This window comes from Arthrobacter sp. NtRootA1, from assembly GCF_019976975.1.
GTDB lineage: Bacteria > Actinomycetota > Actinomycetes > Actinomycetales > Micrococcaceae > Arthrobacter > Arthrobacter aromaticivorans.
In genome coordinates this window covers 2,641,093-2,698,160 of the sequence record NZ_AP024630.1, presented here as the reverse complement: position 1 = coordinate 2,698,160, position 57,068 = coordinate 2,641,093, and the positions used below count along the sequence as shown (strand labels likewise).

Sequence of the window (57,068 nt, the reverse complement as noted above, 5' to 3'; positions counted from 1 at the left end):
GCCGTCGCTGTGGGCGTCGTGGCAGGCCATCATGAGCCATTGGCCGGATCGGTCTTGGATGAGTCGCCCGCTATAGAGCGGCTCGGTGGTCACCACAGTGGCAGTCGCGACGTCGAAGGGACCAGTGATCTGGTTGGTTGGCAGGCTCCAGATTCCGCCGCCGTCGAACCCTTCAGCCTTTCTCGCTGAAAGCGTGTCCACCCCGCAGGAGAACAGGAGCCCGGTTTGGCCGTTTATGGTGATGGCCTGCGGAACTTCCAGATGCCCGAACCCGGCGCCGGGCTGACTCAGCGGCGGCTGGACCTCCCACGTCTCGAGATCGGATGAAACAGCGTGGCCGATCACGCCCCGGTTGTCCACCTCGCCCTGATTTGCGCGGGCGGTGATCAGCATGTGCCAACCATCGCCTTCGGGATCCGCGAAGACCCACGGGTCCCGCCATGCCTCCTCCGGCCACGTGGAATCACCGTACCGTTCGTACCAGCGACGATCAGGTTCAAGCACGACGGCGGGCTGCGTGGTCCAGCTGTAAAGGTCACGTGACGTCGCCACGCCAATGGCCTCGATATTGTGTGCCTCGTAAAAACGGGCGCCAGTGTAGAACATCCGCCACAGTCCGTCCGGGCCTTGCAAGACACTGCCCGTCCAGGTGGACGTTGCGTCGAACCCTTCGGGATCGTCCGGCTGGAGAACCACACCGTGAGATTCCCACGTGGTCAGGTCATGTGAGGTGGCGTGGCCGATACGGGCATTGCGGTGCCGGAGTGCCGGGTCACCCAGCCTCTTAGGGGCGTGCAGGTAGTACATGTGGAATGAGTCGCCGTCGTCGGTGAGCCAGAAGTCCCACACCCAAGAGTCTTTGAGACTGAAAGCCAATTTTTTTGCCTATCTGGGTTTGCCCTGAGCGGGCATCTGGTGGAGGTGTGTTAGCCCTTGATCGCGGAGCTGCTGATGCTGGCAACGAACCAGCGTTGGAAGATCAGGAAGACCGCCAGGACCGGGACGATGAACATGGTTCCAAATGCCAGCACCTGGCCCCATTCGGGTGGCTGCTGGTTCTGGAAGATGCTGATAGCCAGCGGCAGCGGCCGGACTGTGGCGTCCGAGACCATCAGGACGGGCCACAGGTAAGAGCCCCATTGAGCCAGGAACGTCAGGATGGCTACAGTGGCAAAGGCAGGTTTGGTGATGGGAATGATGACTTGGAAGAACGTCCTGAACGGGCCCGCGCCATCAAGCCGTGCGGCCTCTTCGATCTCCCCGGGCACATCGAGGAAGAACGTGTAGAACAAGAAGATCGAGAAGGCGTTGGCAATGAACGGGATGGCCTGGATGACGATGGTATCCCGCTGCCCGGAAAACATGTAGTAGAGCGGCAGGGCCACGGCCTCAAACGGGATGATGGTCAGGATGATCACCAGCAGGAACAGGACCTTCTTTCCCCGCCACTTCATCCGTGCGAAGGAATACGCTGCCATGGAGTTCACGATCAGGCTGCCGGCCACCACTACGGTGGTGACAACAATCGAGACAACTGCGAACTGCGAAAAGTAGCCGGTGGCATCGGAATTCAGGTGCTCGAAAACGCCAACGTAATTGTCCAGGGACAGGTTGGTGGGCACGAAGCCACTCAGGCCGCTCAGCACCTGCCGCGAGGGCCGGAAGCTCCCAACAATCAAGTAATAGACGGGCAGGAAGAAGAACAGTGCCACCACTGTGAGGATCAGGTAGTGAAGCGCAGTTTGCCAACGCCGGGTACGTTTCATGCTTCCCCCGCCCGTTGTGGGCGTCGTGGTCCTTGAAATAGTCATTAGACTCCTCCCCGCTGGCGCACGGCAGCCCGCTGAATGATTGCGATCACGGTGATGATCACCATGAAGATGACCGTCATGGCGGCCGCTTGGCCAACATTGTTGTTGTCGAAGCCGGTATTGATGATCTGGGTCATGACCGTCTCGGTCGATCCGCGGTCAACACTGCCGGAACGGCTTAGGAGATACACCTGGTCGAACAGTCTGAACGAGAAGATCGTGGTTATCAGGGCGACGAAGATCAGGGTGTTCCGGATGCCGGGAACCGTAACATTCATGAACTGCTGCCACTTGTTGGCCCGGTCCAGGGAGGCAGCTTCGTAAAGCTCCGTGGGGACACTCTGCAAAGCGGCGAGCACGATGATCATCTGGAAGCTCACGCTCTGCCAGATGGACATGACAATGATCGATCCCAGTGCAGTTGACGGGCTGCCGAGCCAGTCCTGGCTTGAGAGCGCGCCTCCACTGAAGAACCCAAGGATGGCATTCAGTAATCCCTCGTCTCCGCGGGAGTAAATGAGCCGCCAGATCACGGCCGTCAATGCCAGGGGAAAAACCAGCGGCATGAAGATGAACGTCCGGAAGATCACCATGCCGCGAAGCTTGCGATTGACGAGCACCGCCAAGCCCAGGGCCAGTACCGTCTGCACCGGAACAACGATCACCGCGAAGGTGAAGTTATTCAGCAGCGCATGGCCGAAAGCGGCGGATAGGTCTGGATCAGTGAACAGGCGTGTGTACTGCTCGAATCCGATGAACCGGGCAGGGCGGGGACTATTGAGCTGCACACGATAAAAGGACAGGACAACCGCCAGCACGAACGGTGCCACGAGAAAGATGGCAAGGCCGATGAGGGCGGGGCTGGCAAAAAGCGGGCCAGCGTACTTGTGTCCTGAAAGCCCTGCTTTTGACCGGGGCCTTGGCCGCGGCGCGATGGGCGCCCGTTGGATGGGCTGGATTTGGGTGGTCATGGTGGAACAGCTCTACTTCTTGTATCCGTCGTTGTCGGCGAAGTTCTGGTCAATAGCGCGTGCCGCGGCGCTCAGAGCTTCCTTGGCGTCTTTGCCTGCGTAGATGGCGGCCTCGGCCTTCCCTACCTGGTCAGTGACCACAGGGTAGCCTGCCGTGACCGGGCGGGTGACGCTGACGCAGGACTCAGTAATCCGGTCCTCGGTCCCGCATGCTTTGCTGAGCTGGTCACCCAAAAACTGCAGCTGCTTGCCTGGGCCATAGAGCGCGGAAGCGGCCAAGGCAGTCTTGGTTGCGGGAGGGGCGCCGTTGGCGTCGGTGTAGGTGCGCACGCTCTCATCAGACATCAGGTGGTCCAGGAACTTCCCCGCTGCGGTGCCGTTCTTGGATTTTGCGCCCATTCCCCACGCGAAGGTTCCAGAGGCGGTCTTGGTGCCCTTGCCAAAGTTAGGCAGCGGGATGGAAACGAGATCGGATCCCAAGGCCTTGTACGTTGGGTAGGTCCAGTGTCCCACCCAGCTCAGGGCAACGCGTCCGCTGGTGAAGGCCAGTCCGTCCGCGTTCGGATCGGTGTACTTTTTCCAGCTGGCGAACTGGGTCAGGGACTTCACATTGGCATCTGAATCCAGGGCGCCGGCTGCCTTGTTGTCCTTGAGCATGGTGCCGCCACCGGACCAGATGACCGGGCCCGCTGAACAGCAGGTCCCCCACTCGCCGGCGAATCCGTATTGCTCGGAAAGGTCCAAGGGCTTGCCTCCCGGGACCACAGTGGCGAGCTTATCCAGGACACCAGTAAATTCCTCGGCCGTCCACGCCTCCTCCGGTGTGGTGGGATAGTGAACGCCGGCGCCGTCCAGCAGCTTCTTATTGCCCCAGAGTGCAAGGCCTGCGTTCATCATGCCCACACCGTAGACAGCGTCATCCACGGTGTTCTGCGACTTGATGGAGTCAGTCTGATTGGCCAACGTTTCCCCGGAGACCGAGTCTTTCAGTGGGGCCATCTTGCCGTTGTAGACGAAGCTGGCCAAGGTGGGACCGTCAAAATCCAGCACATCAGGAAGGTCCTCGGGAGCGGCAGAGTTCACAGCCTTGGTGTACTGGTCTGACGGAAAAAGCTTAAGGTCAACCTTGATCTTGCTCTGGGAGCTCTCGAAGTTCGCGATGATCTTCTTCAGGGCATCATTCTCGGCTGCTTGACCGTCGACTGCCCAAACTTTAATGGTGCCCTCGCCCGAGCCTGCCTCGACGGCCGAACCAGCTGTATCGGTGGACGGACCCCCGCAGGCGGTGAGGGCAAGGGTTGCGATGGAAACGGCGGCAGCAACACCGAGGATCCCTGACCTGCGGCGGGACTTTGGAATGGTCATCATCATTGATTCCTTAGGAAATGTGGAATTTATGGAAGCGATTTAGAGCCTGGATATCGGCAGGCAGGGGACGTGAGGAGGGTCACTTCTCAGCGGTTCTGGAATGAGTCTACGCGGGTAGAATCGATCTTGCAAGAAGTCCCAGCTTCGCCTTCGTTCGGGCATTTCGTTCCACTGATTCGCACTCCACCCGGGTAGACTAAAGCCGGGAGAGATGAAGGGGTCACCATGGCGGGTATTGAAACGAAGGCCGGAACAGGGAAAGTAACGCGAACCGACGTTGCGCGCTACGCGGGCGTCAGCACCGCCGTCGTCAGCTATGTCATCAACGGCGGGCCCAAACCGGTGGCTGCCTCCACCGCCAAGCGGGTACGGGAGGCCATCAAGGTACTTCAATATCAGCCGAATGCCACCGCGCGGGCGCTTACTATGGGTTCTGCCCGGCTGCTGGGGATGATCGTTCCGGACAGCACCAATCCATACTTCGCCGAACTGACGGACGCCATTGCCCAAGCAGCCGCAGCCCGCGGCTATGCGGTCCTCGCCGCCAACTCGCGCACCGATCCTGAAACTGAACGGCAGAACACCCTCAATCTTGTGTCGCGACAGGTCGATGCCATCATCATGGCAACGGTCCTTAGCCCCAGCGAAGTAGCAGCCATGCCTGTCCATGGCATCCCGCGGGTCCTCATTGACCAGTCAAGTTCAGTACACGGCATCCCCACCATCAGCACGGACTTTGAGCAGGGTGCGGTCCTGGGAGTGCAGCACCTCATTGGCCACGACCACCGGGACATCGCCATCCTCGTAGGCAAGGACATCGACCCTGCTCGCACAGACCCGCGTCACAACGGCTGGAGGAAAGCCCTCCGGGAAGCCGGGCTGCGTGAGGGTCCCGCGGAATTCACGGACTTCACGCGGCAGGGCGGCTACGAAGCAACGCTGCGCCTGCTGGAACTCCAGCAAAGGCCCACCGCCATCTTTGCCAGCTCCGACCTCCTTGCCGTGGGTGCGTTGCGGGCTATCCACGAAGCGGGTCTGTCCATACCGGATGACATCGCGGTGGTGTCGTTCGATGGAACCTCCGAATCGGAATTCAGCTGGCCGCAACTCACCACCGTCAGGCAGCCCATCAATCAAATAGCAGAGCGGGTCATCGCCGCAGCCCTCTCCCCTGCCAGCTTGGGCGATCACGCTCTGCTCCTCGCCACGGAACTCGTAGTGCGGAAGTCATGCGGCTGCTGATCCCTTCAGACCAGGGCGACGCCCGTCCAGGCCAAAGCTTGGGCGCGGCGCCGTTCTTGGAGGTGTCAGGCGCTCACTGACTTCAGTTGCGGGTAGACGGCGTCCAAGGGTGCACTGAAGCCGGCCTTGAGCTGCACGGACGTTTCATCTGCGAGGACTTCCTCCGCGCCCGTCTCAACGGCGTCGAATGCTGTTCCCACCAAGTCAGCAGGCGCCGTTTTAGGTTCGACGACGACATGCCTCCTTGCACGAGGAGACCGATGAGGTCTGGAACCGGGTGTTCACGGTCTACGTCGACGGAATGTTCCGCCTGACCCGTGCCATACTTCCGATCACCCCATCTGTAGCTTTGGCCTCACGGTTGGCTGCCTCCATGATCTTCCTCATCGAGGACCGAACAAACATCTCCGGCGCCGTCCTGCCATCGGACGGCGCGTGGTCAGTGCAGTAAGAACAGCCCGAGCAGTCCTCACTGCAACCGTGCAGTGAGGACCTCAACTTTTCAGCCCAGCGAATCCGCGGCATCGGTCAAGAGCAGCAGGCGTCTCAACCTTGGCATCGTGTGGCCCGGCCGAGGAGCAATGACCAGGCGGGCCTCTGAGCTGCCGTTGCTGTTGAACTCAATCTCACTGACACCGTCCGGCCCTTGCGTGACTGTTACTGCCGTCCCGTTGTCTGCCCTCGAGAGAAGGAACGATTCCTGCTCGTTACCCTGCACGCTTTCAATGCGAAGGCTCCTGCCGATCATCGTCCAGTCGCGCATCACGAGTGTGAGCGGCTCTTTGGGGCGCAGCCAGTGTGCCCCGTCCGGTGTCATTCCACGCTCGGCATGCTGAGCGTTAACTTCGTGATCGAGTTCAGGCTGCTGCTCCCCGAAGGTGACCCCGTCCACCACCCGTGCTTCCAAGGCGGTAGATGCCCGGTCTTGCTCCGCTAACTTCTCCTGGATTTCTCTGACCTGCATTTCGTCCTGAGCCATGGGCCAAGAGAGCCTGTACCGGGCGTCGTGGATCCTGTGTAGAGGCTTTAGCCTCAGCCTCTGCCCATCAGAGGCGCGAACCGAGAGCTCGTCGCTCCCTTCGTAGTTGGTTTCCAGCCCACTGGCAAGCAGGACAGGCGTCTCCGCCAGCGGCCTGAGCGGCCCTGAAGCGATGTGGCCCGTCCTGGCCCCCGTTGCCCGGTAGCGCAGTCCATGGTCGGGAATCTCTTCGGCCAGGACCGTTGGTCCGTACCTGATCCAGGCCCACGGGGAGTTATCCGCCGCCCGGACCACCTGCAGTTCACGGTCCAGATTTAGCAAGATTTCCTCCGACCCCTCCCACACGCGGCGCAACCGCCACCAACCACCGTCCTCGTCGATCCTCCGGCCGTCGGGGAGCGTGCCCTTGGCACCTAGCGACCATTGCGGTATTCGGATTGCGAGGGTGAATTCCTTCGGTTCCTCCACGCTCACCCGGACGGTGGCGGTGTTCCCGGAGGGTAAGGCAGAGTCAATGGTGACCCGGACGCCCTGCTCGCTCCAGTGGAGTTCCGTGGCCAAAAGCCAGGTAATACGGAGTTCGTCGCCATCGGTGACGTACACATGGGATCCATGCTTTGCGTGAGCTTCGTATCCAGACCCCATGCAGCACCAAAAGCCGTCCTGTTCCGGCGAGTACACCCGGTAGTGGCCGGGACGGTGGGAAGTGAAGTAGACCAGTCCGCCGTGCCAAGGGTGCTGCGTGGATAGCACATGGCTGCATTGAGTGACCTCGATGTAGTCCAGATACCGGTCCTCCCCATCCAGGAGGTAGAGCTCCGCTGCCAGCTTGACCATGTTGTAGCTGTTGCAGCTCTCGGGGCCCTCCCGTCCGAGGAACATTGGGGAGAAGTCATCCCTACGGTGGAAATGCTCCCGAACACTGTTGCCGCCAATGGCGCTGCTGCGCCGGCCAACGACGTCGTCGAAGAAGTTTCGGGCGGCTTGCCCTATGCGCGCCGTCGCTGCATCGTCCAACCCGAGTTCGCGTGCAGCCCTGGCAATTGCGGCGTAGCCCACTACGACGGGAATCTGAGTGTTGGCATGAAGACCCGCAAGTGAGTCCTGCGCTCTTTCACCCGGTAGAGAAAGCACCCGGGTTATCAGCTCTTCCCGGATGAACCTCATGGACAGCTTAAGGTAGCGCCCGTCCTGCCGGAGAAGTGCAAGGCGGGCGAACGCTTCAGTAAGACCGCCGAACTCGGTCTGGATTATGAGCTCGAGTGCTTCCTGGTCCAGTCGGTCCATGGTTTCCAGCCACCAATTGGCGAGCTCATCCAGGACCTGGTCCGCCTCTGCGGAGGTAACATTCCATGCGACATCCACCAGGCCCGCCAGCGTCTTGTGCAGGTTATACAAGGGAACCCAGCGCCCATTGAGCTCAAAAGGGGAAGCGCTAATGTCTCCCTGAACGAGTTCGTCCCAAAGCTGCCGCCCTTGAGGTACGCCGCCCAAGTATCCTGTCCCGGAGGCCTGCTGCACTTCCCGGAGTCCGGACAGCAGGCTTCCAAGCATCTTCTCCAGGCGTGGGTCACCGTCCCGGGCTACAGCGTGGGCCAGCGCTGACAGGACGTGCCCTGCCGTATGGCCGTTGAGTCCCGTCGATTCCCATCCGCCGTAGACCTCAGCCGTAGCGGGAAGGCCCGCTTCTTGCCGGAAGGGCGCCAGAAGACGATCAGGATCCAGCCGTAGTAGTGCTTCACGGTTCACACGCTGGGCTTCAGCGAAGCGGCCCTCACGGAGCCGAATCTGTCTGAGAGGCCGGTAATTAAGAGCCATCGTCATAACCTTCCGTGGAAATGCAGTTGAATGGCAGCAGCCCAATCGAACTATGGCAGCGAAGCCGTTTTTCCTGTCCATAAACTTCGCCGAAGCTGCGCAAAACCCGGGGAACTCTTGATCCAACTGCAGCATGGTTGAACCAGCAGGATGCAGGAGGAGCCATGAAGCGCATTACAGCCACCCCAACCTTTGGCGGAGCACCCAAGGGAAACTCCCCGGTCAAAGTGCCGAGCGGAGTAACTCATCCGACGACGGGGTGCAGGACTCCCTGCCCGCCGGACCTGCGAGCCAAATCGTGTGGCTTTGGCATTCAGGAGACAAGCGCCCAGCTCTGGCCCGATTGTCGGGACTGAAGGATTTCCGGAGGCGTACCCCCGCCTCGAGCTCGAGCTCGACCCCGAGGCGTGGAGAATGTCTCGGCGGCGATCGACCATGGTGTGCGCAGGACGCGCGAGGTCTGGGGTAATCCATTTGCGCTCGAGGTGTGTTGCAGCATCAGCCCTTGAACGCCCCATCCATGATCCCGGACACCATTCGCCGGCCGACAAAAAAGAACACGATCAACAGGGGCAGCGTAGCCAGGAACGAGCCGCCCATGGCCAAGGCAACATCAATCGTCCGGTTGGCCTGGAGCTGCTTCAGTGCGATCTGCACTGTGAACAGCTCCGGGGATTTCAGGACAATGAACGGCCACATGAAGTCGTTCCACACGCTGGTGAACGTGATTAGTCCAAGCACAAACGCGGCCGGACGCACCACCGGGAATGCGATGCCCCAGAACATCTGCCACGAATTGGCACCGTCAATGCGGGCAGACTGGATAAGCTCGTCGCTCACAGTGGTCGCCATGTGTTGACGCATCCAGAAGATACCGAACGCGCTGGCCAGCCCAGGAACGATGATTGCTTGGAGCGTGTCCACCCAGTCAAGTCCGGAAATGATCAGATACTGCGGAATCACACTGAGCTGGGCAGGAACGGTCATTGTCAGCAGGACGATGAGGAACAACAAATTCCGGCCGGGGAACTGAAGCTTGGCAAACGCGAACCCCGCCATCGCGCACATGATCGCGGAAACCACCGCGATCGTGAGCGAGACAAATACGCTGTTGATCAGCGATGCGAAGAACGGAACGGTATCAAACACCTTCGCGGCGACGTCGAAGAATTGCGTGCCCGGATACATTCGGGGCGGGATTGAGGTCACAGCCGTGGCTCCCGCAGATGCGATCACCAACATGTAGTACAGCGGGAATACCGACACGGCGACGGCGAGGGCGAGGAACACGTACACGCGACGGCTGACTCCGCGCTTGCCGCGTCGCGTGGGGTGAGGTCCTGGCTTCACCGCGGGTGCGAGGAGCTGCTGCGGGATAGCCTCATCGATTACATCGGACATCAGCGGGCCTTTCTCGTACGTGTGGACAGGAAAAAGTTAAGGAGCGATACGAGGACGACGATCACAAACAGCACGACGCCGATTGCGGAACCATAACCAAACTTGAACAGGCCAAAGCCCTGCTCATAGAGAAAGAGGGACAGCGTCTGGCACTGTCGGCCCGCCCCGCAGGTGAGGCCGGATTCGGGCGATACGAGAAGCGGTTCTGTGAAGATTTGCAGCCCGCCAATGGTTGACATGATGACACTGAACACGATGATGGGGCGCAGCGACGGGATCGTCAGATGCCGGAACTGCTGCCAGCTCGAAGCGCCGTCCACGGAGGCCGCCTCGAACATCTCCCGGGGCATCGACTGCAGTCCAGCGAGGTAAAGCAGTGTGTTATATCCGAACCAACGCCACATGACCATCGCCGAGATCAGTATCCAGGAGCCGTAGTTGGTCGCAAGGAAGTTCACGGACGGGAGCCCGAACAGCCCCAGGACCCAGTTGATGAGGCCAAAGTTCTTGTCGAAGATCTGAGCGAATACGATCGCTGTCGCTGCGACGGAGGTGATGTAAGGAACAAGGAGTGCCATGCGAAAGAAGTTCGCCCAGCGCAGACGCGCATGGTTGAGCAGGTGCGCGAGAAAAAGTGCCAGAAGTAGCTGCGGGATTGTCGAGATCAGGAATATCCCGAAGGTGTTCAGGAGTGCATTCCAGAACCTGCCGTCCGCAAAGAGCAGCTCAAAGTTCCTCAGGCCAACGAAGGTCTGCTTCCCGATGGGATTCCAGTCAAAGAGCGAGACGTAGAAGGTGAAGACGAGGGGAAAAAGTCCGAAGACTATGAAGATCAGGAAGAAGGGCGAAACGTACGCGTAGGGAGCAATCCGCTCCGAGAGCGGGTTACGGATCCGCGTGGCCTTCTGAATCGGGCCTTTGCGCTGTTTGCGGGAAAGAGTGGCTGTCGCCGATGACATAGGTGTACCTCCGTCAAGGAGTGGCCCGGCCCTGTTTACGCAGGGCCACTCGGGTGGGTGGGACGATCAGCCGCCGATAGCCTGCTTGGCCGTCTGCAGGGCGGTCGTCCAGGCTTTATCGGAGGTGACACCGCCGGCTTCCAACTGGACAAGGGTGTTCAGGAGCGCACCGTTGATGGGGGTCGTGTCGGGGCCGTTGTAGAACGACGGGAATTGCTGAACGGAGGTGGCCATAACCTTGCCGATCTTCGAGTCTCCGAAGAACGGGTCGGTGTAGTCAAGGACTGACTGGCTTGTAACCGCGGAGGTCGCCGCCGGGAAGGTGCCTGACTGCACGAAGTGGTCCGTTTGACCCTCAGCCGACATCATCGTCTTGATGTACTGCCAGGCCGCCTCAGGGTGCTCCGCCCGGGCCGGGATGGCAATAACGCTGCCTCCCCAGTTACCCCCGACGCCGGGGACGCTGGCGATGCGCCACTTGCCTGCGGTGTCCGGGGCGTCGGTCTTGATGCCTTTGAGGATCCAAGAGGGAGCGATGGTGACGGCAAAGGCACCGTTCGCGCGGCCTGGAGCCCAGCCTGAGGACCACGCCGCAATACCGGCGCTGATGCCGGCGTCATGGGTTTTAACGGCGACGTCGAATGCTTCTTTCACCTGGGGGTTCGTGTCGTAGACGAGCTTGCCCTCGTCCGAATAGTACTTCTCGCTGACCTGGTTAACGGTCGAGAAGAAGACGCTGGTCTCAATGTTGTCAACGAAGGGCTTGCCGGTGGCGGCCGTGTACTTCCGCCCCATTTCGATGAACGAGGGCCAGTCCTTCCACATGGCAGCGACTTCTTCGGGCTTCGTCGGCAGGCCGGCCTGCTCGAAGAGATCCGCACGGTAGGCGAAGCCCAGTCCTCCGACATCCGTCGGAATGCCTATCACTGAGCCGTCCGGCGCGGTCGCAGCACCTGCAGCCCAGCCTAGGTAGTCGTGGGCGATGTTGTCGCCGCCCAGGCTGCGCAGGTCCACGAAGTTGGAGCTGTTCTCTACGAACTTGGGCAAGTCGTCATTCTGGATCATAACGAGATCGGGAACCTTGCCCCCCGCCAATGCGGCTATGAGAGCAGTTGCGGTCTCGGTGGTGCTTCCGACCTCAGTCAGCTTGACCTTCGCGTCGGGCACCTTCTTGGCGTACTCATTGACGCTGTCCTTCGCATTGATCCCGGTGAAGGACCAGAAGGAGACCTCCGCATTCGGGTCGGCTGGTTTTCCGCCGCCACCGGAGGAGCATCCGGTGAGAGCGAGGGCAAGTACTGCTGCAGTGGCGGCTATCGCCGTCAAGCTTCTTTTCACGACAATTCCTCTTCGTTGGGGCCTTGGAAGTGATCTCAGAGCGTTCGATCTGGGCTGAGAGAACGATCTCTGGCTAAACCGTAGCCTTCGAGTCAGGACCACGCAATAGCAATCTGCGAGAACAGATAAATATCGAGGTATCGATCTCTATACTGTTCGATAATCAAGTTTCGCCAACGGGGCGCGTTCAGCTGACGGGTTTCTGGATTCCATGGGAGCCTTGAGATCGAAGTCTGGAGCCTGGCCTGCAGCCACGAACCAAGGCCCATCGTCGACAACCTTAAAAAGGATGCACAATGCCAAGACCCACGCTGGTAGACGTTGCCAAAATCGCAGGCGTGTCCCGAGCCACGGCTGCGCGGGTACTTGCCGGCGAGACGAACGTCGACGTCACGATGGCTGCGGCTGTTGAGCAGGCCGCCAAGGAGCTGGGCTATGAGGCCAACAGCGCAGCTCGCATGCTGCGCGGAGGACGCGCGGGAGCGATCGCACTCATCATCGCCTTCAACGAGCTGGACAGCCTGACGGGCACGTTCTTTACCTCAGTGCTCAAGGGCGCTGCGAAGGGACTTTACGCTGGCGAGGTTCAACCAATTCTGGTCCCGGCCGACCACGACGATGGCGACCGTATCCCACGGTTTCTGCGCTCGGGGGCAATAGACGGTGCCATCGTCATCCTTCAGCACGAGATCACGCATCTGGCGCAGGCGCTCATCGACTCCCCCGTTCCGATCGCGTGGGTTGGGCAACCCCGCATCGCGCTTGCTCCCGACGCGATCGTCATCGACTCCGACAACTACGGGGGCGGAAGGCTGGCCGCCCGGGCGCTCGCGGACGCCGGACGACGACGGCTGGGCATCATTGCGGGCCCCAACGATATGGAGCCAGCCCGCGAGCGTATCAGGGGCTGGCGCGACGAGCTGGCGCGGCTCGGCATCGACGACAGTCCGATCGTGCACGGCGAGTTCACACTTGTGAGCGGTTCAGCCGCTATGGCACGGCTCCTCAAGCGATACCCAGACCTCGACGGCGTCTTCGCGTCCTCCGACCTGATGGCGAGCGGGGCGATCCGGGTACTCCAGGCAGCAGGTCGACAAGTCCCGTCCGACGTCGCCGTGATCGGTTTCGACGACGTCTCCATCGCGACCACCATGGATCCAACACTCACGACAGTTAGACAGCCGTTGGAGGATATGGGCCGCGTCGCCGCAGAGACCCTACTCGCGGTCCTGCGTGGGCGCGACGTCGAACGGAGGCCGATTCTGAGCACTTCCCTCGTCCAGCGAGAGTCAGCATGATGAACGGCCTTCCACCCGCCGCCCCCGGACGGCAAGGGCCGGTCTTTGTGACGGCAACGAACGCCGGCACTTGGGAGGAGGGGCTTATTGTCGGGAGTGGCCGGGTCGGCGCGGTCGCGTACGGTCCGGCCGACGCCATCACCATTTCCTTCGCGCACGAGAACTACTTCCTCCCCGTGAATCCGCGGCCTGACGCACCCGACCTCGCTCCTGTGCGGAGGCGGCTACGGGACGCCCTGCTCTCGGGTGATGCGGACACCGCAAGCGCCGCGCTCAGCCATGGCGTCCGCGCCAGCGCCTATGGGGACGACCTGATCTGGACCGACCCACTCGGGCTTTGCGCGACACTGACCATCCGTACCCCCGGCGGCGTATCTGAGTCGCAGCGGACCATCGATCCGCTTCTTGGCGAGGTTGCGATCGAGTGGACCGATCTCGATCTTGGACGGCACGCGCTCCGGCTCATCGCCCCGTACGGTAGCGAGTCTGTCCTGCTTGCGCTCGAGGCTGACTGTGAAAGCACCAGCATTCTCGAGCTAGGTCTGGGTGCCGGCGCACCAACGTCCTTTGACACCGGTGTGCCCGACGCTTCCGCCGTGGTCAACGCGAGTTTCGAAGGTGGGGCCCGAGGCTTGCTCTTTGCTGATGCAGGCGACGGACCCACCGCCATTCGTGCTGCCGTTACTGCCGTGACGGAGACGACGTGGCGGGTCGATGGAGGTCTTGCACACTCAGGCGTACCGACAGGGCCCGAGGTCCCGCGGGTGATCCGCGTCGACATCACGCTGGCGTCCGACGACCTAAGCGCTGAAGCGGCCGGTGACATGCCGACGTCGTGGGACGACGTCCGCAACGAGCAGCGGGAAGCGCTTTACCCCCTTACCGGCGCGTCAATGCTCGATCTGCAAAGCGGCTCGTCCGAGACACGAACCGAGGAACTTTGGGCAACGGCCCGGGCCGGTGACGAAAGTGCGCGACGCCGGGTGGTCGAGGCCGCGTATTTGAGCGGACGGGCGAACATCATCGCCTCCACAGGCGAACTGCCACCAACCCTCCAGGGCGTCTGGCAGGGAACCTGGCGCCCTGCCTGGTCAGCCGACTACACACTGAACGGCAACGTACAGAACGGCGCCATGGCCGGTATGACTACAACTGGCACCCCGGAGCTTGCCCTGTCGCTCCTCAACCTCGTACTCCCCCACCTGGACGATTACCGCGATAACGCACGATTGGTCTTCGGTGCCGAGGGAATGTTGTTACCCTCGCGGATGTCGACACACGGCCGCGCGGACCATTTCGCCGAGCAATACCCCCACCTGTTCTGGACCGGGTGTGGCGGCTGGGTTCTGCGAATCGTGGCCGACGCCCTCGCCACTACCGGCGATCGATCCATCGTGGACGACAGAGTGTGGGAACTGGCCGAAGGGGTTCTCCGTTTCGCCGAAACCGCATTTCCTGAAGTCGACGGCGTGCGCAGGATTGTCCCTTCTTATTCACCCGAGAACACGCCCGGAAAAGCGCGAGTCCCCCTCGCGACGGACGCGACGATCGACGTCGCCATTCTGCGCGATGCTGCCCGGGCGACCAAGCTGCTTGGCCGAGCCCGCGACGACGACTCGCTGGATGCACGATGGTCTCGTGTCCTGCGCCAACTGCCGGCCTATCGCGTGGCAGGTGACGGCACACTCGCCGAATGGCTCTACCCACAGTGGAACGAGAACATCGCGCACCGTCACGCCTCCCAGCTCTACCCGCTGTGGTACGAGATCGATCCGGCCTTCGACGGCGACGGTGAGGAGGCGGCACGATTGCGTGCAGCCGCCTCTGAAACCGTGAGGAACAAGATAGCGTGGCGTGCTGAGGCGCCCACCGCGCCCCCTGGACGCATGGAGATGGCGTTCGGCTTGGTCCAGGTCGGGCTGGCTGCTGCAGCGCTCGGGGATGCGGCGGCGGCAGAGACCTGCGTCAACTGGCTTGCGATTGACCACTGGAGCCCGACGCTGACAACGACGCACGATGCGGGCAGGATCTTCAACTTGGACGCAAGCGGAGGTCTTCCCGCACTCGTTGCTGCGATGTTGCTTGGGTCCACCACCGAGTCGCTGTCAGTGCTGCCCGCGGTACCCACCGCATGGCCGCGCGGGTCCGTGACGGGACTTCGCGCACGCGGAGGGCTCGCCGTCGATCATCTTAGTTGGGACACACAAGGTGCCTCCTTCACGGTGCATCGACTTCCTGGAGCCGAATGGCTGGCACCATCGGCGGGGACGCTGGTGCGGCTCCCCCGTCCGGCGTCGATCCGTATTGACGGCAAGCCAGTGACGGGAGTACGACTCGAGATCGGCGAGTGCCCGGTTCACGTCGAGCTGGAATGGCTGAGCGTCCAGGACGCCGGGCTTTAAAGCCGCATGCCGCCCTACGGATCAGGAAAGCCGAGTACCGAGAAGCCAGGCCATGGCCTCGTCGCGGGAAGTGAAGTACCGAGTGGGACACGGGAGTGTGCGCCGTGCCATAGCAAAGTTGGCAATGACACGATCGAGTGGACTTGAACCAAGCAGCGCAATCCGCGAAGCGGCACATTTCACGCTGAAAACGGACCTGGCTTGGCGGGTCACCGCTTGGGTGTTCGCTATGTCGATCAACATCGGGTATTCCACACCGCCTGCAAGCTCATTTACCTTCGCCATCGCCCCTTGTACATCGGGAGCCTCCAGAACAGTCCCTGACTTCCACACAATCCGGAGAACTCCTTCGGCAGCCAATTCCACGGTGCTTTTGCCGCCGTCAACCATGATTGGTTTCATCATTTGCTCCCCCAGCATCTTGTTGAAGCCAAGACTAACTGCCTGCTTGAAGATGCGTACAGAAGTTATGCAGAAAGTTGGCAGGGTGCCATTACCTTGGAATCGAGACGCTTCTGGTGGGACACCACTCTCGGCTCGGGCGTCAGTTTCCGATGTCATCTGCGTCGGCAATGCTTCTCGATAAGGACTTGGTTGTTGGCGTGGCTCTTTGAGGCCACGTTGAGGCCGTGACTACTTGATCACCTCCACAGAAGGAGCGCCTCGCCCTGGCCTCCGCCGCCGCACAGCGCCACTGCCGCTTTGCCGGTGCCGCGACGTTGCAGCTCGTACGCTGCGGAGACCACCACCCGCGCGCCGGAGGCACCAATGGGATGGCCCAAGGCGATCGCTCCCCCGTTGATGTTGACCCTGTCCATGCCGATCCTCAGCTCCGCCGCCGCATGCAGGGCTACCGAGGCAAACGCCTCGTTGATCTCCACGAAGTCCAGCTCGTCCGTACTCCACCCTTGCCTCTCAAGCGCTGTTGCGATGGCACGGGCGGGCTTGTCAGGCAGCGAGGTATCGGGGCCAGCTGTCTGTCCCGGGGCGCCCAGCACTGCCATGATTTTGAGACGGTGGGCTTCTGCATAGCTGCGCGTTGTGAGGACGACGGCGGCAGCGCCGTCATTGAGCGGGGAGGCATTGCCGGCGGTAATGGTGCCCTTCGGGGAGAACGCAGGCCTCAGCTTGCCCAGCGACTCTGTGTTGCTGCCCGGACGCACACCTTCGTCTGTGTCTACCAGCTCGGACTCTCCGCGCCGCCGGGGCACTTTGACCGGAGAGATTTCCTGGTCGAATACCCCCGCCGTCTGGGCGGCCGCTGCCCGTCGGTGAGAGTCAGCTGCCACCCTGTCCTGATCGGCGCGGGGAATCCCAAGGGCGTCATTGGCGCTATCCGTGGCCAGGCCCATGGCCTCGTGGTCGAAGGCATCGGTGAGTCCGTCGTGGGCAGCTGAGTCGATCAACGTGGTGTTTCCGTAGAGATGCCCGGCGCGGGACCCTGGCAGCAGATGCGGGGCATTACTCATGGATTCCTGTCCGCCGGCAACCACGACCGCGGCTTCACCGAGACGTAACAGCCGGCTCGCCTCAATGATTGCGCTCAGCCCGGAGAGGCACACTTTGTTGACGGTGACGGCGTGCGCGCTCAGCGGAATACCGCCGGCGACGGCTGCCTGGCGGGCAGGATTCTGTCCTGCTCCGGCCTGGAGCACGTGTCCCATGATGACGGCGTCGACATCCTTAGGGTGCACGTTGGCCCTTTCGACGGAAGCACCGACTGCGGCACCACCGAGTTCGGTTGCGGACAGCGGGGCAAGCTGACCCATCAGCCGCCCTTGCGGCGTACGGGCGGCCCCGACGATGACGACATCTAGTTGGGGGTTCATTTTCTTCTCCTCGGACGGGGACGGCAGGACGGAAGGACCGGGACGCACGTATGGCGGCCCGGATGTTGATCAGGACGGCCTAGCTAAGGGCGGAAACGGGGACGCGCATCCCGGGATGGAAGGTACTGCCAGCCTCCCGATCCAGAAGGGGTGTCAGGCCGCCGGTGTGAAAGGGATAGTTGGCGCCGAGGACCATGCAAAGATCGATCTGTTCGGCTCCGGCAACGATTGACTCTTCGAGCATCGCCGTCACTTCCTGGGCCAGCGCCGCCAGCACGGTCGTGCGGACCACCCCGGAATCCGTCGGGTGGGCCGGCGGCAGGAGGGCGGCGGCGGCAGGCGAGAGTCCGCCGTCGTTGTCAAGGTAGCCCGGGAGCCCCGCCGCCACCACAGCGGTCAGGCTGCGGCTCACGCCAAAGCGTTCCGGATACGCCCGGTTCAGGGTCTCGCAAATGTGGAGCTGCACGCCCGGGCCGATGTACTGGAGAAGTTGCAGCGGAGTCATGGGCAGTCCAAGTGGTTCCAAGGCGCGGTCCACAATACCGGGGTCGCCACCGTCGTCAATCAGTGACAGCACTTGGTCAATGAGCCGCGTCAGCAAGCGGTTCACCACGAATCCGGGAGTGTCCTTGACGAGCACGGCTGTTTTCTGAAGTCGTCCCGCCAGGTCAAATGCCGTGGCCAGCGACTCGTCGTCTGTGTGTTGTGTCGCGACGATTTCCACGAGCGGCAGCACGGCCACTGGATTGAAGAAATGGAAGCCAATGAGTCGCTCGGGGTGGTTCAGAGTGGCGCCCATGGCCTCGACCGACAGGGAGGACGTGTTGGTCAACAGCAGCGCGTCTGGCCGGATGAGCGGTTCGACTTCTGCAAACACAGCGCGCTTGAGATCAAGTTCTTCGAAGACTGCCTCAATGACCACATCGCAGTCCGCCAATACCGCCTTGTCCGTCCCGCCGGTGATTAGGGCGAGAATGTCGTCGGAGTCTTCAACCGCGAGGCGGCTGGCGGAAACCTGTTTGTCCAACTGGACACCGATCCGGCCCAACGCGGAATCGACGCGTTCCTGGGACAGATCCGTGATTCGCACCGGGACGCGCAACTTTTGCGCGAAGATCAGCGCGAGCTGGCTGGCCATCAGCCCAGCTCCGATAACGCCCACGGATCGAACCGGGAGGGGCTCAACAGCTGGCCTGCCCGTGGGCTTCTTCACCATGGACTGTGTGACATGGAATGCATAAATGCTCGCTCGGGCCTCATCGGAGAGCAGCAGTTCGCCGAACGCACGAATCTCTGCCGCTGATCCCGTGGTGCCGCGCGGCGTTCGGGCTGCCGCGGAGATCAGCTCCAAGGCACGATAGGGTGCGGGGGCAGCGCCATGGAGACGCGCGTCCAGCTTCTTGCGCATCGCGTCCAGGGCCGTGAAAGGGGCGACGGCGCCAAAAGGCTTCCGTTCCTTGTCTGGGCCCATGTGCGCTGTGGCTGAGTCCTTTCCGGAGAGGATGCCGACCGCGAAGTCCAGCGAGGCTTGCAGGAACCCGTCCCCCGGGAGCATGCGATCGACCAAGCCAATGTTGGCCGCCGCCTGCGAAGAGAGCGTCCTGCCCGCGAGCGAGTCTGTGACCACCAGACGTGCCGTGAGGTCCGGGCCAAGGAGTTCCACTGTGCGCCGAATACCGCCCCAGCCCGGAATCAGGCCGAGCCGGACTTCCGGAAAACCCAGTGCCCGTGCAGAGTGGGCGACAGTGCGGTAGTCGGCGTGCAGGGCCAGTTCCAGCCCGCCGCCCAACGCGACGCCATTGATGAAGGCGAACGTTGGAACAGATAGCGCGGCCAGGCGGCCCAACGCTGTTAGGCCTTGGCGCGCCACATCCTCGGCCTGTTCCAGGGTGGTGAGTGCTGTCATCACTTTCAGGTCTGCTCCGGCACAAAACACCGGGCCTTGACCGGTGACAGCAACTGCGTCAACCCTGGAGAGGTCCAAGGAGTTCAACGCGGCCTCGAACCCGGCCAACGATGTCGGCCCCATGGTCACAGGGCGATGCCCGGAGTTCGTCAAAGTCAGAAGTGCAAAGCGGAATCCAGCATGGTCAATGTAGGTGGTGGAAGTCGTAGTGACTGACTTCCCGGACTCTTGAGGTACCTCGATGCGGGTAGCTGTTTCCATGGCTACGAAAAGCTCGGGATGCCAGTGATCGCACGGCCCATGATCAGCGTGTGAACCTCGTCTGTGCCCTCATAGGTGCGCACGCTCTCCAGATTGTTGGCATGGCGCAGCGGTGAATGCTCAAGCGTGATCCCGTTTCCGCCAAGGATGGTGCGGGCAGAACGGCAGATCTCGATCGCTTGGCGGACGTTGTTGAGTTTGCCGAAGGAAATCTGCTCGGGGCGCAAGCGTCCAGCGTCCTTGAGCCGCCCTGTCTGAAGGGCAACGAGCGTTCCCTTCTGGATTTCCAGGACCATGTCAACGAGCTTTTGCTGGGTGAGTTGAAACGAGGCGATCGGTTTGCCGAATTGTGTGCGCTCCTGCGCGTATGCCAGAACACTCTGGTAGGCGTCCCGGGCCGCACCCATCGCGCCCCACATGATGCCGTACCTCGCCTCGTTGAGGCAGGAGAACGGACCACGGAGGCCGACCACGCCCGGTAGTACGGCACTTTCTGGCAGTTGAACGTTCTCAAGGGTGATGTCGCACTGGATCGACGCCCGCATGGACATCTTCTGGGATATCGGAACGGCGGAGAAGCCCGGCGTGTCGGTGGGGACGACGAAGCCGCGGATGCCGTCGTCGGTCTTCGCCCAAATGATCGCGACGTCGGCGATGGATGCGAGGCCTATCCAGCGTTTCGCTCCGTTGAGGACCCAGCCCAATTTTCCTCGAACGGCCCGGGTGACCATCCCCGCGGGGTCACTGCCGGCAGTGGGCTCGGTGAGGCCAAAACAACCGATTAGTTCCCCGGCCGCCATGCCCGGCAGCCATTGTTGCTTGTGCTGCTCCGAGCCGAACTTGGAGATCGCGCTCATGGCGAGAGAGCCTTGCACTGACACAAAAGTCCGGATGCCGGAGTCACCGGCTTCAAGTTCCATTGCGGCGATCCCATATTCGACCGCGCTGCGGCCGCCACAGTCGTAGCCGCTCAGGTGCATTCCCAGGAGGCCCAGGCTCCCCATTTCCTTGACAAGGTCCTGTGGGAATACAGCGTCCTCGTACCAGGAATTGATGTTGGGACGGATCCGGTCATCGACGAACCGGCGGACCTGGGTGCGCAGGTCAAGCTCCTGCTCCGTAAGCAGGGAGTCGATGTCGAGGTAGTCGGTGGCAAGGTCGGTCACGTGTGTGCTCCCATTGGTTGATGCTGGCTTTTGCTCTGTTGGTCCAGATGTTGCGGTAGCTTCGTTGTTGTGGGTCCGTGAAGCCAGGCGGACACTTCCTCAGCGTCCTGGCCGAGCCGTGGCGGCCGGCGGTGGTAAGAGACGGGCGTCTCTGACAGGCTGATCGGATTGGCCGGCAGGCTGACGGTGTCGGTCCCTTCCCCGACGTCGACGCGGGCGTTCAGTCCGAGTCGGCCTGCCATCGCGAAGGCGCCAGCAATGTCATTGACGGGACCGCAGGGGACCCCGCAAGCCGACAGCTCGCGGTACCAGTGCTCTGCGCTTTGACCCAGGGTTTGCGCACTTATCGCCCGATCGAGTTCTTCGATGTGGGCCACGCGCGACGGATTGGTAGCGAAACGGGGTTCTTCGGCGATATCAGGGATTCCAAGTGCAGAACATAATTGGGCGAACTGCCGGTCGTTGCCTACGGCGATGACGATTTGCCTGTCTGACGCCGGGAACAGCTGGTAGGGCGCGATCGAAGGGTGCCGGTTACCAATGATGCCCGGAACGAAGCCGCCGGCGGTATAGCCAACGCTCTGGTTGACCATACTGGACAGCAATGTACTCAGTAGGTTCACTTCGACGAGTTGGCCCCGGCCTGTGGACTCTCGAGCCCTGAGGGCGGCCAGCACGCCAATCGCCGCATGCAGCCCGGTCAGCACATCTACCAAGGCGACCCCTGCTTTTACAGGTTCGCCCGGCCCAGGACCGGTCACGCTCATTAGTCCTCCAACGGCCTGCACCAGGAGGTCGTAGCCTGGCAGGGCTGCTGCGTCATCACTCGAACCAAACCCCGTGATGGAGCAATACACCAGCTGTGGGTTAATCTCTGCGACCTGGTCATAGGACAAGCCGTGCCGGGCCATGGTGCCTGGACGGAAGTTTTCGATCAGCACGTCCGCGCGCCGGATAAGCTCCACCAGGTCTCGATGGTCGGCAGGGTTGGCCATGTCAGCGGTGAATGATCGCTTGTTGCGGTTCACTGATAAGAAGTATGTAGCTTCATGATCGTCGGTAAACGGCGGGCCCCATTGCCGGGTGTCATCACCTAGGCCGGGCCTTTCAATTTTGATGACATCGGCGCCAAGGTCACCGAACAACATTGTTGCGTAGGGTGCTGCCAGCACCCGGCTGAAATCGGCAACGAGTATCCCGGTCAGTGCGCCAATTGGCTGCTCCTTGAAATCGGCGTCAGTCATGTGGTTCTCCTTTCGGTCGAATCACAGGGATCAATGGGCGGCCGCGCGCGGCGTTATTGAACAGCGATGTCTGAACGATCAGCATGATGGCGGCCGCAGCCAGCGGTAGTACGGTGACTTGCAGCAGCCCTGCTCCCTGCCAACCGAATTGAGGCACCAGCGCTGCGAACAGCAGGCCGGAAAAAGCTGCGGAGCCGTAGTAGCAGGTGACGAACAGCCCGGCGGCTCGCCCCACTTGGTGGGGACGGACTGCCCTTTGGATCACGCTGTTGGTGTTGGGGAAGAAGACTCCGGTCCCGAACACGCCCATGAGGCAAGCGAAGACGCACTGCCACGCGAAGGTTGCCTGCACTACGTAGATGAGCACGCCGAGAACAGCCATCACGGCCAGGGATACGATCAACAGGATTCTCTGGTTGATCCGGTCACCGATCCAACCACCGAGCAGGCCCGCCAGACCACCCACACCGACAAAGCTCAGCGCCAGCGCTGATTCCCCGGTGGATACGCCCAACTGGGTGGTCAGGAACGTGGGGTACAGACCCAGGAATCCATATAAGGCGAGGGCCCCGCATCCGGAAGCTGCAGCGATAGCGAGTGAGTTACGGTTGTAGGCCTTGGCCGGCATGTAATCGTAGGAACCCTCCACGCCGGTGGTGCTGATAGCTTGCTCAGTGAATTTGCGGCTGACGGTGAACATCGCTGTCACTGCCAGAACCAGGCCAAGAAGTCCGAAGATGGTGAACGGGGCCCGCCACGTTCCAAATTGGCCAGCGAACATAATGCCGAGTCCGGGCCCGAAGGTTGCGCCCAAGCCAAATGCGAAGCCCAGAATCCCGAGGGCAAGGCCACGACGGTGGTGGAAGAACGCGCCAACAGCTGCGAACAGGGCTGCGGCTTGCATCCCCTCGCCGAGCCCGGAGATGATCCGGTACACGGCCATGTCTCCCCACGATGTTGCGAGCGGGGTAGCCAAGGTACCTAGTGAGTAAATCGCGATGCTGACCAGCAGGACGGCTTTACGCGAGAACCGCTCCACGAGGAAACCTGCGGGAATTCCGGCGACAGCCATACCCAGGGTAAATACCGTGGCCAGAAGTCCACCTGTCTGGAGGTTGAAGCCGTACTCTTTTGCGATCGTGGTCATGAGGGGCGCGAAGACCTGCCGGTCCATGGCGTTGAGCATGAAAGTGATGGCCAAGACCCCCAGCGACACGGCAGCAATGAGGTTCGTTGCCATGCCCTCGGGGTTGTTCTTGACCCTGGATGGGGCCGGACTGGCCGGGATGGCATCCATGGAGATAGCGTCCATCGGCTCAGGGTAGGTGGGGACTGCGTGCTTAACGCTGGAAGCCGCCGTGCCAGGGGCGCTCCCGGAACTGGAAGTATTTGGATGGGACATCATTGTCTCCTTGTAGAGGGCTGGCGTTGTATGTGGCTTGCGTTGTAGGTGGCTTGCATCAGCGGAGTGCCTGGCTGCAAGGGCCAGTTCGGAATGCTTGAAGAGGGCCAACCTGTAACGCAGGAAGGGGCTGGCTGCGCAGAAAGACGGTGGGAACATTCTGCGATTCGATGTAGTGCTAACGATAGCACCGAGCGGCATCGAGTCAAGAGCGGCTACGAAAATCACCATCAAGAAGTTTTGAAACCAGCAAGAATCCAATGATTACACTCGCATTGGGAGCCAACGACAAGGGGCTAACATTTCTTCGATCCAATGGATTCCCCTTGACGTCGCAGTCAGCCGTGCTATCGTTAGCATCAAGCCAGGGGGTTTGGGCTACAAGTCAAACCACCGAAAGCAATGACCCACGAAGAGATTTGCCCAGGAGGAACGATGGTTACGACCAAGGATATCGCTGCGCATTTGCAACTATCCGTCTCTACGGTCGGCCGCGCACTGGCCGACGACGCCCGCATCAGCGAGCAGACCAAGGTGCGTGTCCGCCAGGCCGCTTCGGAGCTTGGCTACGTCGGTAACCGGGCGGCCAGGATGATGCGTGGCGCCTCAAGCAACGTCGTCGGGCTTGTCATCCCGGATGTCCGCAACAGCTTCTACTCGACCATCGCCCACGAATTGTCCGCGATCATGGCCGGGGAGGAGTATCAGCTGATGCTCGCGGAGACGTTCGATGATCGCCTGATCGAGCGGCGGCACCTCCGTGAGTTGTCCGCCAGTCACGCAGCAGGAGTGGTGATTGCACCGACACCCAACCCCCACGGGGACTCGGTCAACCTGCTACGGGGCATGCCGCACGTCCAGTTGCTGCGCCGGCATGCATCCCTGGGCGGTCAATGGTTCGGCCTCGACGACCAGCGGGCGTTACAGGATGCCACGGCGCACTTACTGGAACTCGGGCACACGCGGATTGCATATATCGGCGCATCCGAGGACCTGCCCACGGGCCGGGAACGGCTGGAGGGCTATACCCAGGCACTACTCGCCGATGGCATCCCGCCAGCCTCTGATCTGATCGAACTCGGGCCGCCTGCCTCACCGGAGCATGCCAAGGAAGCGATCCGCCGGCTGCTGAACCAGCCGACCCCGCCAACCGCCGTCGTACTGGGCTCCGTGCAACACACCGTTGGGCTGCTGGACGCGGCCCTGGAGATAGGAATCGAGGTGCCCAGCGAGCTTTCGGTCGTCGGGTTCGGCGATCAAAGTGGCTTCTCCTGGTGGGGGCCTGGCCTCACCACCATCAGTCTCCCTATCGGAGACGTGGCTACCTCCTGCGGACTTTGGTTCATCCGCAGGCTCAACAACCCGCCAGCCGGCAACGATCCCTATGAGTCCGTCTCGGCGGGCTGGCTCGTACCCCGCGGAAGCACCGCCGCGCCGCGGGCGGAATCGCGCAAGCGCTCCGCCTGACATCGTGACCACTACAAGAGATGCGCACCTTCTGCGCACGAAGATTAAAGGGTGCTGCCCCTAGCACCAATTGGAGAAAACATCATGCTGCCACCGGTCGACTTGCGCCCGCCGTTCAACATCAGCCGAACCAGCCATCTACGACTTAATGTCGCCGACCTGGCCGAGAGCCGTAAGTTCTACACCACGGTCCTGGGCTTGGTGGTAAGTGACGAGGACGAATCGACAGTTTACCTCCGCGGCCTGGCGGAGGCTTGTCACCACAGCCTCGTATTGGAGAAAAGCTCCGACGGCGGCACCGCCCGCAGGATTGGATTCCGAGTCTTTTTCGACGAGGACCTTGACGAGGCCTACCGCTATTTTCGTGACCGCGGCCTCCCCGCCGAGTGGGTGGAGATGCCGCACCAAGGCCGCACACTCCACGTTTCGGACCCTATTGGCACGCCATTGGAGTTGTGCGCAACAATGTCCACCCGGCCGCGCCTGCACATCAATTTCGAGCAATACCAGGGTGCCCACGCCCAGCGGCTGGACCACTTTCAATTGCTCGTCCCGGACGTCTATGAACTATGCGCTTTCTACAGCGGACTGGGGTTCCGCAACTCGGAGTACTTGGAGCATGGCGACGAGCTGATCGGTGCCTTCATGTACCGAAAGGGCACCTGCCTGGATCTGGCCATGGTGCCCGGCGACGGTCCCAGCCTTCACCATTTCGCTTACACCGTTTCCGAAAGCCACGATATCTTCACGGCCTGCGACTTCGCTGGAATCCTGGGTTACGGCGACGGGGTGGAACGCGGCCCGGGACGACATGGACCCGGCGGCATGCTGTTTAGCTACCTTCGCGACCCGGACGGCCACCGCGTCGAAGTCTTCAACAGCCACTACCAGACTATCGACATCGAGACTGAACCTGTGCGGTGGGATGCCACGTCGGTCAGCACGAACGCCCGATGGGGACTACCGGCCTTGGAAAAGTGGTACTTCGAGGCCTCTGCTTTCGTTGACGTCCCCTTGATGTCTCCTGCCACTCCCCCATCCCCCATGACGCTGGAGAAGTTCCTGTCCAGCCCACAGCCTCGCTGATCCCAACCCGAACTGGAGTCCAATACATCATGTCCCGAGTTCCTTCCCTCTCCCGTGACCATGCCGCGTCGGCTGATCATCAGTCACTATGGGACCGCCTCGAAGCCGAGCGCAAAGTACCTACGGCCAACATTTTCCGCACGCTGGCGAATGCGCCTGTCCTTCTAGATGCCTTCCTTTCCTACGCCAACGCCTTGCGTGACGGTTCCAAGCTAAGTCCGAAACTGCGTGAGCTGGCGATACTGTCCGTCGGCCACGCCACCGGTTCCGAGTATGAAATCGCCCACCACCAGTCGCACGGGCGCAAAGCCGGGATCACAGAAGAACAACTGGGGGCCGTTGCCTCCGCGGAGGATTCCGGGCTCTTCAACGAGGCAGAGCTTGCCGTCATCGCCCTTGCAAGGGAGTCCACGACGCATGTGCACGTATCGAGCGCTACGTGGGATGCTGCCGCTGCGCATCTGGACGACCAGCAGATGGTGGAGCTAACACTGACCATTGCCTGGTACAACTCCGGAGTTCGCATCATGGGACTGCTCCACATTGACCTGGAAGACAGCTACCGCAAGTAGCGTCCGGCCCCACCCCAACCAACCCCTCTATTCAAGGAGCCCCGTCAATGACGATGATGCGCGCCGCACGACTGCACAAGATCGGCGAACCCATGTCGATCGACACCATAGAAGTACCAAAACCCCGGCCCACAGACGTTCTTGTCCGTGTCAAAGCTGTCGGCATCGTCCCGAACATGGCGAACGTCATTAACAGCTGGCCAACGTGGTTCCCACATCAACCCATCCCGGCCTTCCCCGCGATATTCGGGCTCGACCCCACTGGCGTAGTGGAGGAGGTCGGAGAATCGGTCATCAACGTCAAGCCTGGTGATCGGGTCTATGTGAGCCCTTTGCGCTCATGCGGCAGCTGTTATGCCTGTTCAGCGGGCACCCCCAGCCGCTGCCGCTACTACACACTCAACGGCTACTTCAGCACTTCCCGCGACGGCCAGCGGATTTTCGACCAGTATCCGTATGGCGGCTTCAGTGAATTCATGACTGCACCCCAACAGGCCCTGGTCAGGATCCCGGACAATCTACCCTTCGAATTGGCAGCCCGCTTTGGCTATATCGGCACAGCATACGGAGCGCTACGTCTGGCTGACGCGGGGCCAGGAACCGTTGCCTTGATCGACGGTATAACCGGGACACTGGGTGTAGCTGCCACTGTGCTCTGCCTCAGCATGGGCGTGGCCAAGATTCTGGGCACCGGACGAAATCAACAGTTGCTCGAGAGGGTGAAGGCACTCGCACCGCGCAGAATCGAAGTGCTGACGCTTGGCGAGAAGTCGAGTGGAGAATGGGCCAAGGAACGTACCCGCGGGGACGGCGCACACTTCGTCATCAGCGCACTCGGTGCCCGGGCCGATGCTGCGGCCATGGTCGACTCCATGAAGGGAGTCAGGCGGGGCGGTCGCGTCGTGAACGTCGGCGGGGTCTCCGAAGAGGTTCCTGTGGACATGAAATGGCTCATGGACGAGCAGGTTCAAATCATCGGCTCCAATTGGTTTACCGCAGCGCAGGGCCAAGAAATGGCGGACATGATCGAAACGGGAACGTTGGATCTGTCCTATCTGGAGACTGAGGCGTTTCCGTTGTCGGAAGTCAACACCGCAATCTCCGGTCGGCTGAAAGACCCTCGTGGCGGCTTCAGCAACTACATCGTTCTCCCCTAGCACGTAAGCGGTGCCGGTCATTCCCAGGAGCGACCGGCACCGCTTACGGATTAACCCAACAGCACTCAAGCGTCGACGCCGGTGAGCACGAAAGCCACCGTCGCCGGCGCTTTCGTCTTGTTACGCCACGCATGCCGCGCCGCAACCTGGACGATGGTGTCGCCCGGCGTGAGCTGAACCTGGACTCCGTCGTCCAGTTCGAGCCACACCTCTCCCTCCAACACAACTCCATAGTCGATGCTGGGCGTTTTGTGCATGCCGTTGGGCTCGAATAGTTCAGCAAGATCCGGAGCGTAGGCCTCCAGTTCCTGCCCTGCTGCCAGCGGGTCAAAGTCCGGACTCATCACCACGGAATCGGGCGCGTAACGCACGATCAGGAAGCTTGCACCGCCCGGGCCGGGGACCACAGGACCATGGTTGTTGGTCGGCTCGGCTTCAGGAGTCTGGCTTGTAGGCGTTCCAGCGGTGAACCAGACCCTGATCTGCGATTGCCCCGGCATGCTCTCGAAGTCGTGGCTGTGGGGCACCACTCCGTCCGAGACCAACACCGACTTTCCTGCGGAGTCGGTACCCGTTACTACCCTGCGAACGCTCATTGTGGATCCTCTCGTCAGATTATGCCATCGTTAGCACTATCGCCCACGGCTGTTTTCCTGTCAATGCTGCCGCGTTGTACTGCTCCATCAGGCGGTAGTCATAAAAATAGGTAGTGACCCGCCGCAATCGCTGTGCTATCGTTAGCATTATGTTCGACGAAGATCATCAAGAACCTGAATTTGCCCCCGCAGGAATCGTGCTCGCCCAAGCGGGACGGATGGAAGGGGCGGCTGAGGTTTGGCTCGTATACCAAGGCCGAGCCCTCCCCCTGCGGGACTGGGCGCCGCAGTGGGACTGTGCGAGGTTCGCCTCAATCACTGAACTGATTGGGCAATGGAGCGATCATCACACCGAACTTCGACGACTTACCGAGCTGCCGCAGACCGCACAAACCATCGCCGAAGCCGGTCTCTCCGTAGCCTCGCTCCGTTTCGAGGCCCCCCTCCGCCCCGCTCAACTCTTCTGCACTATCGGCAACTACAGGCGCCAGGTGGTGGAGGCCGCCGTCGACGCCGGTCTTCCGACCGAAGCCGAGCGAGTGCGTGCCGCGACGCTGCAGGCGCTCGACCAGCGCCAGCTACACGGCGCGCCCTATATCTGCCTGACCAGCGTGGACCGCGTTGGAGCCCCGGTCGGAGAGCTGGGTCTGGCTCCGGAAGTGGACACCTTGGACTGGGAAGTTGAGATCGGCGCCGTCATCGGCTCGCCCCTCTCGCGACTCACACTCCCCGAAGCGTCGGCAGCTATTGCCGGCTATTGTGTGGTCAATGACCTGACAATCCGATCACGCGTTGTCCGGCCTGACCTTCCAGCTCTGGGCAGCGACTGGGTGCAAAGCAAAGGCATGCAGGGATCGCTGCCCCTTGGACCTTGGTTCGTACCTTCATGGCAGGTTCCGGACCCTTCCGGCCTCCGGCTGCAGCTCTGGCTCAACGACACGCTGATGCAAGACGACACAGCAGCGGACATGGTCTTCACCATTCCCGAACAATTGCAGTATCTGTCCCAGCACACCAGGCTTCGCCCCGGTGACGTGCTGTGTACTGGCTCACCCGCCGGGTTCGGACTCCACCACGGCCGCTTCCTGCGGCCGGGCGACGTCGTCAAGGCTTCGGTAACCGGCCTGGGCGAGCAGATCATACGGTGTGCGGAGGTAGCTCCCGCCCGGAACACATTCAATCCAACTCCGGCCGCACCGGCCGGACACTGACATAGGAGCACGCATGACACAGCAGCAAACCGTCCTGCTGACCGACCGGGCCTGGCCCGACGACAGCATTGAACGGGACATACTTGAAGAGGCTGGATTCCGCGTGGTTGCCGGCCCCGCCGACCCCGCGCCGGTGGAAGCCATCGACGCCTTGGTCGCTGAGCACCAACCCGCCGCAATCCTCACCTGCTGGGCGACCGTGTCTTCGGAAGCGGTCTTGTCCTCTGCCCCCCTGCAGGTCGTCGCCCGTATGGGAGTGGGCCTGGACAACATCGCAGTACCTGCAGCTACGAATCGCGGTGTGCTGGTTACCAATGTCCCGGACTACTGCGTTGCGGAGGTCTCTGACCACGCCGTCGGACTGGCCCTCGCGTGGACCCGCGGCCTGGTTGCAGCCGACCGCGAGGTTCGCGCTGGCAAATGGAACCCGGCAGGGGCCCGGCTTCGCCGACTATCCACCCTGACCTGTGGCGTCATCGGTTACGGCCGGATTGGCAGGGCAACCGCTGCTAAACTCCGCGCACTTGGCGCCCGCGTGGTGATCAGCGACCCTCATGCCCCTGCAGATACCGACGGCATGGAGGCCATGCCCCTTGACGACCTTCTCGCGGCCAGTGATGTTGTTGTCCTGCACGCGCCTTTGGTCCCGCAGACCCATCACCTCATCGGCGAGAGGGAGCTGTCACTGCTTCCGCAAGACGCATTCGTGATCAACGTCAGCCGCGGCGGTCTGATCGACACCGCAGCGCTGGTGGCGTCATTGGAAAGTGGGCACATCATTGGAGCGGGCCTCGACGTCCTGGAGGAAGAGCCGATGGTTCCCCAGGAACTACTGGCGCATCCCGGAGTCATCGTTACCCCCCACATCGCCTTCGCCTCCGACGCATCGGTTATTGACCTGCGTCGCAGTGCTGCTGAGGAAGTCGTACGCGTCCTGCGCGGCGAACCGGCACACTACCCGTGCAACACGCCCTCCCCTCTCACAACTGGAGTGTCATCTTGAGCGCAATCCAACTCGTCCACGGCCGCCAGATTTTCGACTCCCGTGGTCGCCCCACTGTCGAGGTCGAAATTGTCCTGGACAACGGCGCCTTGGCGCGTGCTTCCGTTCCCTCCGGCGCCTCCACCGGCACCCATGAGGCCCACGAGTTGCGCGACGGGGATGACTCGGTGTTCGACGGACTCGGTGTTACCGCCGCAGTCGAGCATGTGAACGGCGAGATTGCTGCAGCGTTGCATGGTCTCGCCATCAACAACCAGCGTGCAATCGACGAGCGGCTGCGGGAACTGGATGGGACCCCGTCCCTGTCGCGCCTCGGGGCCAACGCCGTTCTCGGCGCATCACTGGCAGTCTGCCGAGCCTCCGCTGTGGCCAGCGGCTTACCGCTGTATCGACGGATCGCCCAGCTCGCCGGCACTGAGGAACCGGTTCTGCCGATGCCAATGGTCAACATTCTCTCCGGCGGTCTCCACGCCGGCCGTGGCATGGACGTCCAGGATTTCCTGGCCGTCCCGGTAGCAGCAACCTCAGCCCTCGAAGCGATCCACCTCACCTCCCGCGTCAGAACCGCCGCGGCCAGGCTTTGCGCAGACCGGGGGCTTCCAACCCTGCTGGCAGACGAGGGCGGTCTCAGCCCTGCCTGCCGCACTGCCGAGGAGGCCCTCGAGCTGATCACACTCTCGATTGAGGCGGCGGGCCTGCGGCCCGGCACTGACATCGCGATCGCCATCGATGTGGCTGCCTCCTCCCTCTTCGACAGGGACACAGGTGATTACCACCTGCGGCGACAGGAACGGCACGTCAGTACCGCGGAAATGATAGACATGGTTTCCGCATGGGTGGATAACTATGCAATTGTGTCGATCGAGGACCCCCTCGACGAGGACGACTGGGCCGGTTGGGAGACAATAACCACGCGTCTGGGACACCGGATCAGGCTGATCGGGGATGACTTGTTCACTACCAACAGTTCACGGCTTGCCCAAGGAATAGCCCGCGGCGTTGCCAATGGCGTCCTGGTCAAGGTCAATCAGAACGGCACACTGACCGGCACATTGGACGTGGTCGCAGAGGCCCGCGCAGCAGGGTACGCCCCTGTTGTCTCGGCGCGATCCGGGGAGACCGAGGATGACTTCCTCGCGGACCTGGCCGTAGGAACCGCAGCGGGTCAGATCAAGATAGGGTCTGTCCGGAACTCGGAACGACTGGCCAAGTACAACCAGTTGGTCCGAATCGCCGAAGACGCCACCCTTGGGTTCAGTCAACTGCCTGCCTTGGGCTCCACCCCCGTGGCTGTCCGGTGAGCGCGTACGAGCCTGAGTCCCGTGTCAGGGAGTTCCTGCTCCACCACGGGCTCATGCAGCCTGCCGAAGCCGCTGTGCTCACGCCCCTTGCCGGTGGCGTGAGTTCGGACCTCTGGCGGGTAGACCTGCCCGGCCGTAGCCTCTGCGTTAAGGGCGCGCTGGCCAGGCTGAAGGTGGCCCAAGAGTGGCTCGCACCCACCTCGCGCAACCGCGTGGAATACGACTGGCTGCACTTGGCCGGCACGATCACTCCAGGGCAGGTTCCGCAGGTACTCGCCTATGACGAGCAGGCCGGTCTCTTCGCCATGCAGTTTCTTCCTCCCGAGGACTATCCGGTGTGGAAGACGGAACTCCTCGCCGGGCACATTGAACCCACAGCCGCGTATGCAGTAGGAGACCTCGTTGGCCGGCTGCATGCAGCAAGCGCCAAAGACCCCTCCGCTGCGGCCAAGTTTGCCACAGACGATAATTTTGACGCTTTACGCATCGAGCCATACTTCCAGGTCACAGCCCGCGCAAACCCTGATGTTGATGATCGAATCGATTGGTTGGCTGCAGTGACCACCGGTACACACCTGGTGGTGGTCCACGGTGACGTCAGCCCCAAGAATATCCTTCTGGGACCGCACGGGCCTGTGCTGCTCGACGCCGAGTGCGCATGGTTCGGGGACCCGGCGTTTGACGTGGCGTTCTGCTTGAACCATCTCCTGCTCAAAGCGATGGTCCTCCCCGACCACATCGAGCAATTGCACCGGTCCGCCCAACTGCTGCTGGAGGGCTACATGCAGCACATCAATTGGGAACCGGCGGCTCACCTCATGGGACGCGTCGCGGCGCTCCTGCCGCTGCTCGCCCTTGCCCGGGTGGACGGCGCGTCCCCCCTGGAATACCTGTCGCCAGACCAACGGCATCACGTGCGGGACCTCGCGCGATCACGGATGGCACGTCCGATTCCCGCCATCGACGTCGTTATCGACGACTGGATGGTGGCAGCCCGAGCCACCACGGCAGGAGCGCCGCCGATCAAGGAGCCGGCACCGTGACGTTCTCGCTTGCGACCGCCCGGATTGACGGAACGCCGACACCAGTCCTTAGTCTTCCTGATGGGCGCCTTTACAGGATCGCCGACCTCTCCCCCGGCTTACTCTCCGATAAATCCCCAGCCGGGCTGATGGCTGTCTTCGAGAACTGGGAGACGGCCGAGCCGTTGCTGCTCGAGGCTGTTGACACCCTCCAAGAACGTGCTGTCCAGTCAGTCGACCCACCAGTGGACCTCGGAGACTGGCTTACGCCGTTGCAGTACCCGAGAAAGGTCATCTGCACTGGGGCGAACTACTACGACCATGTCATCAACGACGGCGGCCACGCGGGATTTTCGAAAGAGGACAACGTTCCTGTCTTCTTCCTCAAGCCACCCACCACGACGCTGGTGGGTCAGGGCCGGTCCGTCCGCTACCCGAACCAGACCGAAAAGTTCGATTACGAGCTTGAGTTGGCATTCGTCATCGGCAGGGCCGGCAAGAATATCCCCGTAGGCCGTGCTCGTGAACACATCGCCGGCTACACGATTGCGTTGGACTTATCCGCCCGCGACTGGCAGCGCCATCCCAAGCACCTGGTCAAATTCGACCTGTTTGGAGGCAAGGTGTTTGACGACAGCTGCCCGCTGGGTCCGGGGATCGTGCCGGCACGCTTCATCGACGACACCAACCTGCAGTTGCAGTTCCGGCTCAACGGCGAACTCCGACAAAACGCCAATACTTCTGACCTCATCTGGTCGGTGCCAGAGCTAATATCCCTGATCAGCGAACACATGACCCTTGAACCCGGTGATGTCATACTCACCGGAACCCCGGCCGGTGTAGGGCTCGCCACGGGTACGTGGATGAACGTCGGGGACCAGCTGAAGGGCGAGATCAGCGGCCTGGGGGCCATCAGCGTGGAGATCATCGACGGCGCCAATACCCAACCTCCGTCATCAAAGGAAAGACCATGAAAGCAGCAGTCCTCACACAGGCTGGAACCATGCCGGAGTACGCGGACTTTCCCGAGCCCCAAGCTGTCAGCGGCCATGTGGTCGTCGACATCGCTGCGGCCGGGGTCCACCACCTCGATCTCGCGAAGGCATCCGGTGCCTTCGGCAATCCGGGCACCCTGCCCTACGTCATCGGGGCAGACGGCGTGGGCCGGACCTCCACCGGGCGCCGCGTCTTCTTCACGGCACCGATTTCACCCTACGGCTCCTGGGCAGAGCGCACTTTGGTGCCCGAACAGGATTTGCTGGACCTCTCGGACGACATAGACGATGTCACCGCCGCCGCGCTCGGTAACACCGGGCTCGCCGCCTGGCTGGCACTCACTTGGCGGGCGAACCTTCAACCCGGCCAGAACGTATTGGTCCTTGGCGCGACCGGCGCACTGGGGTCGGTCGCTGTCCAGCTCGCCAAAGCCCTCGGCGCAGCCACGGTGCTTGCTGTCGACCGGGATTCCGACCGGCTGGCCCTTTCCCGCCAAAGAGGAGCCACGGACACCGTCACCATCACACCGGACACCGACTTGGTGGAGGCCTTCCGAAACACCGTTGATGGGCGGGGCTTCGACGTCATCATCGATCCCGTCTGGGGCGAACCGGCACTTGCCGCCATGCGCGTGGCCGCACGGGGCGCCCGTCACATTCAGATCGGCCAGTCCGCGGCCCCAACCATCGAACTCCCTGCCGACATCATCCGCGCAGCACGCCTGGAACTGCTCGGCTTCGCCCACGTCGACCCACCGGCAGAAATTCGCCGAAACGCCTATCTGAAGCTCACCGGGCTTGCGGCCACGGGTGCCTTGAACGTTGATACGACTGTCCTGCCACTCGCCGATTGCCAGGAGGCATGGGAGATCCAGCAACAGGGCTCCCCGCGCAAACTCGTCCTTACCCCCTAGTCCCGGCGATTTAGTCCGGGCGATCAGGAGGAATCCAATGATTGGCCAGCCTACTCATTACTACGTTGAGGTCAGGATTACCGATGGTAATCAGCTACAAAACCAACTCAACGAAGCCATCGGGAACGCGATCCGGGAAGGCCTCATGAACCCTGGCCGCGGAGTGATGGTTACCCGTCATGACCTGCAGACGTTCTCGGTGGAACTTACCCACGACGTTCCCTACGGAACGATCTCCGAGCGCGAAACGTCAGACCTCCACCCCGCGCCGCAAGCAGTCTACGAAAGCAGCCGACCCGTCTCCAGGAGTTTTTATGTACAGCGAACTCAACACACCATCTCCGAACCGGCGGATCGAGTCGGATCAGGAGGCCCACGAAGAAACCAACCGGATAATTGACCAGACGCCGGACGGTGAGGCCCTGATCGCGCTGCCATGGATCGGCTGGCACTATGTCAACGAAGTTCACCGTGGAAAATGATAAGCGACCCTCGGTCCGCGCCCCAGAGCGCAGCCGGGTTATTGCGAAGCCCCCTTCGGACTGGAGGCTTGTCTCAGGGACAGCCTTTCGTGAACACGAGCGACGACGTGAACCCCTGCTTATGAAGCACTGGAAATACTTGTGGCCACATGAATTCATTGAACTCCGCCGTGGAAACACCGTGTTGGGCACGGGATACGTGGACGAAACGACCGACGACGCAAGCGTCATATGGATTCACCTCGCCAACGGTCGGGGCCGGATCCTGATCCATCACCACGACGGAATCGATATATGGCGCCTGGACGCCCGCATCAGTGGTCACCGAGGCCACTCGTAGATTCGGATGAGATATTCAGAATTACACCATCAAAGAGCGTTCCGAGTGCCAGTCTTTTGCTGGGGATTCAGCGCGATAGCAGCTCCTCCAAGGCATCCACCCCTGCCACAGCGCCTCCAGCGGCCGCATAACCGGCCGCGACACGACGCGCTCCCTCCGCCTTATCACGGGCCTTTTCGACCGCTTCCCTCAGCGCGTCCGGGGTGAGCTTCCTGGGGCTTAGCCGCACACCGGCGTCGGCCGCCAAAACCCTGGCCGCAACCTCATGCTGGTCCCTCCCAAATGGAACCACCACCACGGGCACCCCCTTGGCCAGCGCCTTCTGGGTGGATCCCATGCCGCCATGGGTGATGGCGACAGCGGCCCTATCGAGCACCAGCGAGTGGGGCACGAAGTGCTCAACCCGGGCGTTGTCCGGAATGGCATGGATAGCGTTGGTGCCGGATGCCCGTGTGGCGCCTGCCGATCCGGCGTTGGCGGCCGGCAGCGTGGCTACGACAGTGTAAGGCTCCTTGGCGAGGGCCTCCAGGGTGGTGCGCACCAGGGTTTCGTCTGCCTGATACTCCGAGGACGTCGTCACAAGGACTGCAGGGTCCTGCATCCTATCGAGCCATGGCGGTGTACTGACAGGCGGTTCCCATGTTAGGGAGCCGATCATTCGGATCCCCGGGGCCCAGTCGGGGTGCGCATACTCGAAGGGTTCGGCGGTGGTTACAAGCATCAGTGGGGCTGTCCGGAAGAAGGCATCTGCACTGTGCACCGGCGGTAGATGCCCGCCCGAGACATCTGCACGCAGGCGGTTCATCCCCGGCATCATCAACTTCTCGACGGCGCCAATCACCATGCGTCGGACGACGGCGTCACGCGCACTTCCCAAAAGTCCTGGCATGGGAAGGAGCCCCGGACCGAAAGGCGGTGTCCCCTTGGACTGGAGAGGCGGGGTATAAGGGCTGAATGTCGCCCACGGAAGTCCGGAGTGTTCGGCAACAATGCGTGCACCCCAGGAATTGATATCGACGAGCGCAAGATCAGGGCCGACGTCGTCCATGGCTGCACGGAAGTCCGGCGCATCGAAGCGGGCGCGCGAGGTGAAGGTGTCAACGCTGGAGGCGAGGGCGTCTTTGGTCGACTTCGTGAGATAGTCCCGCGCTTCGATTTCGAGCAGCCGCTCGTCGACCGCTTCTGCGTGGAAGCCAAGATCCCGCATGGTTTGGACTTGTTTGGGGAGCGTTCGCAAGTGCACCTCGTGGCCCCGGGATTTCAGCTCCAACAGCAATGGAACCATGGGGAAAAGGTGGCCGATGGCGGGCGAAGAGTAGGCGAGGACGATGGACATCATGGTCTCCGGGTAAACGGCTCAAGCATCTCGAGCAGCGAAAGAGTGACCTGGTCGCGGCCCAGCCCTGCATCGTGGCGGAGGAGCTTCCAGGTGTAGACGTCGCACAGGGCGACGAACTGGGCAAGGCGGCGATCGCGATCCGGCTCATTCCTGAGAAAGGGGTCAAAGACCCGTTCGCACCATTGCCGGTGCAGTTGCCGGCCCCCCTTCACGATTTCAGCCAGGACCGGTGACGAGCTTTCCTCGGCGAGCAACTTCAGCGCCAGTGCCCCCGTGGTTTCGTAATGTTCAATCAGATTCTCGACGGCGGCCCTCACGTCGCCCGCCGGAGCGGCGTCCCGCTGGGCCATCACCCGAGCGGATGCGAACTCTGCGGTGGCGTTGATCAGGCCCAGACGGTCCCGGAAACGGCGTATCACTGTTTGCACGGTGACCCCAGCCCGTTCCGCGACAGCATTGAGGGTGAGGTCGGAGAGCGGACCCTCCATGAAGAGGTCTTCGGTTGCCTGCAAGATGCGACGTCCGGTTTCCGCCGCAGAGGAGGCTCGTTTACTCATGTTGTAGGTGCGGCTCTCCGTCCCACTGAATTTCATGTTAATCAGACTAACTTGAAATCCGCTGGAGGTCCAGAGTGTTTGCAGCGTATGGGTGCCGCGATGATGTCGCCCCACCCTTGACGCTGCCCGCCCTTACGTGAGATCGTCATCACATCAAACTGGATCCAATCACTAACAAATAAGATCCAATCCATATTAACCCGAGCCAGTTTGCAGCCTTTGGGCCTTGCGGCATGCCAGATGTTCCTCCGTTTGCCGCGGCCTCCCCAACCAATGGCCTAGTAGGAGTCCCATGCCATCCCCAGACCTCACCAAGCTCTCCAGGAATGACTCGACAATCCAGCAAAACAGCGGCGGCCCGAAGCTGTCCGAGCTAAGCGGGCGCGTGCTCTTCTTTCTGCTGGTCCTGGATCTCTCGTATTTCATCAATGCCATGGACAGACAGGTCTTCGCCGTCCTTCTGCCGGATATCAAGGCGGCTTATGGGCTCACCGGTGGCGAGGCGGGCATCATCGCGACCATTTTCACACTTGGCATGGGGCTAGCTGGGGTTCCCGCTGGTTACCTGGCCGATCGATTCGGCCGTAAAAAGGTGGTTCTCATTAGCCTCCTGATCTTTTCGGTCAGTTGTGCCCTCCAGTCAGTGGCCGCAGGAACACTGGACATGGCACTATGGCGAATCCTTTCTGGCGTAGGCGAAGGAATGCAGGTCGCTGCACTCTTTGCGGCAGTAGGGGCATACTTCACTCGTCACCGCGGATTCGCGCTTGGCTCTATCAGTGCAGCTTTTGGCTTGGGTGGTTTTACCGGCCCGTTGCTTGGCGGTGCCATCGTTTCGGCAACGGGCGACTGGCGCATTCCACTCATCCTGTTCGGTGCAATTGGCATCCTTATCCTTTTCCTGGTTTTGGCACTTGTGCCCAAATCCTTTACAGAGGTTGGTCGTGGGGATTCATCATCGAGCTCGTCGTCGGAGATGACCACTTGCCTGCGGTTCTTCAACCGGCGAGTCCTGTGCTGTGTCGTCGTTGCCATTGCGGGAGGTTTTGCAATCTATGGGTACTTGGGGCTGTACCCGACCTATCTACGGGAGACACTGGGATTCACGCCTGCAGAAGCTGGCTGGGCAGCGAGCATGTTTGGAATCGGCGCCCTCGGAGCCCTCGTTGGAGGCGCGATCGCAGACCGTGTTGACCAGCGATTGCTTAACGTCGTGGGTTTGCTTTCCATAATGGTCCTGGGAGTAGCCATATTTGGCTTCGCTGCCTCGCTGGCAGTTCACATGATCTTCTCGGCACTGCTTGGCGTTGCCTTCAGCGGAGTTCTCATCACGAATACAAGCGCCCTAATGCAGCGATCTGTGGACCCAAAGTACCTCGGCCGAGTCAGCGGCCTAATGATCGCAGCAATGTATATACCCGCCAGCGCTTCCGGCTACTTCGTCACCTTCATGCAAAGCAGCGTGGGGTGGCAGACTGCCGGAATCATCCAATTGACGCTTATTCCAGCCATCGGCTTGATTGCCATGGCTGCCATGGGCAAGCTGCCTGCAGGCAGCAAGTCCTAGTACTCCCCTAAACGGCGTCTGCCTTCCTTGCGAAGGCAGACGCCATTTAGCGTTTCGCTCTGGCGACGGCCAGGACACTGTCGTACTTCGGACGAGCCTGGCCCTGACCTCCTCAACTTTTCGGAGCTATGGCCAATGGTGTCGAAACCATCCTCGTTTGAGGGGCATTCCTGCAATTGGGCTGTTGGATCTTCTGCTGCAGGGTCCACCATATCGTCGGCCCCCATGGCAAGGACGACGGGGGTCGAGGAGAGGTCTTCGTTGATCTCGTCCATCTCAATGTCTATGTATACGGGACTTTCGCTTCCGCCAGTACCACGTTCATGTGCCCCAGCAAACGTCCAGCAACCGGGTGGATGCGGAACTTCCATCCACGCACCTTTCGCCGAGTTGTTTGGCGAGTTCTGCAATCGGGTATTGAGCCGGGGTTACGGCCATGCCATAGAGAGCTCCGAGGTCGAGGACGTTCCTGCCAGGCAGCATAAGCGGACATTGTTGAAATTGCGGCTGCGGTTTCCATTGCCTCGTCGAGGAGACATTCCTATGGGGCGACTCTGGCGACCAGTCTGATCCGTTCAGCCTCATCTGCATCGATCACGCGGGCCGTGAGGATCATTTCCATCGCCTTCGCCTTGCCTACGGCGCGGGTTAGCCTCAGGAGCAGGCTGAAATGTCGGCGAGAGTTGGCGATCAGGCATAGGCCACGCACTTTTTCGGTAGAGGCCGTTCTTCGGGTCCGTTGTATTCGCTGAGGGGGCGGATGAGGGAGTTCGAGGCGAACTGTTCCATGATGTGGGCGGTCCAGCCGGTGATCCGGCTGGCGACGAACAACTGGGTGAACGTCTGGGTGGTTCAAGCGCTCGGCATTGGCTCGGGTGGTCAGAATGAGTGCGGCTGCGCCGTCCGACAACGGTGATGCGTTGCCTGCGGTGATGCTGCCGCCGTCAGTAAACGCCGGGCGCAACTGTGATAGTGCCTCAATGCTGGCGTCGGGTCGGACTTGTTCATCGTTTACGATGAGTCTGCTCAGTCCCTTCCGCACAGGGATGGGGACGATCTCATCCTTGAATAGCCCATTGGAGGAGGCCTCAGCGGCTCGGTGATGAGAAGCAACTGCGTCGTCGTCCTGTGCGCTGCGTTCTACTGACAGACTTTGTTGATTGTTACTGCCGCCACTTCGGGTTCGACAGCTGTCAGGTGGGCCAGCTGGCCGTTCAGTTTGCCTTGCGGGGTGCGGGCCCCGCCAACTATCACGACGTCGTCGGGACGTGCTGGAGGGCAGGGTGGCCGTGATTTCTGGGACATGCTTGGGTTCCTTTGTATATGGGGGTGATCCGGCCCGGCTATCGAGGCGCCATCCGGAGGGCACCGTCCATTCGGATTGTTTCCCCGTTGATGTAGTCGTTTTCGATGATCGAGATGGCCAGTTGGGCGAACTCATTGGGTGATGCCAATCGCTTAGGGAATGTGACGCTGGCTGCCAGGGCTTGACGTATTTCGTTCGTGACGCTGGCCATCATGGGTGTTTCCACAACACCTGGTGCGATTGCATTGACGCGGATTCCGTATTGCGCGAGGTCCCGTGCGGCTGGAAGGGTGAGGCCGACGATGCCGGCTTTGGAGGCAGCATAGGCAACCTGGCCGATCTGTCCTTCGAAGGCCGCTATGGAGGCAGTGTTGATGATCACTCCGCGCTGACCGTGTTCATCGGCCTGCGTGAGTGAAATGGCCTCTGCAGCCTTGGCCAGGATGTTGAAGGATCCGATCAGGTTGACTTGGATAACTTTGGCGAAAACAACCGGATCGTGCACTCCCCCGCGGCCTAGAATGCGCATGGTGGGAAGGATCCCGGCGCAGTTGATAACGGTCCGGAGCGGTGCCCCGGCTGCGGCTCTGGCCACGGCCTGGCGGACATCGTCGACGTCGGTTACGTCCGCCGGGACGTATTGAACGCCACGTGCGGGGATACTTTCCTGAATGGCACCGGGTAGATCAAGGGCGAATACTTCTGCGCCATGACCTGCCAATGCACGGACTGCGGCCGCGCCCAGCCCTGAGGCGCCGCCTGTGACGATGGCTGATGTGTTGTTGAGATCCATATCCGGGTCCTCTTATGTGATGTGTGGTGGGGTGGAGACAGGAGGGCAGTTTTAGGCGAAAGCGGAGATTCCTGTAACTGCGCGGCCTACGAGTAGGGAATTGATCTCGTAGCTGCCTTCGTATGAATAGATCGCCTCAGCGTCGGCAAAGATTTTTGCCATCTCGAAGTCGGTGCTTATGCCGTTGCCGCCAACGATCGAGCGCCCAAGCGCGACGGTCTTGCGCATGTTGGCGGTGCAGCTGGACTTGGCCAAGGCTGCATGGTCCATGGTCAGGCGGCCGGTTCCACGGAGGCGGGCGAGCTGAATCATCAACGACAAGGACATGGTGGCATTGCCGACCATTCTGGCGAGTTGTTCTTGGATTAGTTGGAAAGAAGCGATTGGTTTGCCGAACTGCTTCCGTTGCATGGCGTATGCCCTTGCCACATCAAAAGCCGCGAACTGTTGTCCCACTGCCTGCCAGCTCACCCAAACCCTGGAATGAAGCAGTAAGGAGTTGGCATCCTGAAACGTTGAAGTGCCGGGCAGCCAATTGCTGAACGGGATCCGTACGTTATCCAGCGTGATGTTGGCGTTTTGAATGATTCGGACAGAGATCTTGTTGTTGATGGCCTCGGCGCGGAAGCCGGGCGTTCCTTTTTCGACGATGAAACCCTTGATTTGTCCGTCCGCGGTGTCCCGGGCCCAAACCAAGACGAAGTCGGCAAAAGTTGCGTTTCCGATCCACCTCTTGTGCCCGTTGAGGATCCACGCGTCGCCCGAGCGTGTAGCTGAGGTTTCCATTTCACGGGAGATGTCGGACCCATGGAGGGGTTCAGTCAGGGCGAAGGCACCGATCTTACGGAGCGCAAGGAGATCCGGCAGGATGGTGCGGCGCTGCTCCTCTGACCCGAGTTCCTGGATGGCGGTGGTGAAGAGTTCGTCATGAACGCCGAAGAAGGTGGATAAGGAGGTGTCCGCGCGGGCGAACTCCATCTGGATCAGTCCAGCGAGGAGAGGGCCACGACGGTTCATGCCTGTCAGTTGTTGCCTGGCCAGGCTTGGAATGAGCTCGAATGGAAATTCAGCACGATTCCAAAAGTCGACGGCGACCGGCCGCACCTGCCGTTGAAGGAAGTCCCGTGCCTTCAAATACAGCCCATGTTCCTCGTCAGTCAAGAGGTCCGAAAGGAACAGCAAGTCCGCTTCTGCGTACGGGGGCGTCACAGCGGGATCGTCGCATGCTGCGAATACAGACGGTTCCGTCTCCTTGAGTACGGTCATGGTTTCTCTTTCTGAGGAGTCGTTAAGTGGTGCTGTGACCCATGGGGTCATCGGACCCGGCCTATGGCACGGAGCCGGTCTTCGGAAATGTAAATCTTGAAGCCGGAGCTTTTGTCCACAAGCTGCCGGCCGAATCCCTGGCCCTGTTCGAGCCAGACGATGGAGCCGTCGGGTGTGTAGGACTCAACGACTCCTTCTCGAAGGAAATCCCGGCCAATTCGGATTTCCACCATGGCCCCAGCGAGGATGGTCCAGTCATTGACGATGTAGTACTGCATTTGGCCCATGTTTTTGGTGGGTCCCGTACAGACTTAGATCAGTGCCAGGCCAGGTTCACGGAGCAGGGCCGCCGTGTCGGCCAAGAGCTGCGACCCTTGCTGGCCGTCCATGATCCTGTGGTCAAAGGAGAGCGCCAGCTGCAGGACCGTACGGGGCTCGATTCGTTCACCCTGTTCATCGTGAACGACCCACGGGGTACGCCGGGCAGTTCCGACAGCGAGAATTGCTGCCTCTCCAGGATTGAGAATCGGGGTTCCCGCGTCGATCCCGAAAACACCGATGTTCGTGATGGTAATTGTTCCGTTGGCCATCGCTTGGGGCTCGGTTTTCCCAAGCCTGGCAGTTGAAGCCAGATCCGAAATTGCTGCTGCCAGCCCGGCAAGCGGCAAGGGCTGTGCGTCCTTGATATTGGGCACGATCAAGCCGCGCGGCGTTGCTGCGGCAATGCCTAGATTCACCTTCTCAAACTGCACGATTTCCTGCGCGGACTCATCCCACGTAGCGTTTGCTTCCGGCGTGCTCTTCAGGGCATGGAGGAAGGCCTTGGCGACAAACGTGAGCGGGGTCAGCTTCACGTCCGCAAATTCGCGGCGACGAGCTATCTGCTCCTTCAGCTCTAGGGTGCGGGTGATGTCGACTGCCACGAATTCGGTGACGTGGGGAGCTGTGAAGGCTGACTGCACCATAGCTGCCGCGGTGTGCTTTCGGACTCCCCGGACAGGTATCCGGAGATCGCCAGTGCCGCTTCGGGGAGTTTCGCCTGTCGTCGCCGGAAGGTTTTCTCTGTATGAATGGGCCTTCAGCACGTCTGCGCGGGTACAGATTCCATCATTTCCGGTTGCCCTAACCATCCCGAGGTCGACGCCAAGGTCCTTAGCCAGCTTCCGAACCGGAGGGGTTGCCTTGGGGCGACCAGCTACGCGCTCAGAGTTGCCGGAGGGGCTGCCGACGGCGGGTGCCGGCATGGGTGCGGTCGGTCTAATGCCTGGACCCCGTCGTCGACGACTTGCCACTTCCCGTGCCCCGTAGCCGACCAAGAGTTTGGGGTCATCGTCGATGGCTGCTTCGGAGGGTTCTGTCGCCTTGATGTTCTTTGCTGCGGTGGCGATGCTGATGATTGCGCGGCCTACATCGACGGTCTCGCCTTGCTGAACCAAGAGTTCGCTGACTTCCCCTTCAAAGGGGCAAGGGAGTTCCACAAGCGATTTGGCGGTTTCGATTTCCACGATTGCCTGATTGACGGCTACTTTATCGCCGCGCTTTACCAGCCAATTGACGATCTCGGCCTCCGTAAGCCCTTCGCCTACGTCCGGGAGGGCGAATTCCTTGATTGTCATTTTTACCTTCCGTTAGTAGCTGAAGCTGCGGTCAATGGCGTCGAGGATCCGGTCAAGCCCTGGCAGCCATTCCTCTTCCAAGCGGCTTGCCGGGTAAGGGGTGTCATAGCCGGTCACCCTGATGACTGGAGCTTCGAGGGAATGGAAAATGGCGTCCTGGACACGTGAGGCGATCTCGCTGCCTAGGCCAACACTGCGTGAGGCTTCATGGGCCACCACCAACCTTCCAGTGCGTTCCACCGATCGGAGAATGGTTTCGTCGTCAATGGGAGACAGCGACCTCAAGTCGATGACTTCAACGTTCCGGCCTTCCTCGGCGCAAACGTCGGCCACTTTCCGGGCAACGGGCAAAAGGGCGCCGTATGCAACGAGCGTCAGGTCCTCGCCAGGGCGAACGATGCTGGCCTTCTCGAGTGGACCTGGTATTCGGCTCAGGTCCACTTCTCCTTTGAGCCAGTAATTGCGTTTGGGTTCCAGGAAGATCACGGGATCGTCGCATCGGACTGCCGCGCGGATCATGTCGTAGGCTTCCTGAGGCGATGAGGGTGTCACGACCTTCAGTCCAGCGGTATGCGCAAAGTAGGCTTCGGGAGACTCGGAGTGGTGCTCAATGGCACCGATGCCGCCGCCGACAGGAATCCTGATTACTACGGGCAAGGAGATCTTGCCGTCCGAGCGGTGCCTGTACTTGGCGAGCTGGGTGGTGATCTGGTTCATGGCCGGGAAAACAAAGCCGTCGAACTGTATTTCGCAAACGGGCCGATACCCGGCCATGGCTAGTCCTATGGCGCTTCCGACAATTCCGGCCTCGCCAAGGGGAGCGTCCACCACCCGGAGGTCGCCGAAGCCCTTCTGGAGTCCATCGGTAACCCTGAATACTCCGCCCAACTGGCCGATATCTTCACCAAGGAGCATGACCTTATCGTCGGATTCCATCGCGTCACGGAGGCCTGCATTCAGTGCGTGGGCGATGGGCATGGTGCTTGGCTGGGCGGTCATGCCCCGGTCTCCACAAAACTCAGGTGTTCGATCATTTGATCCTCAAGTTCTTTCGGCATCTCGGCGTAGGTATTCCGGAAAGGATGATCTGGCGCCGGGTTGGGCAGGGCGCGGCACCCTGCCCGGAGCTTCTCAGCGAGTTCCTGTTCCTCCGCCCCGACTTTGCTCAGGAAGTCCTGGTCGATCTTGTTTGAGCCCACCAAGTAGTTCTTAAGTCGCTCGATGGGGTCCAACGATTCCCAGACATCGTTTTCTGCACCGGAGCGGTACCGTCCGTCGTCGTCGGATGTTGTGTGGGGGTTGCGGCGATATGTAAAGGCTTCGATGAGTGTAGGTCCGTTGCCTGACCTGGCGGCGGCCATGGCCTCACGTGTAGCAGAAAGGCAAGCAAGCACATCGTTTCCGTCTACCCTGATGCCTTTGAAACCAAATCCTTGGGCGCGCTGAGCCACGGCCACGCGACTTTGGACCGAATAGGGCGCCGAGATGGCCCATTGATTGTTTTGGCAGAAAAATACAACCGGCAAGTTTTGGGCCGCCGCCCAGACAAAGGCTTCGTTGGTTTCTCCCTCGCTCAGTGCGCCATCACCGAGGAAGACGAGGACAGCCCTGTCCCGTTCCGGATCCCCGGTGCCGACATCACCGTCCCGGACGATGCCCATGGCGTATCCCACGGCGTGCAGCGTTTGGGCCCCGATCACCAGGGTGTAGAGGTTGAAATTGTTTTCGGTAGGATCCCAGCCGCCCATTGTCGTCCCTCGGAACAAACCCAGTAAGTTCACGGGGTCCACTCCCCTGCACCACGCGACTCCATGTTCGCGATAGGTGGGGAAGACAACGTCCCGCGGAAAAAGCGAGGCGGCAGCGCCTACCTGGGCAGCTTCCTGGCCTAGGAGAGACGGCCACAAACCGAGCTCGCCTTGTCGTTGAAGCGCGATTGCTTCAGAGTCGACCCTGCGGGTCATGATCATGTCGCGCAGAAGCTGGGCGCAGTCAATCGACCCCGGGTCCAGCGGGAGGGCCATTTGCGATTGGTAGGTCCCGTCTTGAGTGAGAAGAGACAGCGGTTGGCTGGTCATGAATTGTGTCCTTTGGCTTCGGAAAGTCGGCGCAGGACGAGTTCCCGGGCTGCCTGGGCCGGAGTTTGTGATCCGTCGCCGGCTGCTTCGAGCATTCCGGTAACAGCTGGCCCGATCTTTGCTATTCGGTCGGTTACTTCTTCGGTTCCAAGGTCGGTGACCTCGGAGGAAACCTGGATCAGCCCTCCGGCATTTGCGACGTAGTCCGGGACCCACAGAATGCCAGCGGATTGCAGCTGTTCTTCGCAGTCTGTGTCGAGTAGCTGATTGTTTGCGGCGCCGCAGACAATGCGGGCACGGACGGCGGGAATGGTCTTGGGGTTCAGCGTCCCACCCATGGCGCACGGAGCGTAGACGTCGATGTCCCGGTCCAGGACCCGGTCAGTAACGTCGGTCCCGGGGTGTGTCCCTGAGACGCGTTGCAGGGCCATGGGGTCTCTGTCAGCCAAGACGACGTCCGCTCCGGCGTCGACAAGCAACCGGACAAGTTGGCTTCCAACCTTCCCGGCACCTTCAACACCGACGCGGCGCCCAGCCAGTGCTTGGCTTCCCCAGACGTAGACTGCAGCTGCCTGCATTGCCACGAAGACACCGAACGCTGTGGAGTATCCACTGTCACCCGAGCCCCCTGTGTTGCGGCCAACGACCCACGGCGTCTGCGAACCGATGACGTCCATGTCGGCAGCCGTCGTCCCCACGTCACCAGCCGTGATGTAGTCGCCGCCAAATGCGTGGACAAACTGCCCGTATGCGCGCAGGAGCTCGGGGGACTTGTCTGTGTGCGGGTCGCCAATGATGACGGCTTTGCCGCCACCCAGCGGCAATCCGGCGGCGGCAGCCTTAAGGGTCATGCCCTCTGACAGCCGAAGGACATCTGTGAGCGCTTCAGCTTCTCTTTGGTAGGGAAAGAAACGTGTTCCTCCCAGGGCCGGCCCCAAGGACGAATTGTGGATCGCAACAATGGCCTTGAGCCCGGTTTCCTTGTCACGGACCATTCGTACGCGCTCGTGACCGCTGGCGTGCTCGTCAATAATCTCGAAGGGACTGCCTTCAACAACCCTCGGACCGTCCAACAATGCCGCACACATCTGGTGCCTCCTGCTTTGTTCAGACATTGGATCCAATACCAATGTGTCCTTCAACTCTGAATTAAGCGGGGTGATATGGTCAATTCATTTCCCTTGAACTAATCGAAACGTTCAGCTATGCAATATGAGGACGGAGTCATCTAGACAAAATGATCAGCATTGACAAGCTCGACGCCGAACTACTCAAACGCCTTCATGGAAACGCCCGGGCGGGGGTGGCTGAACTCGCCGCCCAATTGGGCATCTCTCGAAATACCGTCCTGGGAAGGCTCCAGCGGCTGGAGACTGCCGGCATTCTGAAGGGGTTCAGTCCCGTTATGAACCTTGAGGCCGCTGGCATTCCGGTCCAGGCGTTCATCGGCTTGGAGTTGGACCAGCGCCAACTCACCAGCGTCGTGGACGCCCTCAGCAAAATCCCTGAGGTCTTAGAGGTCACCACGCAAGCCGGGCGGGAAGACCTGATGGTCAGGGTGGCCTCCACCACCCTGCAGGGAGTGCAGTCCGCCGCCGCCAGGATGGTGGATATTCCCGGCGTGCGACACACGAATACGACACTGACCGTTTCCACGCCACTCCCCTACCGCGTGCAGCCACTCTTGGACCATCTGACGAGGAACTCGGGCTGGGGCAGGTCGACACCCTTGCCGGAAACCTAACCATCAAATTGGATCCAAAAATAGAAAAATTGAATACACTGGTGATATGACTCAAACAGCTACAGCCACGACGTTCACCCCTCCGTCGACTTCTCCCACGCGGCCCACGCTCAAGGGATCCTTTGGCATGAGCGCCTCAACCCACTGGCTTGCGACGGCTACTGCGCAATCCGTGCTTGAGCGAGGGGGCAATGCCTTTGATGCTGCGGTCGCGGCAGGCTTTGTGTTGCACGTCGTGGAACCCCACTTGAACGGGCCTGCTGGCGACATGGTTGCCCTTTATGCCCCAAAGGGCCGCAACCCCCGGGTTCTCATGGGCCAGGGCCCTGCTCCAGCCAGGGCGACCATTTCCCACTTTGCCAACGAAGGTCTGGAGTCTGTGCCCGGCGCCGGTGCGCTGGCTGCAGCCGTGCCAGCCGCCGTCGAGGCTTGGTTAACCCTGTTGGCCGATCAGGGCACTTGGGAACTTTCGGATGTGCTCGAGTATGCAATCCATTACGCCGGGCTCGGACATCCGATTGGGCGCCAAGCTGCCGCTGTCATCGAAACAATGGCTGACCACTTCGAACAGCACTGGCCGACTTCCGCCGCGCAATGGATCCCGCTAGGTAGAGTTCCCGAGGCAGGTGAGCTAATCAAAAACGGCGCTTACGCGAATGTTCTTCGAAAGCTCGTTGAAGCGGGTCATGCGGCAGGAACCCGGGAAGCGCGGATCCATGCCGCGCGGGAGGAATGGAAGGAAGGATTCGTTGCCAAGGCCATTGTGGAGTTTGCGCGAAAGCCCCACCGTCACTCTTCCGGTTCAGACCACAGCGGTGTCATAGAGCTCGAGGACTTTTCCCGTTTCACGGTCTCGGACGAGTCCCCGATCTCCTTGGAGTTTCGAGGCGTCACCGTCGTCAAAGCCGGTTTCTGGTCCCAGGGCCCTGTGCTGCTCCAGGCGTTGGCTATTCTGAAGCATTTCGACGACGATCACCTGGACCCTTCAACAGCACTAGGCGCCCACACAATCATCGAAACCCTGAAACTTGCCATGGCTGACCGGGATTCATACTACGGTGATGCCCGCAAAGTAAAAGTTGACCTCAACGTGCTGTTCTCTGATGAGTATGGCAGGCAAAGGGCAGCACAGATTGCAGCGTCCGCATCCACACAGTTCCGGCCCGGAACACTTCCTGGTACGAGCCCCTACCCGCCGGCCCTTGTCAGCGCGGCCGACCACCCCTCTGTCTTGGGTGCCGGGGAACCAACGGTCCGGATCTCGGGCGAAACCCGCGGAGACACCTGTCATCTGGACGTTGTAGACCGGTTCGGGAACATGATAAGCGCTACCCCTTCAGGGGGCTGGCTACAGTCATCGCCGGTTATACCAGAGCTGGGTTTCCCCCTCGGTACCCGCCTGCAGATGTCATGGCTCGATGCCGGCTCCCCGTCGGCCTTGAAGCCCGGCGTCAGGCCACGCACCACCTTGAGCCCTACCCTCCTTATGCGGGAGGGCCGAACCGTCGCAGCCTTGGGTTCCCCGGGCGGCGACCAGCAGGATCAATGGCAGTTGCTGTATTTACTCAGGACACTCGTGGGCGGCTACACCCCGCAGGAGGCAATTGATGCTCCCACTTTCCACACCAGTGCTTTGGCAAGCTCATTCTGGCCACGGACCTGGAACGCGGCCGGCGTCGTCGTGGAAGATCGCCTCCCGCAACACGTGATCGCAGAACTACGCGAACGCGGCCATGATGTGACCGTCGTGAATGGGTGGTCACTGGGACGGCTATCCACGGTCACTCTGGACCCGGAAACGGACGAGCTCGGAGCGGCGGCGAACCCACGCGGCAACCAGGGGTACGCTGCCGGGCGTTAGGCACCGACATTCTGTACAGCCGCAGCGGAGTCTGGCGAAGCAATCGGATAGGATCCAATTGACGACCCAACAGCGAGACATTGGAGGCCTTCGTGACACAACCTATTGATATCGGTTCGCGCCGACAGCAGCTTGAAGGCCGGGCCAAAACCGTGGAGTCGCTGGTTGACGCACTTCAGGAAAGAATCAGCGACGGTGAGTTTGGCGTCGGGTCTTGGATTCGCCAAGAGCGCCTGGCAGAAGAGTACGGCGTCAGCCGAATGCCCATCCGGGAGGCGCTTCACCGCCTCCAGGCTCTGGGCGTTGTGGAAATCATCGCCAACCGTGGGGCGCGGGTTCAGATGCCGTCGATGCGGGACATTGCTGAGGCGTATGAAGTCAGGGGCGTCCTTGAGGGGCATGCCGCGTACAGGGCCGCCCGTTCCAGCACTCAGGCAGACATCGACAACCTCCATCAGGCTGTCAAGTGGTTCAATGATGCGGTAGACAAGGCCCGGAGCGGATCCAAGGCGGCCGCCAAGGACCTCTGGTACAAGGCCAATGAACTGTTCCACGCCACGGTGATCCTAGCCGCAGGCAACAGCCAACTCAGTGCCAGCATCAGCGCCCTCCACCATCGAATGCCACGGAACCTGACGTGGGCAGCCCTGGGCGGAGATCCACGCCTTCTTGCCGACAATGCGCAGGAACACATGCGTATAGCAGAGGCGATCGAGACGAGGAACGCCGAAGTAGCCCGTCAGTTGACTGTTGAACATAGTGCACACGCCCGGGAATTAGTTGAGGTCCACGTAACGTCGAGGTCGTCGTAACAGAGATTAACAGATTGGATCCTAAAACACGTTTTTGGATACCATAAGTCATGATTCTTTCTTCTCAAATACTCCGAACCCTTGCCTGCTCCCCCATGGCCGGAGGCGTGCAGCCGTGACGCGCACCTCAATAAAAACGGAAACAGTACACCTGTGCTTGATGCTCGCCCTTACGTTTTCCACGGGTGTGGCCGACGCCGTGGGCTATTTAGGTCTGGATAAAGTCTTCACCGGAAACATGACCGGCAACGTCGTAATTCTCGGCATGGCATTGGCGGGCGCTGATGGACTGCCTGTCCTGGGACCCAGCATTGCCCTCGCCGGCTTCATGGCGGGAGCTGCAATTGCCGGTAGAGCGCTCCGGGGTCTGCCGTCGTCTTGGAGCTCCGTGACCACAGGTATTCTCCTGGTCGTCGGCCTTGTTCTTGCCGCAGCAGCAGTGTATCTAGGTATGGAGTCGAATGCGGGCTTTGAACTGAACCATGTCGCTGTTGCCGGCGTACTGGCAGCAACGATGGGCGCCCAAGCGGCGGCGGCACGCCATCTGGCGGTCAAAGATGTCACGACCGTCGTGGTGACATCTACTATCACAGGCCTCTCAGCGGACTCGTGGCTGGGAGCCCGTGTCTCGCAACCGTGGGGTCGCCGCCTTTTCGCCGTGGTACTCATCAGTCTGGGAGCGACAGTCGGAGCGCTTCTCCTCAATCTTCATCTGGCGGCCGGCGTCGGTCTCTCGGCCGTAATTACGATCGTGGTCGCCATCACGGGGCACCTGCTGGGACGGCCAGTGCGAGCGATCGAGCGAGACGCCCAGGCCGTCCGCGTATAGCTGCCGTTTCGCGCAGTCACGCCTGGTTGAATCCATAGAATCGGCTATGGGCATCGAAGGCCGCCGACCACGGGATGGTCGGCGGCCGAACGCCTGCATGCTCGATGACACCCTGGCGGCGCCAGTGCTCTTTCCTGATCGCAATGCTCGGCCCCTGCTGCGTTTCCAGGTTGATCAGGCCGGAGATTCCGGCAATAAGGCTCGAAGCTCCGCGCTCATCGCCTGATTTCCATTGGTGTATGGCCTGCGCCAGCACTTCTGGACGGGTAATCCCCGCCGCCATGCCGGTGGCGCCTGCTCGCAGGTCATCAACGAGGCCGATGCCCCCGAACCCGCCAACGAGGCGACAATTGACCCTGGACGCCAGGTGCCGGATCCGCTCGAAAGTCGGCTCCGCTTCACATTTAATGGCCTGCACAAATTCCAGACCGTCAACCGCCGTGATGAGTGCGGCCGTCTCAATTCGTACACCCGTGGCCTTTGGCAGGTCCTGGATGATGAGGGGCAGGCCGCTCGCAGCATGCACCGCCCGGAGGTTTTCTTTGAAGGTGTGGCCGTCGCTATGGGAAACCGGGACCATGATCGCCGAAATCCTACCTTCGAGCGTGTCCGCAAATTCCCGGGCCTCCTCCACTGCTGCCGTGCGGTCCAGACTCATTACCGTGGCCACCACAGGCGCGGAACCGGCTTCCTCGGAGACGGCGGCAAGCACCTCGATCTTCTCCGCCGCAGACAGGCTTGCCGGTTCGGCAATTACACCCAGGCAAACCAGCGATGTGCACCCCCGATCCAACAGTGTCCGAGCCAGTGTGCGAAGGGATGATTCATCCACGGCACCCCCGGGAAGAAAGGGTGTGGCAACCATTCCCCACAGTTGCATCGAAGGTTCAGTTTCCGCGGGCGTAGGAGGGGCTGGGATCGGGAACGAGCTCATGGAGGACCATCCAATGGGAGTAGTAGAGAGGGTGACAAGTACCTGCCTGATGAGTTCGCGGGTCGCTGCCCCCTGTGAAGGGTGAACTTTCGGGATCATCTTGACGAACAGCGGTGAACGTGCCATATTCATCACATCAGATCGGATCCAATTCTACACATTTACATCCAATCTTTGACGTTGGAGGCGCATCAGTCTTGGATCCCTCGTCAGGGAGCGGATAAATCCAGGGAGAATCATGACCCAGGCTACTTTTCCTCCTACCCCCGGTGACAGGCTCATTTTCGAGAACGACCGCGTACGCGTGTGGTCCATGACCATCCCCGCCAACGGGATGTTTGACTACCACCAGCATTTTCATGACCACGTGATTCTTTGGCCGGAAGCCGGACACGTCCAGGGCCAGGAACTTGGCGACGATGACTGGTCCTTGGAGCAGGTTGCTCAGCCGGGATATGTCGCATTCAAGACCGTGGGCTCCTCCGGGCCGCTCGTTCCCCATCGCGTACGGAGCCTCGACGATCACCCAACAACGCACTACATAGTGGAGCTCATCAGCGAAAAGTCACCCAGTGAAACCGACCTTCCGACAGTCTCCAACGATTTGGGGAACGTCACCGATCTACGCAACAGGTACTGACTCTCCAAGACAGGGAAGTCCTTGGAAGCCGCGTCATGGTTCGTACAGTAATTAGAAGGAAAGCAGGATGCTCCCCAACGACACTTCACCGGTTGATGTAACCGATGAACACGTATCAACACTCATGCCGGCGTTCGACTACGATCAGCTGGCTCCGGCTGCGTTGCTCACGCCAAGTCCGCAGCATCTGCTCGACCAAACAGTCAGCTACATGAACGTTCAGTACGCTGCTCCGCTGGGCTGGCGGCCGTTGCTGTTGGACGTTCACCTTCCTGCCCGCGGCAACGGTCCATACCCCGCAGTCATCTATGTACACGGAGGAAGTTTCCTGGGAGGTATCAAGGAGATGGGGCCTTGGTTGTCTCTGCCCGCGGCGGGGATAGCGGTCGTCTCAGTCTCCTACCGATTGTCCGGTGAAGCCCGCTTTCCTGAACCGATCGAGGACATACGCGAAGCTGTCCGCTGGACCCGGTTCAACGCAGAAAAGTTCAACCTCGACCCCGACTCCTTGGCTCTGTGGGGAAGCTCGGCAGGCGCATATTTGGCATCGATGGTGGCGGTTACAGGCGATTCTGCCGTTGGCCGGACTACAGGGGCATCGATTTCCGCAACGGCACGGGTTGCTGGCGTAGTCAACCACTACGGGATCTCCGACTTCCTGGCACTGCGGGAGGACGCGTTCGAGAACGATGAGTCGGAGATGGACGCGCTAGCCCGGATCGTGAGGCAGTTCCTTGGTTTCGACCCCTCAACCGATCGGGAGCGGGCCGCGCTGACCAGTCCGGCAGTGCTGGCTGCAGGCCAAGGGACCACTCCCCCGTTCCTTTTCATGCACGGGGACAAAGATCACCGGGTGGGTTTCGGACAGAGCCTACGCTTCCACCGTAGTCTTCTGGGGCTCGGGCGCTCGTCAACACTCATTACTGTCGCTGGTGCTGACCACGGGGACAGCGTGTTCGCGGAAGCCGAAGCGGTGGGCCAAGCGATCACGTTCTTGCGCATGTGTTGGGCAAACCACAGTTCGAACGACTAGTTCGGGCACATTGGAATCCAATCCTGAAGACCAACTACGACAGAGCTCATGCTCAGTCACATGCCATTTCCAGCAGCGAACCAATGTTCCAGTAGACCCTGAGAGGCACTGATGCCGAACCTTACAAACTCCTCCCGCATTGAACCGACGCGGACGCAAAGCTCCAAACGTACGGCACTTGTCGTGGGCGCAAGCATGGCCGGACTTTCCGCTGCTGCACAGCTTACGGATATCGGCTATCTGGTAACCGTCGTCGAGAGGGCGCCTCAACTGCGCCTTGTCGGCACGCCCATCGATGTCAGGGGTGAAGCTCTCGCTGTAGCGGACAAGATGGGCATCCTCGACGCCATCCGGAGGAACAAAGTCTCCAGTGATGAGCGCCCGGTGTTTACAACTTTTGTAGATGCCAGTGGACATGCCGTGGCTGAGCTGCCGCTGGAAATGGCGAACGACTCCCCGGACGACGTCGAGATCTCACGGGAAGCCCTTATCAACATCCTCCACGCGAGGATTGGGAGCGACACAAAGTTCGTCTACCGCGACTGGCCAGTGGCTCTGAGCCAGACTGGGCAAGGTGTAGAAGTTGGCTTCGCTGGCGGCTCTTCGGCAAACTTCGACATAGTCGTCGGCGCAGACGGTATTCATTCGTCTGTTCGAAAGTTGGTTCACGGACCCGAACACCTTTACCGCAAACACCTCGGCGTCTACTACGCGATTGTTGACCTACCGAGCGGCGCTCTGGGCATCGTCAACGAAAGCCGGACGTATAACTGTCCCGGCAGCATGGTAGGCATCAACGACTACGGCGATCGTGCCTATGGCGTGTTCGCATTCCGCGCTCCTGAAACCGAGTACGACTACCGCGACATGGCTGCACAACGGGACTTGTTGACCCGAGCCTTCCGGAACGAAGCCGGATGGCACATTCCTTTCCTTTTGGACGCGGTACGCGATGCTCCGGACATCTATTTCGACTCAGTGAGCCAAGTCCGCATGTCCGGCTGGTCACAGGGCCGGATCGTTCTGGTCGGCGATGCCGCACATGCCGCTTCTTTGTTCTCGGGCAGGGGAACCTCCCTGGCCATGCTGGGAGCCTCAATCCTTGCCGAGGAGCTGGACGCCTCAAATCACGAGCCGTCCGTCGCGTTCACACGATATGAGTCCCGGCTGCTTCCCGTAGTCAGGAAGGCACAGGAGGGTGTCATCGAAGCCCGAGATTTCATGGTTCCTGAAAGCCAGAACAAGATCAACGAACGCAACAGCCGGTTTCCGCTGAACTCCTTGCGTCACTAACTGGTCATCGGATGGACAGTGACTTTCCGTTACACCGGATGAATGTTGCACCCATCACATTTGTTTGCATCTGGTACCTGCGCACTAGATCCTTGCATGACCTAGTTTTTTAGCGCTTGTCAGAGCGTGCCCAATGGAGGACACAATTTATGACTAACGTTCTTTGGTTTTCTGAGCTTGGCCTGTCCGACCTTGACCAGGTTGGCGGCAAAAATGCATCACTCGGGGAAATGGTCCGGAATCTCGCCTCTGCCGGCGTGAAGGTTCCGGGCGGTTTCGCCACCACTGCGGACGCTTACCGGCGTTTCCTGAGTGAGTCCGGCTTGGACGCCCGTATTGAAACCATCCTTGACGGCTTGGACAGCGGCGATGTGACCGCTTTGGCCACGGTTGGCCAGGAGATCCGGGACCTGATCCGTGTCACGCCGTTCCCGGCCGGTTTCGAGGAGGAAATCCGGACCGCGTATCAGCGCCTGACCGAGGAGCATGGCGGGGATGTGTCGTGGGCCGTACGTTCCAGTGCCACGGCCGAGGACCTCCCGGATGCTTCTTTCGCCGGGCAGCAGGAGACGTTCCTGAACATCCGCGGGATCGAGAACATCCTGCACGCGATCAAGGATGTCTTTGCGTCGCTCTACAACGACCGGGCGATCGCGTACCGGGTGCATCACGGCTTCACGCATTCGGAAGTGGCGCTTTCGGCCGGTGTGCAGCGGATGGTGCGTTCCGACGTCGGCGCATCCGGGGTCATGTTCACCATGGATACCGAGACCGGCTTCAACGATGCGGTCTTCATTACGTCTTCGTACGGCCTCGGCGAGGCAGTGGTCCAGGGAGCCGTGAACCCTGATGAGTTCTATGTCCACAAGCCGGCCCTGGCTGCCGGGCGCCCGGGCGTGCTCAAGCGTGGCCTTGGGGACAAGGCCATCCAGATGATCTACACCGAATCCGAAGAGGTTGGCCGGACAGTTGACTTCGTCCCGGTCCCGAAGGACCTCAGGAACCGGTTCAGCCTGACTGATGCAGAGGTTGAGCAGCTCGCCCGCCACGCGCTGGCCATCGAGGCCCATTATGGCCGGCCGATGGACATTGAGTGGGGCAAAGACGGTGTGGACGGAGAGCTCTACATCCTGCAAGCCCGCCCTGAAACGGTCGAGTCCCGCAAAGTTGCGGGGACCACTTCCCGGTACACCTTGACGGAGCGATCGACTGTCCTGGTGGAGGGCCGAGCGATCGGTCAGCGGATCGGCGCCGGGCAGGTACGGGTCCTGTCCTCCATTGACCAGATGGCATCCTTCCAGGAGGGCGATGTCCTTGTGGCGAACATGACGGACCCGGACTGGGAACCGATCATGAAGAAGGCCGCCGCGATCGTCACGGACCGCGGCGGACGGACCTGCCACGCGGCGATCATCGCGCGCGAGCTGGGCATCCCGGCCGTCGTCGGTACGGGCTACGCTTCCCAGATCCTCAAAGACGGCACCCCCGTCACAGTGTCCTGCGCAGAGGGTGAAGCCGGGCTCGTGTACGAGGGGCTGCTGGAGTACACGCTCCAGGAGACCAGCCTGGAGACCATGCCGGAAGCTCCAGTGAAGATCATGATGAACGTGGGCACCCCGGAACAGGCGTTCAGTTTCGCCAAGCTTCCGAACCATGGTGTCGGGTTGGCACGGCTGGAGTTCATCATCAACCGGCAGATCGGCGTCCACCCCAACGCCCTGCTGGCAGTGGCCGGCGAGATTGAGCGCCCGGCAACCTTGGATGATTACACCGTGCGGCAAATCCAGGAGAAAACCGCCGCCTATGATGGGCCCCGGGATTACTACGTCCGGCGGTTGGCCGAGGGCATCTCTACCATC

Annotated in this window: 52 protein-coding genes and 3 pseudogenes (2 of these 55 only partly in view); 25 read left to right on the top strand and 30 right to left on the bottom strand. The window is 61.0% G+C overall.

All coding sequences use genetic code 11. The features are described from left to right. The 4 genes in view from LDN90_RS12065 to LDN90_RS12050 are tightly spaced (at most 50 nt apart) and all read right to left on the bottom strand, a layout consistent with a single transcriptional unit that may run on beyond the window. Positions 1–876, bottom strand: partial view of a glycosyl hydrolase family 32 gene (locus LDN90_RS12065; protein WP_223945863.1) — the 5' portion only. The gene continues 93 nt to the left of window position 1, outside the view; only the first 876 of its 969 coding nucleotides appear in the window; its start codon is at positions 874–876; its stop codon lies off the left edge, out of view. Positions 877–926: 50 nt separating this feature from the next. After that, positions 927–1,811: a carbohydrate ABC transporter permease gene (locus LDN90_RS12060; RefSeq protein ID WP_216923758.1), complete on the bottom strand. Its 885-nt coding sequence runs from the start codon at positions 1,809–1,811 to the stop codon at positions 927–929. After that, positions 1,811–2,782, bottom strand: a complete 972-nt coding sequence (locus LDN90_RS12055) for a sugar ABC transporter permease (protein WP_223945862.1) — start codon at positions 2,780–2,782, stop codon at positions 1,811–1,813. Before LDN90_RS12055 ends, LDN90_RS12060 begins: the two co-directional genes overlap by 1 nt. Before the next feature lie 12 nt (positions 2,783–2,794). Then, positions 2,795–4,153, bottom strand: a complete 1,359-nt coding sequence (locus tag LDN90_RS12050) for an extracellular solute-binding protein (RefSeq protein WP_223945861.1) — start codon at positions 4,151–4,153, stop codon at positions 2,795–2,797. Between the two features lie 222 nt (positions 4,154–4,375). Here LDN90_RS12050 and LDN90_RS12045 point away from each other — a divergent pair, with 222 nt between their 5' ends. Beyond that, the gene (locus LDN90_RS12045; RefSeq protein WP_216923757.1) at positions 4,376–5,392 is read left to right on the top strand and encodes a LacI family DNA-binding transcriptional regulator; all 1,017 of its coding nucleotides are present in this window, start codon (positions 4,376–4,378) and stop codon (positions 5,390–5,392) included. A gap of 65 nt (positions 5,393–5,457) precedes the next feature. Here the strand turns inward: LDN90_RS12045 and LDN90_RS24200 are convergent, their stop codons facing one another. Next, positions 5,458–5,592, bottom strand: coding sequence for a hypothetical protein (locus LDN90_RS24200; RefSeq protein WP_263426261.1), 135 nt, complete (start codon positions 5,590–5,592; stop codon positions 5,458–5,460). A gap of 44 nt (positions 5,593–5,636) precedes the next feature. Between LDN90_RS24200 and LDN90_RS12040 the strand changes: the two genes are divergently transcribed. After that, the gene (locus tag LDN90_RS12040; protein WP_216923756.1) at positions 5,637–5,843 is read left to right on the top strand and encodes a hypothetical protein; all 207 of its coding nucleotides are present in this window, start codon (positions 5,637–5,639) and stop codon (positions 5,841–5,843) included. Positions 5,844–5,894: 51 nt separating this feature from the next. Here LDN90_RS12040 and LDN90_RS12035 read toward each other — a convergent pair whose 3' ends face one another. From LDN90_RS12035 to LDN90_RS12020, 4 genes are all read right to left on the bottom strand, one after another. Further along, positions 5,895–8,189 (bottom strand): beta-L-arabinofuranosidase domain-containing protein, encoded by a 2,295-nt coding sequence (locus LDN90_RS12035; RefSeq protein WP_223945859.1) that lies wholly within the window; start codon positions 8,187–8,189, stop codon positions 5,895–5,897. Between the two features lie 498 nt (positions 8,190–8,687). Continuing rightward, entirely contained in the window at positions 8,688–9,590 is a 903-nt protein-coding gene (locus LDN90_RS12030; protein WP_223945858.1) for a carbohydrate ABC transporter permease, read from the bottom strand. Beyond that, positions 9,590–10,549: a sugar ABC transporter permease gene (locus tag LDN90_RS12025; RefSeq protein ID WP_223945857.1), complete on the bottom strand. Its 960-nt coding sequence runs from the start codon at positions 10,547–10,549 to the stop codon at positions 9,590–9,592. The genes LDN90_RS12030 and LDN90_RS12025 overlap by 1 nt, the downstream gene beginning before the upstream one ends. Before the next feature lie 66 nt (positions 10,550–10,615). Continuing rightward, positions 10,616–11,887 carry an extracellular solute-binding protein gene (locus LDN90_RS12020; protein ID WP_223945856.1) on the bottom strand — a complete coding sequence of 424 codons (1,272 nt, stop codon included), beginning with the start codon at positions 11,885–11,887 and terminating at the stop codon, positions 10,616–10,618. A 296-nt stretch (positions 11,888–12,183) separates the two neighbouring features. Here LDN90_RS12020 and LDN90_RS12015 point away from each other — a divergent pair, with 296 nt between their 5' ends. After that, positions 12,184–13,185, top strand: a complete 1,002-nt coding sequence (locus LDN90_RS12015) for a LacI family DNA-binding transcriptional regulator (RefSeq protein ID WP_223945853.1) — start codon at positions 12,184–12,186, stop codon at positions 13,183–13,185. Positions 13,186–13,232: 47 nt separating this feature from the next. Continuing rightward, complete coding sequence (locus LDN90_RS12010) at positions 13,233–15,587, top strand: glycoside hydrolase family 95-like protein (protein ID WP_223945852.1); 2,355 nt, start codon at positions 13,233–13,235, stop codon at positions 15,585–15,587. 21 nt (positions 15,588–15,608) lie between these two features. On the opposite strand, the gene LDN90_RS12005 is transcribed toward LDN90_RS12010, so the two are convergent. The 6 genes from LDN90_RS12005 to LDN90_RS11980 form a co-directional block, all read right to left on the bottom strand. Further along, on the bottom strand, positions 15,609–15,992 hold the full coding sequence (locus tag LDN90_RS12005; protein ID WP_346346986.1) for an STAS/SEC14 domain-containing protein: 384 nt from the start codon (positions 15,990–15,992) through the stop codon (positions 15,609–15,611). Between the two features lie 236 nt (positions 15,993–16,228). Beyond that, complete coding sequence (locus LDN90_RS12000) at positions 16,229–17,416, bottom strand: acetyl-CoA C-acetyltransferase (protein ID WP_223945851.1); 1,188 nt, start codon at positions 17,414–17,416, stop codon at positions 16,229–16,231. Between the two features lie 79 nt (positions 17,417–17,495). Next, positions 17,496–19,583 (bottom strand): 3-hydroxyacyl-CoA dehydrogenase NAD-binding domain-containing protein, encoded by a 2,088-nt coding sequence (locus LDN90_RS11995; protein WP_223945850.1) that lies wholly within the window; start codon positions 19,581–19,583, stop codon positions 17,496–17,498. A gap of 2 nt (positions 19,584–19,585) precedes the next feature. Then, positions 19,586–20,749: an acyl-CoA dehydrogenase family protein gene (locus LDN90_RS11990; protein ID WP_223945848.1), complete on the bottom strand. Its 1,164-nt coding sequence runs from the start codon at positions 20,747–20,749 to the stop codon at positions 19,586–19,588. Beyond that, positions 20,746–21,993, bottom strand: coding sequence for a CoA transferase (locus LDN90_RS11985; RefSeq protein WP_223945847.1), 1,248 nt, complete (start codon positions 21,991–21,993; stop codon positions 20,746–20,748). Before LDN90_RS11985 ends, LDN90_RS11990 begins: the two co-directional genes overlap by 4 nt. Then, on the bottom strand, positions 21,986–23,398 hold the full coding sequence (locus LDN90_RS11980; RefSeq protein WP_223945846.1) for an MFS transporter: 1,413 nt from the start codon (positions 23,396–23,398) through the stop codon (positions 21,986–21,988). Before LDN90_RS11980 ends, LDN90_RS11985 begins: the two co-directional genes overlap by 8 nt. 432 nt (positions 23,399–23,830) lie before the next feature. Between LDN90_RS11980 and LDN90_RS11975 the strand changes: the two genes are divergently transcribed. The 4 genes from LDN90_RS11975 (at position 23,831) to LDN90_RS11960 (ending at position 27,677) form a co-directional block, all read left to right on the top strand. Beyond that, on the top strand, positions 23,831–24,862 hold the full coding sequence (locus LDN90_RS11975) for a LacI family DNA-binding transcriptional regulator (protein WP_223945845.1): 1,032 nt from the start codon (positions 23,831–23,833) through the stop codon (positions 24,860–24,862). An 84-nt stretch (positions 24,863–24,946) separates the two neighbouring features. Continuing rightward, positions 24,947–25,948 (top strand): VOC family protein, encoded by a 1,002-nt coding sequence (locus LDN90_RS11970; protein ID WP_223945843.1) that lies wholly within the window; start codon positions 24,947–24,949, stop codon positions 25,946–25,948. Positions 25,949–25,977: 29 nt separating this feature from the next. Next, positions 25,978–26,520 (top strand): carboxymuconolactone decarboxylase family protein, encoded by a 543-nt coding sequence (locus LDN90_RS11965; protein ID WP_223945842.1) that lies wholly within the window; start codon positions 25,978–25,980, stop codon positions 26,518–26,520. 47 nt (positions 26,521–26,567) lie between these two features. Next, a complete protein-coding gene (locus LDN90_RS11960) occupies positions 26,568–27,677 on the top strand; it encodes an alcohol dehydrogenase catalytic domain-containing protein (protein ID WP_223945841.1) in 1,110 nt (369 codons plus the stop codon). A 65-nt stretch (positions 27,678–27,742) separates the two neighbouring features. On the opposite strand, the gene LDN90_RS11955 is transcribed toward LDN90_RS11960, so the two are convergent. Then, positions 27,743–28,273 carry a cupin domain-containing protein gene (locus tag LDN90_RS11955; RefSeq protein WP_216923740.1) on the bottom strand — a complete coding sequence of 177 codons (531 nt, stop codon included), beginning with the start codon at positions 28,271–28,273 and terminating at the stop codon, positions 27,743–27,745. A gap of 149 nt (positions 28,274–28,422) precedes the next feature. Here LDN90_RS11955 and LDN90_RS11950 point away from each other — a divergent pair, with 149 nt between their 5' ends. The 8 genes from LDN90_RS11950 (at position 28,423) to LDN90_RS11915 (ending at position 35,541) form a co-directional block, all read left to right on the top strand. Then, the gene (locus tag LDN90_RS11950) at positions 28,423–29,484 is read left to right on the top strand and encodes a fumarylacetoacetate hydrolase family protein (RefSeq protein ID WP_223945840.1); all 1,062 of its coding nucleotides are present in this window, start codon (positions 28,423–28,425) and stop codon (positions 29,482–29,484) included. A 13-nt stretch (positions 29,485–29,497) separates the two neighbouring features. Beyond that, complete coding sequence (locus tag LDN90_RS11945; protein WP_223945839.1) at positions 29,498–30,487, top strand: C-terminal binding protein; 990 nt, start codon at positions 29,498–29,500, stop codon at positions 30,485–30,487. Further along, on the top strand, positions 30,484–31,788 hold the full coding sequence (gene eno / locus LDN90_RS11940; protein WP_223945838.1) for a phosphopyruvate hydratase: 1,305 nt from the start codon (positions 30,484–30,486) through the stop codon (positions 31,786–31,788). The genes LDN90_RS11945 and eno overlap by 4 nt, the downstream gene beginning before the upstream one ends. Next, positions 31,785–32,831: an aminoglycoside phosphotransferase family protein gene (locus tag LDN90_RS11935; RefSeq protein WP_223945837.1), complete on the top strand. Its 1,047-nt coding sequence runs from the start codon at positions 31,785–31,787 to the stop codon at positions 32,829–32,831. The genes eno and LDN90_RS11935 overlap by 4 nt, the downstream gene beginning before the upstream one ends. Continuing rightward, positions 32,828–33,784, top strand: coding sequence for a fumarylacetoacetate hydrolase family protein (locus LDN90_RS11930; RefSeq protein WP_223945836.1), 957 nt, complete (start codon positions 32,828–32,830; stop codon positions 33,782–33,784). The genes LDN90_RS11935 and LDN90_RS11930 overlap by 4 nt, the downstream gene beginning before the upstream one ends. Next, positions 33,781–34,719, top strand: coding sequence for a zinc-binding alcohol dehydrogenase family protein (locus tag LDN90_RS11925; RefSeq protein WP_223945835.1), 939 nt, complete (start codon positions 33,781–33,783; stop codon positions 34,717–34,719). The genes LDN90_RS11930 and LDN90_RS11925 overlap by 4 nt, the downstream gene beginning before the upstream one ends. Positions 34,720–35,033: 314 nt before the next feature. After that, positions 35,034–35,201, top strand: coding sequence for a hypothetical protein (locus LDN90_RS11920; RefSeq protein WP_216923734.1), 168 nt, complete (start codon positions 35,034–35,036; stop codon positions 35,199–35,201). Positions 35,202–35,322: 121 nt separating this feature from the next. Then, positions 35,323–35,541, top strand: a complete 219-nt coding sequence (locus LDN90_RS11915) for a hypothetical protein (protein WP_223945834.1) — start codon at positions 35,323–35,325, stop codon at positions 35,539–35,541. A 67-nt stretch (positions 35,542–35,608) separates the two neighbouring features. Here LDN90_RS11915 and LDN90_RS11910 read toward each other — a convergent pair whose 3' ends face one another. Beyond that, complete coding sequence (locus LDN90_RS11910) at positions 35,609–36,880, bottom strand: nucleotide disphospho-sugar-binding domain-containing protein (protein ID WP_223945833.1); 1,272 nt, start codon at positions 36,878–36,880, stop codon at positions 35,609–35,611. After that, positions 36,877–37,473, bottom strand: a complete 597-nt coding sequence (locus LDN90_RS11905; protein ID WP_223945832.1) for a TetR/AcrR family transcriptional regulator — start codon at positions 37,471–37,473, stop codon at positions 36,877–36,879. The genes LDN90_RS11910 and LDN90_RS11905 overlap by 4 nt, the downstream gene beginning before the upstream one ends. 256 nt (positions 37,474–37,729) lie before the next feature. Here LDN90_RS11905 and LDN90_RS11900 point away from each other — a divergent pair, with 256 nt between their 5' ends. Then, positions 37,730–39,004, top strand: coding sequence for an MFS transporter (locus LDN90_RS11900; protein WP_223945831.1), 1,275 nt, complete (start codon positions 37,730–37,732; stop codon positions 39,002–39,004). Between the two features lie 159 nt (positions 39,005–39,163). Here LDN90_RS11900 and LDN90_RS11895 read toward each other — a convergent pair. From LDN90_RS11895 to LDN90_RS11845, 11 genes and pseudogenes are all read right to left on the bottom strand, one after another. Then, positions 39,164–39,448 (bottom strand): annotated as a pseudogene (locus tag LDN90_RS11895) (NAD(P)(+) transhydrogenase (Re/Si-specific) subunit beta); the annotation flags it as partial. A 246-nt stretch (positions 39,449–39,694) separates the two neighbouring features. Further along, positions 39,695–39,853: pseudogene (locus tag LDN90_RS11890) on the bottom strand (citrate/2-methylcitrate synthase); the annotation flags it as partial. 82 nt (positions 39,854–39,935) lie between these two features. Continuing rightward, a pseudogene (locus tag LDN90_RS11885) lies at positions 39,936–40,154 on the bottom strand (acetyl-CoA C-acyltransferase); the annotation flags it as partial. Then, entirely contained in the window at positions 40,145–40,309 is a 165-nt protein-coding gene (locus tag LDN90_RS11880; protein ID WP_223949378.1) for a hypothetical protein, read from the bottom strand. The pseudogene LDN90_RS11885 and the gene LDN90_RS11880, both read right to left, overlap by 10 nt. Before the next feature lie 38 nt (positions 40,310–40,347). Next, positions 40,348–41,103 (bottom strand): SDR family NAD(P)-dependent oxidoreductase, encoded by a 756-nt coding sequence (locus LDN90_RS11875; protein ID WP_223945830.1) that lies wholly within the window; start codon positions 41,101–41,103, stop codon positions 40,348–40,350. Positions 41,104–41,154: 51 nt separating this feature from the next. Beyond that, on the bottom strand, positions 41,155–42,369 hold the full coding sequence (locus LDN90_RS11870) for an acyl-CoA dehydrogenase family protein (protein WP_223945829.1): 1,215 nt from the start codon (positions 42,367–42,369) through the stop codon (positions 41,155–41,157). A 47-nt stretch (positions 42,370–42,416) separates the two neighbouring features. Then, complete coding sequence (locus tag LDN90_RS11865; protein WP_216923727.1) at positions 42,417–42,647, bottom strand: hypothetical protein; 231 nt, start codon at positions 42,645–42,647, stop codon at positions 42,417–42,419. A 33-nt stretch (positions 42,648–42,680) separates the two neighbouring features. Further along, a complete protein-coding gene (locus LDN90_RS11860; RefSeq protein WP_223945827.1) occupies positions 42,681–43,985 on the bottom strand; it encodes a dihydrolipoamide acetyltransferase family protein in 1,305 nt (434 codons plus the stop codon). Between the two features lie 12 nt (positions 43,986–43,997). Further along, positions 43,998–44,984 carry an alpha-ketoacid dehydrogenase subunit beta gene (locus LDN90_RS11855; protein WP_223945826.1) on the bottom strand — a complete coding sequence of 329 codons (987 nt, stop codon included), beginning with the start codon at positions 44,982–44,984 and terminating at the stop codon, positions 43,998–44,000. After that, positions 44,981–46,063, bottom strand: a complete 1,083-nt coding sequence (locus LDN90_RS11850; RefSeq protein ID WP_223945825.1) for a thiamine pyrophosphate-dependent enzyme — start codon at positions 46,061–46,063, stop codon at positions 44,981–44,983. Before LDN90_RS11850 ends, LDN90_RS11855 begins: the two co-directional genes overlap by 4 nt. Beyond that, a complete protein-coding gene (locus LDN90_RS11845; RefSeq protein ID WP_223945823.1) occupies positions 46,060–47,151 on the bottom strand; it encodes a Glu/Leu/Phe/Val dehydrogenase dimerization domain-containing protein in 1,092 nt (363 codons plus the stop codon). The genes LDN90_RS11850 and LDN90_RS11845 overlap by 4 nt, the downstream gene beginning before the upstream one ends. Positions 47,152–47,300: 149 nt before the next feature. On the opposite strand from LDN90_RS11845, the gene LDN90_RS11840 reads away from it, so the two are divergent. The 4 genes from LDN90_RS11840 (at position 47,301) to LDN90_RS11825 (ending at position 51,309) form a co-directional block, all read left to right on the top strand. Continuing rightward, positions 47,301–47,807, top strand: a complete 507-nt coding sequence (locus LDN90_RS11840; RefSeq protein ID WP_216923722.1) for an Lrp/AsnC family transcriptional regulator — start codon at positions 47,301–47,303, stop codon at positions 47,805–47,807. A gap of 46 nt (positions 47,808–47,853) precedes the next feature. After that, positions 47,854–49,668, top strand: coding sequence for a gamma-glutamyltransferase (locus LDN90_RS11835; protein ID WP_223945822.1), 1,815 nt, complete (start codon positions 47,854–47,856; stop codon positions 49,666–49,668). 92 nt (positions 49,669–49,760) lie between these two features. Beyond that, positions 49,761–50,480: a GntR family transcriptional regulator gene (locus LDN90_RS11830; protein WP_223945821.1), complete on the top strand. Its 720-nt coding sequence runs from the start codon at positions 49,761–49,763 to the stop codon at positions 50,478–50,480. A gap of 115 nt (positions 50,481–50,595) precedes the next feature. Further along, positions 50,596–51,309: a YoaK family protein gene (locus tag LDN90_RS11825; protein WP_223945820.1), complete on the top strand. Its 714-nt coding sequence runs from the start codon at positions 50,596–50,598 to the stop codon at positions 51,307–51,309. A gap of 16 nt (positions 51,310–51,325) precedes the next feature. On the opposite strand, the gene LDN90_RS11820 is transcribed toward LDN90_RS11825, so the two are convergent. Continuing rightward, complete coding sequence (locus LDN90_RS11820) at positions 51,326–52,369, bottom strand: dihydrodipicolinate synthase family protein (protein WP_223945818.1); 1,044 nt, start codon at positions 52,367–52,369, stop codon at positions 51,326–51,328. Positions 52,370–52,481: 112 nt separating this feature from the next. On the opposite strand from LDN90_RS11820, the gene LDN90_RS11815 reads away from it, so the two are divergent. The 4 genes from LDN90_RS11815 to ppsA form a co-directional block, all read left to right on the top strand. After that, positions 52,482–52,883 carry a hypothetical protein gene (locus LDN90_RS11815; protein ID WP_223945816.1) on the top strand — a complete coding sequence of 134 codons (402 nt, stop codon included), beginning with the start codon at positions 52,482–52,484 and terminating at the stop codon, positions 52,881–52,883. A gap of 67 nt (positions 52,884–52,950) precedes the next feature. Beyond that, positions 52,951–53,916: an alpha/beta hydrolase gene (locus LDN90_RS11810; protein ID WP_223945814.1), complete on the top strand. Its 966-nt coding sequence runs from the start codon at positions 52,951–52,953 to the stop codon at positions 53,914–53,916. Positions 53,917–54,027: 111 nt separating this feature from the next. Beyond that, the gene (locus LDN90_RS11805; protein WP_223945813.1) at positions 54,028–55,209 is read left to right on the top strand and encodes an FAD-dependent monooxygenase; all 1,182 of its coding nucleotides are present in this window, start codon (positions 54,028–54,030) and stop codon (positions 55,207–55,209) included. Positions 55,210–55,358: 149 nt separating this feature from the next. Beyond that, positions 55,359–57,068, top strand: partial view of a phosphoenolpyruvate synthase gene (gene ppsA / locus LDN90_RS11800; protein WP_223945811.1) — the 5' portion only. The gene runs 690 nt beyond the window's last position; the window shows 1,710 of its 2,400 coding nt (coding positions 1–1,710); it begins with the start codon at positions 55,359–55,361; its stop codon lies beyond the right edge, outside the window.

Excerpts from the sequence above, each read along its gene's own strand:
- LDN90_RS12035 (WP_223945859.1), bottom strand. The coding sequence starts at position 8,189 with ATGGCTCTTAATTACCGGCCTCTCAGACAGATTCGGCTCCGTGAGGGC.
- LDN90_RS12060 (WP_216923758.1), bottom strand. The coding sequence starts at position 1,811 with ATGACTATTTCAAGGACCACGACGCCCACAACGGGCGGGGGAAGCATG.
- LDN90_RS11835 (WP_223945822.1), top strand. The coding sequence starts at position 47,854 with ATGACTCAAACAGCTACAGCCACGACGTTCACCCCTCCGTCGACTTCT.
- LDN90_RS11950 (WP_223945840.1), top strand. The coding sequence starts at position 28,423 with ATGTTCGACGAAGATCATCAAGAACCTGAATTTGCCCCCGCAGGAATC.
- LDN90_RS11860 (WP_223945827.1), bottom strand. The coding sequence starts at position 43,985 with ATGACAATCAAGGAATTCGCCCTCCCGGACGTAGGCGAAGGGCTTACG.
- LDN90_RS11975 (WP_223945845.1), top strand. The coding sequence starts at position 23,831 with ATGGTTACGACCAAGGATATCGCTGCGCATTTGCAACTATCCGTCTCT.
- LDN90_RS11910 (WP_223945833.1), bottom strand. The coding sequence starts at position 36,880 with ATGATGTCCATCGTCCTCGCCTACTCTTCGCCCGCCATCGGCCACCTT.
- LDN90_RS11905 (WP_223945832.1), bottom strand. The coding sequence starts at position 37,473 with ATGAAATTCAGTGGGACGGAGAGCCGCACCTACAACATGAGTAAACGA.
- LDN90_RS11980 (WP_223945846.1), bottom strand. The coding sequence starts at position 23,398 with ATGATGTCCCATCCAAATACTTCCAGTTCCGGGAGCGCCCCTGGCACG.
- LDN90_RS11845 (WP_223945823.1), bottom strand. The coding sequence starts at position 47,151 with ATGTGTGCGGCATTGTTGGACGGTCCGAGGGTTGTTGAAGGCAGTCCC.
- LDN90_RS12025 (WP_223945857.1), bottom strand. The coding sequence starts at position 10,549 with ATGTCATCGGCGACAGCCACTCTTTCCCGCAAACAGCGCAAAGGCCCG.
- LDN90_RS11995 (WP_223945850.1), bottom strand. The coding sequence starts at position 19,583 with ATGGAAACAGCTACCCGCATCGAGGTACCTCAAGAGTCCGGGAAGTCA.
- LDN90_RS11840 (WP_216923722.1), top strand. The coding sequence starts at position 47,301 with ATGATCAGCATTGACAAGCTCGACGCCGAACTACTCAAACGCCTTCAT.
- LDN90_RS11875 (WP_223945830.1), bottom strand. The coding sequence starts at position 41,103 with ATGGATCTCAACAACACATCAGCCATCGTCACAGGCGGCGCCTCAGGG.
- LDN90_RS12055 (WP_223945862.1), bottom strand. The coding sequence starts at position 2,782 with ATGACCACCCAAATCCAGCCCATCCAACGGGCGCCCATCGCGCCGCGG.
- LDN90_RS12000 (WP_223945851.1), bottom strand. The coding sequence starts at position 17,416 with ATGAACCCCCAACTAGATGTCGTCATCGTCGGGGCCGCCCGTACGCCG.
- LDN90_RS11985 (WP_223945847.1), bottom strand. The coding sequence starts at position 21,993 with ATGACTGACGCCGATTTCAAGGAGCAGCCAATTGGCGCACTGACCGGG.
- LDN90_RS11865 (WP_216923727.1), bottom strand. The coding sequence starts at position 42,647 with ATGCAGTACTACATCGTCAATGACTGGACCATCCTCGCTGGGGCCATG.
- LDN90_RS11880 (WP_223949378.1), bottom strand. The coding sequence starts at position 40,309 with ATGTCCCAGAAATCACGGCCACCCTGCCCTCCAGCACGTCCCGACGAC.
- LDN90_RS12045 (WP_216923757.1), top strand. The coding sequence starts at position 4,376 with ATGGCGGGTATTGAAACGAAGGCCGGAACAGGGAAAGTAACGCGAACC.
- LDN90_RS11945 (WP_223945839.1), top strand. The coding sequence starts at position 29,498 with ATGACACAGCAGCAAACCGTCCTGCTGACCGACCGGGCCTGGCCCGAC.
- LDN90_RS11900 (WP_223945831.1), top strand. The coding sequence starts at position 37,730 with ATGCCATCCCCAGACCTCACCAAGCTCTCCAGGAATGACTCGACAATC.
- LDN90_RS11915 (WP_223945834.1), top strand. The coding sequence starts at position 35,323 with ATGAAGCACTGGAAATACTTGTGGCCACATGAATTCATTGAACTCCGC.
- LDN90_RS11820 (WP_223945818.1), bottom strand. The coding sequence starts at position 52,369 with ATGGCACGTTCACCGCTGTTCGTCAAGATGATCCCGAAAGTTCACCCT.
- LDN90_RS11810 (WP_223945814.1), top strand. The coding sequence starts at position 52,951 with ATGCTCCCCAACGACACTTCACCGGTTGATGTAACCGATGAACACGTA.
- LDN90_RS12030 (WP_223945858.1), bottom strand. The coding sequence starts at position 9,590 with ATGTCCGATGTAATCGATGAGGCTATCCCGCAGCAGCTCCTCGCACCC.
- LDN90_RS11955 (WP_216923740.1), bottom strand. The coding sequence starts at position 28,273 with ATGAGCGTTCGCAGGGTAGTAACGGGTACCGACTCCGCAGGAAAGTCG.
- LDN90_RS11870 (WP_223945829.1), bottom strand. The coding sequence starts at position 42,369 with ATGACCGTACTCAAGGAGACGGAACCGTCTGTATTCGCAGCATGCGAC.
- LDN90_RS11805 (WP_223945813.1), top strand. The coding sequence starts at position 54,028 with ATGCCGAACCTTACAAACTCCTCCCGCATTGAACCGACGCGGACGCAA.
- LDN90_RS11855 (WP_223945826.1), bottom strand. The coding sequence starts at position 44,984 with ATGACCGCCCAGCCAAGCACCATGCCCATCGCCCACGCACTGAATGCA.
- LDN90_RS11920 (WP_216923734.1), top strand. The coding sequence starts at position 35,034 with ATGTACAGCGAACTCAACACACCATCTCCGAACCGGCGGATCGAGTCG.
- LDN90_RS11960 (WP_223945841.1), top strand. The coding sequence starts at position 26,568 with ATGACGATGATGCGCGCCGCACGACTGCACAAGATCGGCGAACCCATG.
- LDN90_RS11850 (WP_223945825.1), bottom strand. The coding sequence starts at position 46,063 with ATGACCAGCCAACCGCTGTCTCTTCTCACTCAAGACGGGACCTACCAA.
- LDN90_RS12015 (WP_223945853.1), top strand. The coding sequence starts at position 12,184 with ATGCCAAGACCCACGCTGGTAGACGTTGCCAAAATCGCAGGCGTGTCC.
- LDN90_RS11815 (WP_223945816.1), top strand. The coding sequence starts at position 52,482 with ATGACCCAGGCTACTTTTCCTCCTACCCCCGGTGACAGGCTCATTTTC.
- LDN90_RS12005 (WP_346346986.1), bottom strand. The coding sequence starts at position 15,992 with ATGATGAAACCAATCATGGTTGACGGCGGCAAAAGCACCGTGGAATTG.
- LDN90_RS11925 (WP_223945835.1), top strand. The coding sequence starts at position 33,781 with ATGAAAGCAGCAGTCCTCACACAGGCTGGAACCATGCCGGAGTACGCG.
- LDN90_RS11970 (WP_223945843.1), top strand. The coding sequence starts at position 24,947 with ATGCTGCCACCGGTCGACTTGCGCCCGCCGTTCAACATCAGCCGAACC.
- LDN90_RS11965 (WP_223945842.1), top strand. The coding sequence starts at position 25,978 with ATGTCCCGAGTTCCTTCCCTCTCCCGTGACCATGCCGCGTCGGCTGAT.
- LDN90_RS12050 (WP_223945861.1), bottom strand. The coding sequence starts at position 4,153 with ATGATGATGACCATTCCAAAGTCCCGCCGCAGGTCAGGGATCCTCGGT.